The sequence below is a fragment of the Bacillus sp. NTK034 genome (assembly GCF_017303275.1).
Lineage (GTDB): Bacteria > Bacillota > Bacilli > Bacillales > Cytobacillaceae > Cytobacillus.
The window spans coordinates 1-57,671 of sequence record NZ_JAFKOJ010000017.1 but is presented as its reverse complement, the minus strand read 5'-3'; the positions used below and the strand labels follow the sequence as shown (position 1 = coordinate 57,671).

At 43.5% G+C, this 57,671-nt stretch carries 56 protein-coding genes and 2 tRNA genes; 55 read left to right on the top strand and 3 right to left on the bottom strand.

The annotated features are described in order from the left end of the window. The first annotated feature begins 7 nt into the window (after positions 1-7). From JI665_RS27160 to rsmI, 10 genes are all read left to right on the top strand, one after another. Positions 8-1,444, top strand: coding sequence for an aminotransferase class I/II-fold pyridoxal phosphate-dependent enzyme (locus JI665_RS27160; protein ID WP_206845888.1), 1,437 nt, complete (start codon positions 8-10; stop codon positions 1,442-1,444). Between the two features lie 20 nt (positions 1,445-1,464). Continuing rightward, positions 1,465-2,091: a dTMP kinase gene (gene tmk, locus JI665_RS27155; protein WP_206845887.1), complete on the top strand. Its 627-nt coding sequence runs from the start codon at positions 1,465-1,467 to the stop codon at positions 2,089-2,091. Between the two features lie 167 nt (positions 2,092-2,258). After that, complete coding sequence (locus JI665_RS27150; RefSeq protein WP_009336682.1) at positions 2,259-2,588, top strand: cyclic-di-AMP receptor; 330 nt, start codon at positions 2,259-2,261, stop codon at positions 2,586-2,588. A gap of 42 nt (positions 2,589-2,630) precedes the next feature. After that, entirely contained in the window at positions 2,631-3,071 is a 441-nt protein-coding gene (locus JI665_RS27145; protein ID WP_206845886.1) for a YaaR family protein, read from the top strand. 13 nt (positions 3,072-3,084) lie between these two features. Beyond that, complete coding sequence (holB, locus tag JI665_RS27140) at positions 3,085-4,092, top strand: DNA polymerase III subunit delta' (RefSeq protein WP_009336680.1); 1,008 nt, start codon at positions 3,085-3,087, stop codon at positions 4,090-4,092. Then, on the top strand, positions 4,085-4,912 hold the full coding sequence (locus JI665_RS27135; RefSeq protein ID WP_009336679.1) for a PSP1 domain-containing protein: 828 nt from the start codon (positions 4,085-4,087) through the stop codon (positions 4,910-4,912). Before holB ends, JI665_RS27135 begins: the two co-directional genes overlap by 8 nt. Positions 4,913-4,924: 12 nt before the next feature. Then, positions 4,925-5,299: a DNA replication initiation control protein YabA gene (yabA, locus tag JI665_RS27130; protein ID WP_206845885.1), complete on the top strand. Its 375-nt coding sequence runs from the start codon at positions 4,925-4,927 to the stop codon at positions 5,297-5,299. A 75-nt stretch (positions 5,300-5,374) separates the two neighbouring features. Continuing rightward, the gene (locus JI665_RS27125; RefSeq protein WP_206845884.1) at positions 5,375-6,115 is read left to right on the top strand and encodes a tRNA1(Val) (adenine(37)-N6)-methyltransferase; all 741 of its coding nucleotides are present in this window, start codon (positions 5,375-5,377) and stop codon (positions 6,113-6,115) included. Further along, entirely contained in the window at positions 6,105-6,389 is a 285-nt protein-coding gene (locus tag JI665_RS27120) for a GIY-YIG nuclease family protein (protein ID WP_206845883.1), read from the top strand. The genes JI665_RS27125 and JI665_RS27120 overlap by 11 nt, the downstream gene beginning before the upstream one ends. After that, the gene (gene rsmI, locus JI665_RS27115; RefSeq protein ID WP_206845882.1) at positions 6,367-7,245 is read left to right on the top strand and encodes a 16S rRNA (cytidine(1402)-2'-O)-methyltransferase; all 879 of its coding nucleotides are present in this window, start codon (positions 6,367-6,369) and stop codon (positions 7,243-7,245) included. Before JI665_RS27120 ends, rsmI begins: the two co-directional genes overlap by 23 nt. Positions 7,246-7,295: 50 nt before the next feature. Here the strand turns inward: rsmI and JI665_RS27110 are convergent, their stop codons facing one another. Then, positions 7,296-7,580 (bottom strand): AbrB/MazE/SpoVT family DNA-binding domain-containing protein, encoded by a 285-nt coding sequence (locus tag JI665_RS27110; protein WP_009336674.1) that lies wholly within the window; start codon positions 7,578-7,580, stop codon positions 7,296-7,298. A gap of 841 nt (positions 7,581-8,421) precedes the next feature. Here JI665_RS27110 and metG point away from each other — a divergent pair. The 26 genes from metG to JI665_RS26980 all read left to right on the top strand — a co-directional run bounded on the left by metG (position 8,422) and on the right by JI665_RS26980 (position 35,643). Further along, entirely contained in the window at positions 8,422-10,374 is a 1,953-nt protein-coding gene (metG, locus tag JI665_RS27105; RefSeq protein WP_206845880.1) for a methionine--tRNA ligase, read from the top strand. Positions 10,375-10,588: 214 nt separating this feature from the next. Further along, a complete protein-coding gene (locus tag JI665_RS27100; RefSeq protein ID WP_206845878.1) occupies positions 10,589-11,356 on the top strand; it encodes a TatD family hydrolase in 768 nt (255 codons plus the stop codon). Positions 11,357-12,011: 655 nt separating this feature from the next. Beyond that, a complete protein-coding gene (locus JI665_RS27095) occupies positions 12,012-13,205 on the top strand; it encodes a G5 and 3D domain-containing protein (protein ID WP_206845906.1) in 1,194 nt (397 codons plus the stop codon). Positions 13,206-13,415: 210 nt separating this feature from the next. Then, positions 13,416-13,976 (top strand): ribonuclease M5, encoded by a 561-nt coding sequence (gene rnmV / locus JI665_RS27090; RefSeq protein WP_206845877.1) that lies wholly within the window; start codon positions 13,416-13,418, stop codon positions 13,974-13,976. Continuing rightward, the gene (rsmA, locus tag JI665_RS27085; protein WP_206845876.1) at positions 13,969-14,847 is read left to right on the top strand and encodes a 16S rRNA (adenine(1518)-N(6)/adenine(1519)-N(6))-dimethyltransferase RsmA; all 879 of its coding nucleotides are present in this window, start codon (positions 13,969-13,971) and stop codon (positions 14,845-14,847) included. Before rnmV ends, rsmA begins: the two co-directional genes overlap by 8 nt. A gap of 295 nt (positions 14,848-15,142) precedes the next feature. Continuing rightward, positions 15,143-16,027 carry a sporulation peptidase YabG gene (yabG, locus tag JI665_RS27080; protein WP_280516137.1) on the top strand — a complete coding sequence of 295 codons (885 nt, stop codon included), beginning with the start codon at positions 15,143-15,145 and terminating at the stop codon, positions 16,025-16,027. A gap of 316 nt (positions 16,028-16,343) precedes the next feature. Next, a complete protein-coding gene (gene veg / locus JI665_RS27075; protein ID WP_009336667.1) occupies positions 16,344-16,607 on the top strand; it encodes a biofilm formation stimulator Veg in 264 nt (87 codons plus the stop codon). A gap of 117 nt (positions 16,608-16,724) precedes the next feature. Further along, positions 16,725-16,898 (top strand): small, acid-soluble spore protein, alpha/beta type, encoded by a 174-nt coding sequence (locus JI665_RS27070; RefSeq protein WP_026041722.1) that lies wholly within the window; start codon positions 16,725-16,727, stop codon positions 16,896-16,898. 319 nt (positions 16,899-17,217) lie between these two features. After that, positions 17,218-18,087, top strand: coding sequence for a 4-(cytidine 5'-diphospho)-2-C-methyl-D-erythritol kinase (gene ispE, locus JI665_RS27065; RefSeq protein ID WP_206845903.1), 870 nt, complete (start codon positions 17,218-17,220; stop codon positions 18,085-18,087). 59 nt (positions 18,088-18,146) lie between these two features. After that, a complete protein-coding gene (purR, locus tag JI665_RS27060; RefSeq protein ID WP_009336664.1) occupies positions 18,147-18,965 on the top strand; it encodes a pur operon repressor in 819 nt (272 codons plus the stop codon). A gap of 24 nt (positions 18,966-18,989) precedes the next feature. After that, positions 18,990-19,364 carry a 2-iminobutanoate/2-iminopropanoate deaminase gene (ridA, locus tag JI665_RS27055; RefSeq protein ID WP_206845875.1) on the top strand — a complete coding sequence of 125 codons (375 nt, stop codon included), beginning with the start codon at positions 18,990-18,992 and terminating at the stop codon, positions 19,362-19,364. 187 nt (positions 19,365-19,551) lie between these two features. Then, positions 19,552-19,842 (top strand): septation regulator SpoVG, encoded by a 291-nt coding sequence (gene spoVG, locus JI665_RS27050; protein ID WP_009336662.1) that lies wholly within the window; start codon positions 19,552-19,554, stop codon positions 19,840-19,842. A 272-nt stretch (positions 19,843-20,114) separates the two neighbouring features. Next, positions 20,115-21,488, top strand: coding sequence for a bifunctional UDP-N-acetylglucosamine diphosphorylase/glucosamine-1-phosphate N-acetyltransferase GlmU (gene glmU, locus JI665_RS27045; RefSeq protein ID WP_206845874.1), 1,374 nt, complete (start codon positions 20,115-20,117; stop codon positions 21,486-21,488). A gap of 27 nt (positions 21,489-21,515) precedes the next feature. Next, entirely contained in the window at positions 21,516-22,472 is a 957-nt protein-coding gene (locus tag JI665_RS27040) for a ribose-phosphate diphosphokinase (RefSeq protein ID WP_206845873.1), read from the top strand. Positions 22,473-22,635: 163 nt separating this feature from the next. Continuing rightward, the gene (locus tag JI665_RS27035) at positions 22,636-23,286 is read left to right on the top strand and encodes a 50S ribosomal protein L25/general stress protein Ctc (protein WP_206845872.1); all 651 of its coding nucleotides are present in this window, start codon (positions 22,636-22,638) and stop codon (positions 23,284-23,286) included. 448 nt (positions 23,287-23,734) lie between these two features. After that, the gene (pth, locus tag JI665_RS27030) at positions 23,735-24,295 is read left to right on the top strand and encodes an aminoacyl-tRNA hydrolase (protein ID WP_206845870.1); all 561 of its coding nucleotides are present in this window, start codon (positions 23,735-23,737) and stop codon (positions 24,293-24,295) included. Positions 24,296-24,425: 130 nt separating this feature from the next. Next, positions 24,426-24,656, top strand: coding sequence for an anti-sigma-F factor Fin family protein (locus JI665_RS27025; RefSeq protein WP_206845867.1), 231 nt, complete (start codon positions 24,426-24,428; stop codon positions 24,654-24,656). Positions 24,657-25,130: 474 nt separating this feature from the next. Further along, complete coding sequence (mfd, locus tag JI665_RS27020; protein WP_206845864.1) at positions 25,131-28,670, top strand: transcription-repair coupling factor; 3,540 nt, start codon at positions 25,131-25,133, stop codon at positions 28,668-28,670. Between the two features lie 415 nt (positions 28,671-29,085). Then, positions 29,086-29,622 carry a stage V sporulation protein T gene (gene spoVT / locus JI665_RS27015; RefSeq protein ID WP_009336655.1) on the top strand — a complete coding sequence of 179 codons (537 nt, stop codon included), beginning with the start codon at positions 29,086-29,088 and terminating at the stop codon, positions 29,620-29,622. A 530-nt stretch (positions 29,623-30,152) separates the two neighbouring features. After that, complete coding sequence (locus JI665_RS27010) at positions 30,153-31,760, top strand: putative polysaccharide biosynthesis protein (protein ID WP_206845861.1); 1,608 nt, start codon at positions 30,153-30,155, stop codon at positions 31,758-31,760. Positions 31,761-31,768: 8 nt separating this feature from the next. Continuing rightward, positions 31,769-33,223, top strand: coding sequence for a nucleoside triphosphate pyrophosphohydrolase (gene mazG, locus JI665_RS27005; RefSeq protein ID WP_206845859.1), 1,455 nt, complete (start codon positions 31,769-31,771; stop codon positions 33,221-33,223). 19 nt (positions 33,224-33,242) lie between these two features. Further along, a complete protein-coding gene (locus tag JI665_RS27000) occupies positions 33,243-33,509 on the top strand; it encodes an RNA-binding S4 domain-containing protein (protein ID WP_009336652.1) in 267 nt (88 codons plus the stop codon). 238 nt (positions 33,510-33,747) lie between these two features. Further along, positions 33,748-34,050: a sporulation protein YabP gene (gene yabP / locus JI665_RS26995; RefSeq protein WP_206845858.1), complete on the top strand. Its 303-nt coding sequence runs from the start codon at positions 33,748-33,750 to the stop codon at positions 34,048-34,050. Next, positions 34,047-34,679: a spore cortex biosynthesis protein YabQ gene (gene yabQ / locus JI665_RS26990; protein ID WP_206845857.1), complete on the top strand. Its 633-nt coding sequence runs from the start codon at positions 34,047-34,049 to the stop codon at positions 34,677-34,679. The genes yabP and yabQ overlap by 4 nt, the downstream gene beginning before the upstream one ends. Positions 34,680-34,694: 15 nt before the next feature. After that, on the top strand, positions 34,695-35,105 hold the full coding sequence (locus tag JI665_RS26985) for an FtsB family cell division protein (RefSeq protein ID WP_206845856.1): 411 nt from the start codon (positions 34,695-34,697) through the stop codon (positions 35,103-35,105). Between the two features lie 82 nt (positions 35,106-35,187). Next, complete coding sequence (locus JI665_RS26980) at positions 35,188-35,643, top strand: S1 domain-containing RNA-binding protein (protein WP_206845855.1); 456 nt, start codon at positions 35,188-35,190, stop codon at positions 35,641-35,643. 328 nt (positions 35,644-35,971) lie between these two features. Here JI665_RS26980 and JI665_RS26975 read toward each other — a convergent pair. Together JI665_RS26975 and JI665_RS26970 are read right to left on the bottom strand one after the other, a co-directional pair. After that, a tRNA-Glu gene (locus JI665_RS26975) sits at positions 35,972-36,043 on the bottom strand. Between the two features lie 270 nt (positions 36,044-36,313). Then, positions 36,314-36,387 (bottom strand) — tRNA-Met (locus JI665_RS26970). A 356-nt stretch (positions 36,388-36,743) separates the two neighbouring features. Here JI665_RS26970 and spoIIE point away from each other — a divergent pair. The 19 genes from spoIIE to lysS all read left to right on the top strand — a co-directional run bounded on the left by spoIIE (position 36,744) and on the right by lysS (position 57,263). Beyond that, positions 36,744-39,224, top strand: coding sequence for a stage II sporulation protein E (gene spoIIE, locus JI665_RS26965; protein ID WP_206845854.1), 2,481 nt, complete (start codon positions 36,744-36,746; stop codon positions 39,222-39,224). Positions 39,225-39,463: 239 nt separating this feature from the next. After that, positions 39,464-40,201, top strand: coding sequence for a VWA domain-containing protein (locus JI665_RS26960; RefSeq protein WP_206845852.1), 738 nt, complete (start codon positions 39,464-39,466; stop codon positions 40,199-40,201). Continuing rightward, on the top strand, positions 40,170-41,147 hold the full coding sequence (locus tag JI665_RS26955) for a serine/threonine protein kinase (protein ID WP_206845901.1): 978 nt from the start codon (positions 40,170-40,172) through the stop codon (positions 41,145-41,147). Before JI665_RS26960 ends, JI665_RS26955 begins: the two co-directional genes overlap by 32 nt. 209 nt (positions 41,148-41,356) lie before the next feature. Beyond that, on the top strand, positions 41,357-42,745 hold the full coding sequence (gene tilS / locus JI665_RS26950) for a tRNA lysidine(34) synthetase TilS (RefSeq protein WP_206845849.1): 1,389 nt from the start codon (positions 41,357-41,359) through the stop codon (positions 42,743-42,745). 20 nt (positions 42,746-42,765) lie between these two features. Then, entirely contained in the window at positions 42,766-43,314 is a 549-nt protein-coding gene (gene hpt / locus JI665_RS26945; RefSeq protein WP_206845847.1) for a hypoxanthine phosphoribosyltransferase, read from the top strand. Between the two features lie 143 nt (positions 43,315-43,457). Continuing rightward, on the top strand, positions 43,458-45,449 hold the full coding sequence (gene ftsH / locus JI665_RS26940) for an ATP-dependent zinc metalloprotease FtsH (protein WP_206845845.1): 1,992 nt from the start codon (positions 43,458-43,460) through the stop codon (positions 45,447-45,449). A 163-nt stretch (positions 45,450-45,612) separates the two neighbouring features. Continuing rightward, entirely contained in the window at positions 45,613-46,392 is a 780-nt protein-coding gene (locus JI665_RS26935; protein WP_206845898.1) for a type III pantothenate kinase, read from the top strand. Positions 46,393-46,541: 149 nt separating this feature from the next. Continuing rightward, positions 46,542-47,420 carry an Hsp33 family molecular chaperone HslO gene (hslO, locus tag JI665_RS26930; RefSeq protein WP_206845843.1) on the top strand — a complete coding sequence of 293 codons (879 nt, stop codon included), beginning with the start codon at positions 46,542-46,544 and terminating at the stop codon, positions 47,418-47,420. Positions 47,421-47,526: 106 nt separating this feature from the next. Continuing rightward, positions 47,527-48,393, top strand: coding sequence for a peptidyl-prolyl cis-trans isomerase (locus tag JI665_RS26925; RefSeq protein WP_206845842.1), 867 nt, complete (start codon positions 47,527-47,529; stop codon positions 48,391-48,393). A gap of 198 nt (positions 48,394-48,591) precedes the next feature. Further along, the gene (gene cysK, locus JI665_RS26920) at positions 48,592-49,521 is read left to right on the top strand and encodes a cysteine synthase A (protein ID WP_206845841.1); all 930 of its coding nucleotides are present in this window, start codon (positions 48,592-48,594) and stop codon (positions 49,519-49,521) included. A gap of 241 nt (positions 49,522-49,762) precedes the next feature. After that, a complete protein-coding gene (pabB, locus tag JI665_RS26915) occupies positions 49,763-51,178 on the top strand; it encodes an aminodeoxychorismate synthase, component I (protein WP_206845840.1) in 1,416 nt (471 codons plus the stop codon). Next, positions 51,175-51,768: an aminodeoxychorismate/anthranilate synthase component II gene (pabA, locus tag JI665_RS26910; protein WP_206845839.1), complete on the top strand. Its 594-nt coding sequence runs from the start codon at positions 51,175-51,177 to the stop codon at positions 51,766-51,768. Before pabB ends, pabA begins: the two co-directional genes overlap by 4 nt. A 3-nt stretch (positions 51,769-51,771) precedes the next feature. Then, positions 51,772-52,629 carry an aminodeoxychorismate lyase gene (gene pabC / locus JI665_RS26905; RefSeq protein WP_206845838.1) on the top strand — a complete coding sequence of 286 codons (858 nt, stop codon included), beginning with the start codon at positions 51,772-51,774 and terminating at the stop codon, positions 52,627-52,629. 11 nt (positions 52,630-52,640) lie between these two features. Beyond that, entirely contained in the window at positions 52,641-53,477 is an 837-nt protein-coding gene (gene folP, locus JI665_RS26900; RefSeq protein WP_206845836.1) for a dihydropteroate synthase, read from the top strand. Beyond that, positions 53,470-53,832 carry a dihydroneopterin aldolase gene (gene folB, locus JI665_RS26895; protein ID WP_206845833.1) on the top strand — a complete coding sequence of 121 codons (363 nt, stop codon included), beginning with the start codon at positions 53,470-53,472 and terminating at the stop codon, positions 53,830-53,832. The genes folP and folB overlap by 8 nt, the downstream gene beginning before the upstream one ends. Further along, positions 53,829-54,356 (top strand): 2-amino-4-hydroxy-6-hydroxymethyldihydropteridine diphosphokinase, encoded by a 528-nt coding sequence (gene folK / locus JI665_RS26890; protein WP_206845830.1) that lies wholly within the window; start codon positions 53,829-53,831, stop codon positions 54,354-54,356. Before folB ends, folK begins: the two co-directional genes overlap by 4 nt. Continuing rightward, the gene (locus tag JI665_RS26885; protein ID WP_053433216.1) at positions 54,308-54,523 is read left to right on the top strand and encodes a helix-turn-helix domain-containing protein; all 216 of its coding nucleotides are present in this window, start codon (positions 54,308-54,310) and stop codon (positions 54,521-54,523) included. The genes folK and JI665_RS26885 overlap by 49 nt, the downstream gene beginning before the upstream one ends. A gap of 37 nt (positions 54,524-54,560) precedes the next feature. Continuing rightward, entirely contained in the window at positions 54,561-55,562 is a 1,002-nt protein-coding gene (gene dusB / locus JI665_RS26880) for a tRNA dihydrouridine synthase DusB (RefSeq protein WP_206845896.1), read from the top strand. Between the two features lie 210 nt (positions 55,563-55,772). After that, the gene (lysS, locus tag JI665_RS26875) at positions 55,773-57,263 is read left to right on the top strand and encodes a lysine--tRNA ligase (RefSeq protein ID WP_312886313.1); all 1,491 of its coding nucleotides are present in this window, start codon (positions 55,773-55,775) and stop codon (positions 57,261-57,263) included. Positions 57,264-57,671 lie beyond the last annotated feature (408 nt).

Below are 57,671 nucleotides of genomic sequence, written 5' to 3'. Positions count from 1 at the left end.
TGAAGATATGAATCACGAACAGACTCCATTATGGGATCAATTAAAAAAACATGCTTCACATCAGCCGGTATCTTTTCATGTGCCGGGACATAAGAACGGTCAACTTTCAGGCGGTGAGGGAGCAGAATATTTTAAAGATATTTTAAAGCTCGATGCTACTGAGCTCAGCGGACTGGATGATTTGCATTCTCCTGAAGGAGTCATTTTGGAGGCGCAAAAGCTGCTTGCCGATTTGTATGGTGTTCCAAAAAGCTTTTTCCTTGTTAACGGATCGACCTCAGGAAATCTCGCCATGGTCATGTCAGCCGCAAAGGAAAATGAGACTGTACTTGTCCAGCGGAATTGTCATAAGTCCATTCTTAATGGCATTACATTGGCTAAGGCTAAGCCTGTCTTTTTAGCGCCTGAATTTAATGAAGAGTGGGGCGTTGCCGGGGGAGTAGCTTTAGAGACCGTTAAAGAGGCAATCAGACAAAATCCGGAAGCAAAAGCCCTTGTCTTAACCTATCCTAATTATTACGGAATGGTGTTTGACCTTGAAAGCATTATTGAGTACGCTCATAATCATGGAATCCCCATACTGGTGGATGAAGCACATGGAGCACATTTGATCGGGGGAAAAGATTTTCCTGCTTCGGCCGTTCAGCTTCAGGCAGATCTGGTTGTACAATCCGCACATAAGACTCTGCCTGCTATGACGATGGGGGCTTATCTGCATTTTAATAGCCATTTAATAAAGGAAGAAAGAGTGTCCAAATTTCTGGGGGTTCTCCAATCAAGCAGCCCTTCCTATCTCATTATGGCATCTCTTGATTTGGCAAGAGCCTATTTAGGTTCCTTTTCGGCAAAGGATGAGGAAGTACTGCTTGAAAAAATCAGGCAGTTCAGGAAGAAACTAAGTAAGGTAACAGGAATTAAAGTTTTGAATTTTGAACATCAAAACGGTGACCCTTTAAAAGTGACCATCCAGTCGGAAACCGTTCTTAGCGGGTTTGAACTGCAGATTCTTCTGGAGAAGCACGGGATTTTTACAGAAATGGCAGATCCAGATAATGTCCTATTTGTTTTGCCTCTTTTAAAAAAAGATATGGATTATCCATTAGAACGGGTTATTCACTGCTTGGAAGAAGAGTTGAAATCATATGGACCTGCAGACCGCCATGATAAAATCCCTTTCAGTAAAAGGCCTGTCTCTGGCCTTGCCCTGGAGCAAAAGGAACAAGAACGTCGCGCCATTAAAACGGTGGCTCTGGAAGAGGCCGCCGGCAAAATATGTGCACAGCAGGTAACTCCTTATCCGCCAGGCATTCCGCTATTATTCCCTGGTGAAATCATAGAAGGGGAAGACATAGCAAACATAAGATTTCAAATTATGGCCGGAGCACGGTTCCAAAGTGGGGAAAATATAAAAAGAGGCAGCATTCACGTTTATCAGGATGTATAACAGCAGCTGGAGGAAGTAAAATGAAAAAAGGTAAGTTTATTACGGTCGAAGGACCTGAGGGTGCCGGAAAAACAACGATTATTGATATGCTGGCAAGCAATCTGACAAAGGAAGGCTATCAGGTTCTTCAGACAAGAGAGCCTGGCGGAATTGAGATTGCAGAGCAGATCAGAAGTGTCATACTTGATAAAAATAATACAAAGATGGATCCAAGAACAGAGGCACTGCTATATGCTGCAGCCAGAAGGCAGCACCTGGCTGAAAAAGTAAAGCCAGCGATGGATAAGGGATTCATCATATTATGTGATCGGTTTATTGATAGTTCACTTGCTTATCAGGGCTATGCAAGGGGCCTCGGCGTTGATGAAGTATACTCTATAAACAGCTTTGCCATTGAAGGCATGATGCCTGAACTGACGCTGTATTTTGATATTGAACCGGAGGATGGGCTGGACCGAATCAATCAGCATAAAGGCCGGGAAGTGAACCGCCTGGACCTGGAAAAGCTCGACTTTCACCACAAAGTGCGGGAAGGCTATTTGAAGCTAATGGAGCTTTACCCGGAGCGCATCACTAAAATCGATGCATCGAGGCCAGTGGAGGAAGTGTATCAGCAGGCGGAGCGCAAGCTGAAAGAACTAATATAAAAATTCGCCTTAAAGATTATATCTCTTTAAGGCTTTTTTAATAAACTTGCTAGCCAGTTTTCAAAATAATTTTTCCGGTATTCCCTTAATTTCTGCTTGAAGATAAAATAATTGATATAATAAAAGTAAGATAAAACGGATCAAAAACTTGTAAAGGGGATGGGCTTATGAAATTAATTCTGGCAGTCATTCAGGATCAGGACAGCAATAAGCTAATGAATGCGTTGGTTGACAATAATTTTCGTGCGACAAAATTGGCCAGCACGGGCGGATTCTTGAAATCAGGCAATACAACGTTCATGATTGGGACAGAGGATATCCGTGTGGAGAGAGCCCTGCAGATAATTAAAGAAAATTGCAGAGCTAGAGATCAGCTGGTAGCACCTGTATCGCCAATGGGCGGAAATGCGGATTCTTATGTGCCTTACCCTGTAGAAGTCGAAGTTGGCGGTGCGACGGTATTTGTCCTGCCGGTTGAACAATTCCACCATTTTTAATAAATACAAAGGGAGCTTAATACCCTTTGCGGAGGATTAGGTATGAAAATTAATCAGGAACTTCGGCTCAAGATGGAAAATGTCCGCAATGAGCAGAAGCAGGCGGCCGGAAGCGGCGTTAAATTTTCTGAAATGGTACAGAAGCAGGACCAGAAAATGCAGGCTTCTCAGCTTCAGGGTCTGTTGAAGGATATAGATGCCGCTGGAGAACGGCTGGCGCGCTCCAGAACCTTTAAGGATTTAGCCAAATTTAAAACGCTTGTGAAGCGGTTTGTGAAGGAAGCCGTTGACTTTGGGATGGAGCTGAAGCAATCGCACAGCTGGAACCAGCATGGACAGGGCCGGTCTCTGAAAGTAGTAGAAACGGTTGATGAAAAGCTGTCAGAGCTGACGGATGAACTAATGAAAAAAGAAGAATCATCTATCGATATACTGGGGAAAGTCGGCGAGATTAAGGGACTTTTAATAAATATATATATGTAAGTGAGTGATCATTGTGGGAAAAACGTGGGAACAGCTGGAGGTCATACAGCCAGTTGTATTGAAAATGTTTAAAAATAGCATAGAGAAGGATCGGCTGGCCCACGCCTACTTATTTGAAGGGATGAAAGGAACGGGAAAGCGGGAAGCAAGCATGCTTTTGGCGAAAAGCCGATTCTGTCTTGAGCCGCTTGATGGGTATGTTCCATGTGAAACATGTTCAAACTGTAAGAGGATCAACAGCGGCAATCACCCTGATGTTCATATCCTTGAGCCGGACGGGCTTTCTATCAAAAAAAGTCAGATTCAAAGCCTGCAGGAAGAGTTTTCAAAGACCGGGGTGGAATCTAAACGCAAGCTTTATGTGATTGTACATGCTGATAGAATGACAGTTAACGCTGCCAACAGTTTGCTTAAATTCCTGGAGGAACCCCATGCAGAGACGACCGCTGTGCTTATTACCGAGCAGTCGCAGCAGATGCTTCCTACTATTCTATCCCGCTGCCAGACCATTTCTTTTAAACCATTATCTCCTGCAGAAATGATTCAGCAATTAAAAAATAATGGAGTGGATCCTGCCCAGGCACCATTACTTGCACAAATTACCAATAATTTGGATGAGGCTTTGCAATATAGTTCTGATGATTGGTTTGTACAAGCACAAAAAATAGTGTTAAAATTATATGAAGTGGTGAAGAAGAATCCGCTTGAGGCGATGGTTGCCCTGCAGGAGGATTGGTTCTTGCACTTTAAAGAAAAAGAGCAGATTGATCGCGGCTTGGATCTATTACTTCTTATTTTTAAAGATTTACTATATATTCAGCTTGGGAAACAAGACCAGGTTGTCCATCTGAACGAACGAAATCGTTTAGAGCAGTTTGCACTGCAATCTTCTACAAAGCGTCTGACGGAACAGATGACGGCTGTTTTGGAAGCCAAAAGAAAATTACAGGCAAATATGAATCCGCAGCTGTTGATGGAACAGCTTGTGTTAAAATTGCAGGAGGGATCTTCCTTTGTATGATGTAGTAGGAGTGCGCTTTAAAAAAGCGGGCAAGATTTATTATTTTGATCCCGGAGATCTCTCAATACAAAAGGATGACTTTGTCATTGTCGAAACTGTCCGAGGCGTAGAATACGGAAAAGTGGTAATTGCCCCGAAGCAGGTCGATGAACATGATGTTGTCCTCCCATTAAAAAAGGTTCTTCGTATTGCAGATCAAAAGGATCGCATGATTGTCGAGGAGAACAAGCAGGCGGCCAAGGAAGCATATGAGGTCTGCTGTGAAAAGGTCCATACACATCAGCTTGATATGAAGCTGGTCGATGTTGAATATACATTTGACCGAAATAAGGTCATTTTCTACTTTACGGCTGATGGCCGGGTTGATTTCCGCGAGCTTGTCAAAGACCTCGCAGCCATCTTCCGGACAAGGATAGAACTTCGCCAGATTGGTGTGAGGGATGAAGCAAAAATGCTGGGCGGAATTGGCCCATGCGGAAGAATGCTCTGCTGCTCCACTTTCCTTGGTGATTTTGATCCTGTATCCATCAAAATGGCAAAGGACCAGAATCTATCGTTGAACCCAACGAAAATATCAGGATTGTGCGGACGCTTAATGTGCTGCCTGAAGTATGAAAATGATGAGTACGAAGCAGCAAAGGAACAGCTTCCGGACCTTGGGGAATGGATTCAGACCCCTGATGGAGCTGGAAAAGTGGTAGGCTTGAATATATTGGAGCGTGTTCTGCAGGTTGATGTGAAAGAAGCGGAGCGCGTCCTCGAATATACACTGGATGAAATTTTAAAACAAGGTGCTGTATCAGTTCAGTCCACAGATTAAGAGGTGGAAGTCGTGGATAAAAAAGAAATCTTTGACTCAGTGAGTAATATGGAAACCCAAATTGGAGAGTTATATCAGCAGCTTGGTGAGTTAAAGCAGCATTTGGCAGAAATACTTAAAGAGAATAACTCTTTGAAGCTGGAAAATGAACATTTAAGACGCCATTTAGACATATCTGCGGAAAAGGAAAGCACATCGGCGAAAAAAGGCAAATCAGAGCAGTCTGCCGATGCTGCCGATGATGATAAGGTAATTGATATTGGAGAGGGCTATGATAACCTTGCCCGCCTTTATCAGGAAGGGTTTCATATTTGCAATCTCCATTTCGGCAGCCCTCGAAAAGAGGGAGACTGTCTGTTTTGCTTGTCTTTCCTGAATAAGAAGTAAATTTTAGCCTTCCTGATGATGGGAAGGCTATTTTTCCATAGAAGCAAAGAATCAGAGAAGCATGGAGGATCAAGAATGGATTTTTTAAAAGAAGGGGAACGTCTGGACTATTTGCTGGCTGAAGATATGAGAATTATTCAAAGCCCGGCCGTTTTTTCTTTTTCACTGGATGCTGTCCTGCTGGCCCGGTTTGTATATGTGCCGATTCAAAAAGGCAATCTCATTGATTTGTGCAGCGGAAATGGCGTGATACCGCTTTTTTTAAGCACAAGAACAAAGGGGGCCATTACAGGCGTAGAAATTCAGGAACGTTTGCATGATATGGCGGTCAGAAGCATTGAATACAATAAGCTTCAAGAGCGGATTAAGATGATTCACGGAGATATTAAAGAAATACATCAGGTTTTAGGTTATGGAAAATTTGATGTTGTGACCTGCAACCCGCCCTATTTTCCTACACCTTCCCGGGAGGAAATCAATGAGAATGAACATTTGGCGATTGCCCGCCATGAAATTCTCTGTACACTGGAGGACGCGATTAAAGCGTCAAGCGGGCTGGCGAGACAGGGAGGCAAGGTGGCATTTGTGCACAGGCCGGGCAGGTTCCTGGATATTGTCACGCTGATGCGCAAGTATAAGCTTGAGCCGAAAAGGGTGCAATTCGTCTATCCGAAGGCCGGAAAAGAAGCGAATACCCTGCTGATTGAGGCGGTCAAAAACGGAAATCCGGACCTGAAAATCCTGCCTCCTTTATTTGTATATAATGAAGAAAATGAATACACATCTGGAATGAGAGAGATTTTATATGGAGAATAGCCATTATTTTTACGTTCTCCATTGCCGTGATGGCAGCTTGTACGCGGGCTATACCAATGATCTTGAAAAACGGGTGAAGGCCCATAATGAAGGAAAAGGGGCGAAGTATACAAGAGGCAGAGGGCCGGTGGACCTGGTCTTCTTTCGATCCTTTTCTGAAAAGGGCGAAGCGATGAGAGCCGAATATGAATTTAAGCAATGGCCCCGGAAAAAGAAAGAAGAGTTTTTAATGAAAGAGGCTGGTGGTACATATGTGGCAGCAAAAAAGCTTTGAACACGAAGAAACAAAAGGAATCCTTTATTTAGTCCCGACTCCGATCGGCAATCTGGAAGACATGAGTTTCAGAGCAGTTAGGATTCTGAAGGAAGCTGACTTTATTGCGGCGGAGGATACGCGCAATACGAAGAAGCTCTGTAATCATTTTGATATTGCAACACCCATTATCAGCTATCACGAACATAATAAGGAGGCAAGCGGGCAGAAGCTGCTTGACAAAGTGGCCAATGGCGCAAAGATTGCCCTTGTCAGTGATGCAGGAATGCCTGCGATTTCAGACCCGGGCTTTGATCTTGTAGTGGCGGCTGCTGAAGAAAAGCTGACAGTGGTGCCCCTTCCTGGTGCGAATGCTGCCCTGACCGGCCTGATTGCTTCCGGCATTGATACACAGCCCTTTTATTTCTACGGTTTCCTGAACAGGCAGAAGAAACTGAAGAAACAGGAGCTGGAAAATCTCTCGAAGCTGAACGCAACCATCATCTTATATGAAGCTCCCCACCGCCTGAAGGAAACCCTCTCGCTGATGTCGGATATTATGGGGAACAGGAATATCGTGTTATGCCGCGAACTGACGAAGAAATATGAAGAATTTATCCGGGGAACTGTAGCAGAAGCAATGGAATGGGCCTCAAATGGAGAGGTAAGAGGAGAATTTGTGATTATTATTGAAGGAACTTCCGAGGCTGTGCAGGATGAAGAAACAGCTTGGTGGGAGAATCTTTCGGTTGAAGATCATGTTAGACATTATATAGAAGAAACTGGACTATCGAGCAAAGAAGCCATTAAGCAAACGGCAAAAGACCGGGGAATAAATAAGCGGGATGTTTATCATGCTTATCATATTGAGGAATAAGGCAGCTAGTAAAAAAGCTTCTCACACGCGTGAGAAGCTTTTCTTCATTATTATTTTGCTAATTCAAAAGTGTTTTGAATTTCTTTTAACAGCTGTTCTGCACCGTCACGGCTTAGAATTAATTTGCCGTTTGCTAATGAGATATTTTCATCAGATACTTCCCCAGTAACTTGGCAAGTCATGTTTGGCTTGTACTTTTTAAGGATGATTCTTTCGTCATCAACGTAGATTTCCAAAGCGTCCTTTTCAGCAATTCCAAGTGTACGTCTTAATTCAATAGGGATAACTACGCGGCCAAGCTCATCAACTTTACGAACAATACCTGTGGATTTCATAATAAAAGTCTCCTCTCACATCTCCAATAATATTTTTCTCTATCTATGTTGTTTCGTCATTATTCGACAAAATCTTTATTACATTTATAATACCAGCCATTCCCATATACGTCAATTACTTTATTTTGAATTAAAATAGAAAATTTTAGGATATAAGTTGAAGGGTTGATATAACAACGTTTTTTAAGAAATTAAGAAGGTTTAATATAGAAAGGAGGAAGAACCAAACAAAAATTAGTAATATGACTCTTTTCGACATTTCGACAAAATTCTACAATATTTATACTTTTACTATAATAATATTCGAAAGTTAATTTCCTTTTTTAGGGTTAGTAAATAAAAAAATTTAATTTAAGAAAAATCCTGCCATCCCTTTCTGCCTATTGGTTGCACAATTTCAAGTTTTTAGGTATATTTTGATGGTATAAGAGGTTATGCTGACGAATATAACTTCTTGTAAAATATTGATTTAGCAGGCCCAAAACGGCACGATTTTCTGATTAATACTCTCGTCCAAATTGGGCGGGATTTTTTTACAGAGATAAGAAAGTATAACTTTGAACTTCGATAACTGTCTAGCTCCAGCGCCTACCCCCTCGAGGTCACAAGCCAAGCCTCCCAAAAAGGTAAAGAACACCTTTCCGTGAGGCTCGTCTTGTGCTTGAGGCCCCCAGGATGGGGGTCATGCAGACGTTGCCACAGGACGTGGAGTTTTTAGTCTGCGTTCCATCGTGACCAAGGCGCTTGCGCTTTTCTTAGTATCCATTATGAGTCAGACAAAAGCATAGCTGCATATATATATGCACCCCATGCTTTCTTAAAAAATGAGGGAGGGAATCTTGTGGAGGACAAATTAAAGACGTTTTATTTAACCACTCCAATTTATTATCCTAGCGGAAATTTACATATAGGGCATGCCTATACAACTGTTGCCGGAGATGCAATGGCACGCTACAAGCGCATGCGCGGCTTTGACGTTATGTACCTGACAGGTACGGATGAACATGGACAGAAGATTCAGGAGAAGGCAGAAGAAAAAGGGGTAACACCGCAGCAGTACGTAGATGAAATTGTCGCCGGCATCCAGGATCTCTGGAAGAAGCTCGATATTTCCTATGATGACTTTATCCGTACTACTCAGGACAGACATAAGCAGATCGTAGAAAAAATCTTCGCTCAGCTTGTAGAACAGGGTGACATTTATCTTGGCGAATATGAAGGCTGGTATTGTACACCATGTGAGTCTTATTACACAGAACGGCAGCTTGTAGATGGAAACTGCCCTGACTGCGGACGTCCCGTTCATAAAGTAAAAGAAGAATCCTATTTCTTTAAGGTAAGCAAGTACGCTGACAGGCTTCTGCAGTATTATGAAGAAAACCCATCTTTCATACAGCCTGAATCCCGTAAGAATGAGATGATCAATAACTTCATTAAACCGGGTCTCGAGGATTTGGCGGTATCCAGGACCACTTTTGACTGGGGAGTGAAAGTGCCGAATAATCCAAAGCATGTTGTTTATGTATGGATCGACGCACTATCAAATTACATCACAGCGCTTGGCTATGGAACAGATGATGATTCCAAGTATCTGAACTATTGGCCTGCCGATGTACACCTGGTAGGGAAGGAAATTGTGCGCTTCCATACAATTTACTGGCCAATCATGCTGATGGCATTGGATCTGCCTCTTCCTAAAAAAGTGTTTGCTCATGGCTGGCTTTTGATGAAGGACGGCAAAATGTCCAAATCAAAAGGAAATGTAGTGGATCCTGTTACCCTTATTGACCGATATGGTCTTGATGCTCTTCGCTATTACCTGCTTCGCGAAGTGCCATTCGGCGCAGACGGAGTGTTTACGCCAGAAGGTTTTGTGGAAAGAATCAACTTTGATCTTGCCAATGATTTAGGAAACCTTTTAAACCGGACGATTGCGATGGTTAATAAATATTTTGACGGTGTCATTCCGGCATATAAAGATTCAGACGGAGAGTTTGACCAGCAGCTGCTGCAAATGAACCGTGAGACGGTTTCCAAATATGAGGAAGCTATGGAAAAAATGGAGTTCTCTGTTGCCCTATCTGCAGTTTGGCAGCTTGTCAGCAGAACGAATAAATATATAGATGAAACGCAGCCTTGGGCTCTTGCCAAAGAGGAAGAGAAAAGAGAAGAACTTGCGAGTGTAATGGCTCATCTGGCGGAATCCCTGCGCAGAATCGCAGTGCTTCTGCAGCCATTCCTGACACGTACGCCAAAAGAAGTATTCTCACAGCTGAATATAAACGAAGAAGCATTAACATCCTGGGAAAGCCTTGAAACATTCGGCCTGATTCCTGAAGGCACAAAGGTATTAAAGGGAGAACCGATTTTCCCTCGCCTGGATATTAATGAAGAAGTCGAGTTCATTAAAACCAAAATGCAGGGATCTGCTCCTAAAGTGGAAGCAAAAGCAGAGGAAAAGCCGGATAGTGAGGAAATCACAATCGATGACTTTATGAAGGTCGATTTAAGAGTGGCTCAGGTCATTCAGGCTGAACCGGTGAAAAAAGCTGATAAGCTCTTAAAGTTACAGCTTGATCTTGGCTATGAAAAGCGCCAGGTCGTTTCCGGGATTGCCAAATACTATAAACCGGAAGACCTGGTCGGCAGAAAAGTCATCTGCGTCACAAATTTAAAGCCTGTTAAACTTCGCGGTGAGCTTTCAGAAGGAATGATTTTAGCAGGAGGAAAAGACGGAGAACTTTCACTTGCCACAATCGCTGAATCCCTTCCATTGGGTGCAAGGGTAAAATAATATTATTTATTTCTCCTGTTTAAAATAAAAACATAGAAGTGTTAAGCGTATACCGTGGGCATTTCTATGTTTTTTATTTTTGGAAAAAAATATTCTTAAAAAGTAATTTTAGGTGATTTTATTTAATTCGAACCATTTTGTTATCACATTATTTTTGTTACATGACTGACATAATAGTAATAGAAAAATAATATGGAGAAAAAGGAGTTTTTTGATGTTTTTCGACACACACGCACACCTTAATGCCGAACAATATAACGAGGATTTACAAGAGGTGATTGACAGGGCCCTTGATGAAGGAATTTCCAACATTGTGGTCGTTGGGTTTGACCGTCCAACTATTGAGAAAGCGATGGAGCTGACTGAGAAATACGATTTCATCTACGCAAGTGTAGGATGGCATCCGGTTGATGCCATCGATATGACAGAGGATGATCTTCAGTGGATTGAAGAGCTTTCCAGCCATCCAAAAGTGGTTGCACTGGGAGAAATGGGCCTGGATTATTATTGGGACAAGTCTCCAAAGGATATTCAGCAAGAAGTCTTCCGAAAGCAGATTCGTCTTGCGAAAAAAGTTAAGCTTCCCATCGTTATCCATAACCGTGATGCGACAGCCGATATAGTCGAAATCCTTAAGGAAGAAGGAGCGGGAGAAGTAGGAGGCATCATGCATTGCTTTAGCGGCAGCCCTGAAATTGCCAAAGAGTGTGTGGATATGAACTTTTTTATTTCACTTGGAGGTCCGGTGACATTCAAAAATGCAAAAAAGCCAAAAGAAGTAGCCGATGTTATTCCACTTGAAAAGCTATTGATTGAAACAGACTGTCCCTATCTTACTCCTCATCCATTCAGAGGAAAACGGAATGAACCTAGTTATGTCAAACTAGTTGCAGAACAGATTGCAGAAATAAAAGGACTTTCGGTAGAAGAAGTTGCACAAGCAACCACAGAAAATGCAAAAAAATTATTCGGCATAAACTGATATCTCTTTTTGTCGAAACCTGTGGGAGCTTGTCCAAATTTTTTCTGATTCTAAAAAGTTCTACATGTCTCTTTCTTCTCATAGGATAACCATGTCGATAAGTCTCTCTTTCCTTTATCCTGTTTTTTTTGCATAATAGGAAATACGTTTACGAGAGGGCTTGCCATTTACTAGAAAAGCGGAAGCTAGAAAGTTCGAAAAAGTGCTGTTCCAGCACCCCTGCCGATCGAGCGGAAGGCGTTTGCTGCAAGTTGAGGAGCGTGACAGATAGAGAACCGGCAGTCTGAAAACTTGAGGTACTTCCGGAAGTGCTCCCGCTTGCTGAACGCCTGATCGGCAGAAAATAAGGGATTACCAAAAGGACGTAAAATCCCTAAATCAAAAAAAGAAGGATTTTTCAGATGAGTGTGGAAAAGTATAAATCCAAGGCAAGCATCATCGAAAACGGGGCATTTGCAAGAAGGCATGCATAGAGAGGAGCTGTCTTTCATACATAGAGATAGAGTGCAGTTCTATGGATTCAGGCAATCATAGCCCAATGCCTGCATTCACCAGCCTTTCGGAAGCTGGAAAATTGAAAGAGTTGACAGTCGGCAAGATACTCTATATAATCACTCCGAGAGAAAAGGAGGCGTTTTTCATCGTGATTCAAAACATGAAAAACCTGTTATCCAAGTCTTTGAGTAAAAAGAAATTGGCCATTTTTTCTGCTAGTTTAGTAGTCTTTGCTGCTGCCTGCGGTTTCATTGCATATGAAACGACAAAGAAAACAGTAGCACTGACGATAGATGGCCAAGAGAAAGTCATCAAAACGCATGCATCAACGATTCAAGATATATTCGATGATCTAGATATTTCACTTCGCTCAGAAGATTATGTGTTTCCCTCGGTAAACACAGAGGTTAAGGACAATACAGAAATTGTCTATGAACCGGCTAAACAGGTGAACGTTGTAACAGATAACGAGAAGAAAACGATTTGGACGGCTGCAAAGACGGTCGGAGACGTTTTAAAAGAACAGAATATTACTCTGACTGAACATGATAAGGTTCAGCCAAAGCCAGAGGATAAAATTAAAAGCAACCTTGAAATTCAAGTAGAGAAAGCATTCGCTTTAACGCTTAATCATGGCGGCAAAGAGAAGCAGGTTTGGTCAACTTCGACTACGGTCGCTGACTTTTTATCACAGCAGGGAATCAAGATTAATGATTTAGACCGTGTTGAACCAAAGTTGGAAGAGACAGTCAAAGCCGATGACATCATAAAAGTCATTCGAGTTGAAAAAGTCACCGATGTAGTGGAAGAACCAATTAATTTCGCAGTTGTGACAAAGAAGGATAATAGCTTGGCTAAAGGCACTGAAAAGGTGATGAATGCTGGAAAAGAAGGCCTAAAGACGAAAGAATTTGAAGTCGTCCTGGAGAATGGCAAAGAAGTTTCCAGAAAGCTGATCAGTGAAAAGCAAGTGAAAGAAAAGCAGGATAAGGTAGTAGCTGTCGGAACAAAGGTGGCTGCAGCAACACAGGTGGTTTCCCGCGGAACAAGCAGCAAGGCGAGCGGAAAAGAAATATATGTATCATCAACAGCCTATACGGCCAATTGCAGCGGATGCTCAGGCAGAACTGCTACTGGCTTGGATCTGCGTGCCAATCCGGGTGCTAAGGTAATAGCTGTTGATCCAAGTGTCATTCCACTTGGAACGAAGGTCTATGTTGAAGGTTATGGCTATGCCGTTGCAGCAGATACAGGCGGTGCTATTAAAGGCAACAAAATCGATGTATTCTTCTCCTCCAAATCAGAAGCTTACAAATGGGGAAGAAAGACCGTAAAGATTAAAATATTGAATTAATTTTTATTGATGCAGGGGCTTTCCCTGCATTTTTTATTTCCTTGCAGAGAAGGTTAATAATTAACATTTTTCATTTCTCAGCTGCATCATATATAATAAGAACTATTCTTTATTACTATATTCTTCTTACATCTATTTAGACGAATTACATTACAGAAATGTTTCAATTTTTTTTCATTTTTTTTATATTTTATTTTTCATGGAGGAAGTATGAAAATCAAAGAAATTATCGTTGTTGAAGGCAAGGATGATACAGCGGCGATCAAAAGAGCCCTGGATGCCGATACAATTGAAACCAATGGATCTGCCATAAATCAGGAAACCATTGAAAAAATAAAGCTTGCCCAGAAAACTAGAGGGGTAATCGTATTCACAGACCCGGATTTTCCTGGCCAAAAAATCCGGAATACGATCACCAATGATGTACCCGGATGCAAGCATGCCTTTATAGAAAAAGCGGATGCCCTCCAAAAGCATGGCAGAGGAGTGGGCGTTGAGCACGCATCGCCTGAAATGATCCGCCAGGCATTAAAGGATGCCCAGGTTATGCAGGAAACATATGAAGAAACCATTACCCAGGAAGACCTGGTAACCGCAGGCCTGATTGGCGGAGAAGGCGCCAAGGAAAGAAGAGAAAAGCTTGGCAGACTTCTCAAAATCGGCTACACAAACGGCAAGCAGCTTCATAAGCGCTTAATGATGTTTCAGATCAGCCAGAAAGATTTTGCTGAGGCAATCGAAGCTATTCGCAAGGAGGAACAAAATGCATAAAGATATTGCAACGCCAGCCAGAACACGGGCGATTTTGGATAAATACGGATTTTCTTTTAAGAAAAGCCTGGGACAGAACTTCTTGATCGATACGAATATTCTCCGAAGAATTGTCGATCATGCAGATTTAAAGGAAGAGTCGGGCGCCATTGAAATAGGACCTGGAATTGGGGCATTGACTGAACAGCTGGCCCGGAGAAGCAAAAAGGTGCTTGCTTTTGAAATTGACCAGCGGCTGCTCCCTATTTTAGAGGAAACGTTATCGCCATATTCCCATGTATCCATCATCAATGAAGATGTATTGAAGGCAGATGTTAAGACAGCGATTGAACGGGAGTTTGAGGGCTTTGATGATATTATGGTTGTCGCCAACCTTCCGTATTATGTTACAACACCGATTATCATGAAACTGCTCGAGGACAAGCTTCCGATCAGGGGAATCGTCTGTATGCTCCAGAAAGAGGTAGCAGACAGAATTTCAGCCCGTCCTGGGACGAAAGAGTACGGCTCACTCTCCATTGCTGTCCAGTACTATACAGAGGCTGAAACGGCCATGATCGTGCCGAAGACGGTCTTTGTTCCGCAGCCGAATGTGGATTCAGCCGTCATTAAACTGACGAAGCGCAAAGAGCCTGCAGTGACGGTGAAAAGCGAATCCTTCTTTTTCCAGGTGACAAAAGCAAGCTTTGCACAAAGACGCAAGACTCTGCTGAATAATTTAACAAGCCAGCTTCCTGGAGGAAAACAAAAGAAGGAAAAGATTCTCTCCGCTCTTGAACAAGCCAATGTCGAGCCTGGCAGAAGAGGGGAAACTCTATCCATCGAAGAATTTGCCCGATTGAGCGATGCCCTGCTGCCGCATTTTTCGTAAAAAATGAAGCCCTGCTGAAAACAGCGGGCTTTTTTTTTGCCTCAAATTATGAACGGCAATAACTGGCCAGCACCACAAGGAACTCCTCGTCAGCCTTATCATTGCACGGCTATAGCATAGCTTTTAAGATGAATGCTGCCCCCTCGTGAAGTCGGGAGCCGGCAAGGCGCTTCCGCTTTTCTAATTCTACGCACATGTTTATAGACGAATGCATAATTTATGACATAAATAATAAATCACAAACAATAGATCAGAAGCAGCCCGTGTTTACCCTCGGGCAATTGGAGTGACGACATTGACTGTAAATACGATGGATATCGTCGGAAGAATTTCTTATCACTGTGATATTTTATTCCGCGTAATTGATATTAAAGAACAGGGCGGCAAAAAAATGGCCGTATTATTCGGAGAGGATATTCGTCTAGTTGCGGATGCTCCCTGTGAGGATTTAATCGTCATTAACCAGGCGCAGAGGATGAAGCTTGAGCAGGAGTATAGGTCGCTTGAGGAACAGTCCTTCCAGCTTTTCAGGCAGGACCTCGCTCTATTGAGGGAGAAGCAGGAGTATGAGGTGACTGACGGCTACAGCAAGACGCTTAACTATTTTCAGATACCAGGCAGGGTGCTTCACCTGGATGGTGATCCTTCTTATTTAAAGAAATGTTTAAGTGTCTATGAAAAAATAGGCATACCCGTAACAGGAATCCATTGCAATGAAAAGGAAATGCCGATGAAAATCGGACAGCTCATCGATCATTACAGGCCTGATATTCTGGTTGTAACAGGTCATGATGCATATTCGAAGGCAAAGGGGAAAAAATCGGATATCAATGCTTACAGGCACTCCAGGGAGTTTGTACAGACAGTGAGGGAAGCACGCAAAAAAATACCGCACCTTGATCAGCTTGTCATTTTTGCCGGAGCATGCCAGTCCCATTTCGAGTCGCTGATCCATGCGGGTGCCAACTTTGCCAGTTCTCCTTCCAGGGTGAATATCCATGCCCTTGACCCTGTATACATTGTTGCGAAAGTCAGCCTTACTCCATTTATGGAAAGAATCAATTTATGGGATATTTTAAGAAATACATTAACAGGTGAAAAGGGGCTCGGAGGAATAGAAACCCGGGGAGTACTGAGAACAGGAATGCCTTACAATGACGATGATTTAAACGAATCCTAATCAGCAGGCCGTTTGCGTTATATAGCGGCTTGTTTTTTTATGCTTTTCCCCTGGAAACAAGAATTTATTAAGTTTTTTCGAGGAATTTCGCGCAATGTTATTCGACTATTTCCCAGGTAATGAAGTGCAGTCTTATAAGGCTTTCAAAAACCATACATAATCTTTGCCATTTAAGGTAATCCTAAAATTGTTGAAAATTAGAAGAAAAAGTAGAACAAAACATATTGACATTTATTTTTAAACACTGTTATAATTTATATTTTTGTTTGACAGTATTGTGTCAGTGTGATATACTTAACATAGTGAGGTGGACCGAATGGCAAAAACATTATCAGATATTAAAAAAGCTCTTGATTCAAATCTTGGGAAAAGGCTCCTGCTAAAAGCAAATGGCGGGCGCAGAAAGACCATTGAACGCTCAGGGGTTCTGGCAGAAACGTATCCTTCAGTATTTGTGATTGAGTTAGATCAGGATGAAAATGCATTTGAACGGGTATCTTACAGCTATGCAGATGTTTTAACAGAAACGGTTCAAATTACATTCTATGAAGACACATCAGGACAGGTTGCTTTAAGCTAATATATATGACAGCGGGCGGTGAACAAATTGTTTACTGCTTTTTGTTTGCCTTTTTTCATGAATGAAAGGCCCCTTTCACATACTATACATACCGCAGTGCGAAAGGGGATGTTAATGTTGGGCAGAAGACGGGGCGTTATGTCAGACGGTTTAAAAGAAGAAATTGCGAAAGAGCTTGGCTTTTATGATGTGGTCCAAAAGGAAGGATGGGGCGGCATCCGTGCCAAAGATGCCGGCAATATGGTTAAGCGGGCTATTGAAATCGCACAGCAGAACCTTCTTAACAAATAGCATTCGCACAGATTATGTTTAAGCATTAATATGCACTGCGTCAGCCGAAGCTTATGCTTCGGCTTTTCCTTTTATTAAATAGTGTTAACCCTTATATTCCAAGCCATTGCGCTTTTCTGTTTAATTTGTGGTAAAATAGGACAAAAAATGGAGACGCTCTAGAAGAAAAGCACAATACTGCCGCTTATTGCCGGTTAAAATAAAGTCAATACTGAATGAATGTATGGCATTCCCTTTAGAATGGGCCGGCAGGCCAAAGAGCTTCGCTTAATGGAGCTGGACAGGAGTCCGATTTAGAGGAAAGAAGTAGGTGGAAATGTTGAAGGTCATGGTGAAGGCGCCTGCTAAGATCAACTTGTCATTAGATGTTTTACATAAACGGGAAGATGGCTATCATGAAGTGGAAATGATAATGACAACGATTGATTTGGCAGACCGCCTGGAATTAACACTTTTAGATAAGGACGAGATAAGGATAATCTCTCATAACCGATTTGTTCCGGATGATCAGCGAAATTTGGCATATCAGGCTGCACACCTTCTTAAGGAACGGTTTCAAGTGAAAAAAGGTGTATCCATTACAATAGAAAAAGCAATCCCGGTTGCTGCGGGACTTGCTGGAGGCAGCAGTGATGCAGCCGCAGCTCTAAGAGGCCTTAACAAGCTGTGGGATTTGGGGCTTTCATTGGATGAGCTTGCCGAAATCGGGACGGAAATCGGTTCTGATGTGTCCTTTTGTGTATACGGAGGAACTGCTTTAGCTACAGGAAGAGGAGAAAAGATTCAGGAGCTTCCTGCTCCTCCAACCTGCTGGGTCATACTGGCTAAGCCGTTCATTGGCGTATCGACTGCTGACGTTTATAGAAGACTGGATGTAGAGCAGGTACAGCATCCGAATACTGCAGGAATGATCGAAGCGATTAATGCCGGCAGCTACAATGATGTCTGCCGGAACATGGGGAATGTTCTGGAGGATGTAACACTAAATATGCATCCCGAGGTGCTGCAGATAAAAGAACAGATGAAACGATTTGGTGCGGATGCTGTTCTGATGAGCGGCAGCGGACCGACCGTCTTTGGGCTTGTGCATCATGATTCAAGAATGCATCGGATTTATAATGGCCTTAGAGGTTTTTGCGACCAGGTTTTTGCGGTCAGAATGCTCGGAGAAAGACATAAGCTTGATTAAATCCGTATATTAATGGTATATTATCGTTAAAATATTCGGATTTAAATGGGGGTTCCACAATGAAATTTCGCAGAAGCGAACGGTTAATAGATATGACCAATTATTTATTGAACCATCCGCGTCAGCTGGTATCCTTAACTTTCTTTTCAGAAAGGTATGGTTCTGCCAAGTCTTCGATCAGTGAAGATCTCACAATCATCAAAGAAACATTTGAGCAAAGAGGAATCGGCACGCTGCAAACCGTTTCCGGAGCAGCAGGCGGCGTAAAGTTTCATGTTAAAGTAACCGATGATGAAGCCCGGCCATTTGTAGATGAGCTCTGCAGCTTAATTGCCAGTCCGGAAAGGCTTCTTCCCGGCGGCTATCTTTATATGACAGACATTCTTGGAGACCCTTTAATTGTACAGCGTGCAGGAAGGCTCTTTGCCTCAGCCTTTGCAGATAAACCTGTTGATGTGGTCATGACGGTAGCTACAAAAGGGATTCCCCTTGCTTATGCTGCCGCTAATTATCTCAATGTGCCCGTTGTTATCGTCAGACGGGACAGCAAGGTGACAGAAGGATCCACGGTAAGCATTAACTATGTGTCAGGTTCCGCCAAAAGGATTCAGACCATGGTTCTTTCAAAAAGAAGCCTGGCAGAGGGATCCAATGTCTTAATCATTGACGATTTTATGAAAGCAGGCGGAACGGTTAATGGCATGGTCAGCATGCTGGAAGAATTCAAAGCAAACCTCGCTGGCATTGCTGTCCTGGTCGAGGCAGAAAAAGCAGAAGAACGGCTGGTTGACGAGTACCTTTCTCTTGTGCGTCTATCCGATGTTGACGTGAGGGAAAAGAAAATCAATGTAAGTGAAGGCAACTATTTTAAAAAATAATCATATTTTTTAGGGGGAGAATTCATGAAAGTCATTCAAACGAATCACGCGCCGGCAGCAATTGGGCCATATTCTCAGGGAATTACAGTAAATAACCTATTCTATAGCTCAGGGCAAATTCCGCTTACGGCAGAAGGTGTTATGGTTGATGGTGATGTAAAAGAACAGACGCATCAGGTATTTAAAAACCTGCAGGCAGTGCTTGAAGAAGCGGGCGCGTCATTAGATACCGTTGTAAAGGCAACGGTATTTATCAAGGACATGAACGAGTTTGCAGCCATCAATGAAGTGTATGGGGAATATTTCAGCACACACAAGCCTGCGCGCTCCTGTGTGGAAGTGGCACGCCTGCCAAAGGATGCATTGGTTGAAATTGAAGTGGTAGCCCTCGTAAAATAAATAACCGCGTTTATTTTCGCTCGTTCATGTGAACGGGCGTTTTTTAATACAGAAAAGTGCTTTAGCAGTGAATATTTTATTTTGAACAAAATATTCAAAAAATATTTTTTATCTAAGAAGGAGATTCAGGAAATATGTTGAATTTATACAATTAGGATTATATCTTCTCGAAAAGGTGGTGAACAGAATGGAAGTGACAGACGTAAGATTACGCCGCGTTAACACGGATGGACGAATGAGGGCAATCGCATCTATTACGCTGGATCATGAATTTGTTGTTCATGATATTCGTGTGATCGATGGGAATAATGGCTTATTTGTAGCTATGCCGAGCAAACGTACTCCGGATGGGGAGTTTAGAGATATCGCGCACCCGATCAATTCAGGAACGCGCGGTAAAATCCAGGAGGCTGTATTAGCCGAGTACCACCGTTTAGGTGAATTAGAAGTGGAATTTGAAGAAGCCGGTGCTTCCTAAGAAAATATATCAACAAGGGCCTGCTACATAAGTAAGGCTCTTTTTTATTTTAGCTGTGAAAATTCAAGCTCTGAGACCCCCTGTTATTGGCGGTGCTTAGGGCTTTTTTCTATCTTGTTTATTACCCCTCCTGTAAAAATATTAAACCATTTCTTCAGAAAATACCGTTAATGGTAATGACAAATATATGTACTTTGTCATCATTTCTTGAAATAAGAGCCCATTTAAGATATATTCGTTATGGATAAAAAGGTTAAATTGGAGGCCTGTAAATGTCTAATCGATACGCGGTCATTTTAGCCGCAGGCCAGGGGACAAGAATGAAGTCAAAGCTTTACAAAGTCCTTCACCCTGTTTGCGGCAAACCGATGGTTCAACATGTTGTTGATCAAGTTACAAAGCTTAACATAAAAGAAATTGTCACCATTACTGGACATGGAGCGGAAATGGTAGAGCAGCAGCTTGGCTCAAGCAGCAAATATGCTCTTCAGGAGGAGCAGCTGGGCACCGCTCATGCCGTTATGCAGGCCCGCGATATGCTTGAAGGCAAAGAGGGCGTGACGCTCGTAGTATGCGGAGATACACCGCTCATCAAACATGAAACAATGGAAGCGCTTTTCAAGCATCATGAAGAGCTTTCTGCCAAAGCGACTATTTTAACAGCCCATGCGGAAAATCCATTTGGATATGGACGCGTGATCCGAAATGACATGGGAATGGTTGAAAAAATCGTTGAACAGAAAGATGCTTCCGAGGAAGAACGAAAGATAAAAGAAATCAATACTGGAACCTATTGTTTTGATAATAAGGCTCTGTTTGAAGCCTTAAACAAAGTTACAAATGATAATGTGCAGGGTGAATACTACCTGCCGGATGTGATTGAGATCTTGAAAAATGAAGGGGAAGTCGTTACAGCTTACCAGACGGCTGATTTTGGCGAAACCCTGGGTGTCAATGACCGGGTAGCCTTATCGCAGGCAGAATCCTTCATGAAACAGCGGATTAATGAAGAACATATGCGTAATGGCGTGACCATTATCGATCCGTCAAACACATATATTGGAGCGGATGTGAAAATTGGCTCTGATACAGTTCTTTATCCTGGAACCATCATTTCCGGCAATACCATCATTGGTTCTGAGTGTGTGATCGGACCAAATACGGAAATTTCTGATTGCCATATTGGAGAAGGCACAGTGATCCGCCAGTCTGCAGCGCATGACAGCCATATCGGTTCACAAGTGAATATTGGGCCGTTTGCTCACATTCGTCCGCAATCAGATATTCATGATGAAGTGAAAATCGGCAACTTTGTTGAAGTGAAGAAGTCTGTTTTCGGAAAAGGAAGCAAAGCCTCTCACCTGAGCTATATTGGCGACGCAGAAGTAGGCAAGGATGTTAACCTGGGCTGCGGCTCAATCACTGTCAATTATGACGGCAAAAATAAGTACCTGACCAAAATCGAAGACGGTGTATTCATTGGATGCAACTCCAATCTCGTGGCACCGGTAACGATCGGGGAAGGTGCATATGTGGCAGCAGGCTCGACAATTACTGAAGATGTGCCGGGAGAAGCCCTTTCCATTGCCCGTGCACGCCAGGTGAACAAAGAAAACTACACGCAAAAATTAAACATTAAGAAATAAACCGAAATAATTCGATGGAGGCCCAAAATGTCAAACCAGTATTTAGATCCAAACTTAAAGGTGTTCAGTTTAAATTCAAATCGCAAGCTAGCTGCAGAAATCGCCAATGTGATTGGTGTGGAGCTTGGTAAATGTTCCGTAACCCGCTTCAGCGACGGCGAAATCCAAATTAACATTGAAGAAAGCATCCGCGGATGCGATGTATATGTGATCCAGTCAACTAGCTCTCCTGTCAATGAGCATTTAATGGAGCTTTTGATCATGATCGATGCTCTTAAGCGTGCATCTGCCAAGACCATTAACATCGTAATGCCTTATTATGGCTATGCCCGCCAGGACCGCAAAGCAAGAGCACGTGAGCCGATTACAGCTAAGCTTGCAGCAAACCTTTTGGAAACTGCTGGTGCAACCCGTGTGATTACACTTGACCTGCATGCGCCGCAAATTCAAGGATTCTTCGATATTCCTATCGATCATTTAATGGGTGTGCCAATCCTTTCTGATTACTTTAAGAACAAAATGATGGATAGCGACATCGTAATTGTATCTCCAGACCACGGCGGTGTAACACGTGCGCGTAAAATGGCTGATCGCTTAAAAGCGCCGATTGCCATCATTGACAAGCGCCGTCCAAGGCCAAATGTGGCTGAAGTCATGAACATTGTAGGTAACATTGATGGAAAAACTGCCATCTTAATCGACGATATCATTGATACTGCCGGAACGATTACATTAGCAGCAAATGCCCTGATCGAGAACGGTGCATCAGAAGTCTATGCATGCTGTACACACCCGGTTCTATCTGGACCTGCCATCGAAAGAATTGAAAACTCAACAATTAAAGAATTGGTTGTAACAAACTCAATCACACTTTCAGAAGAGAAGAAAACAGACAAGATTGTCGAACTTTCCGTAGCACCGCTAATCGGTGAAGCAATCATCCGAGTTCATGAAGAGCAATCTGTCAGCACTCTTTTTGATTGATCGGCAATTTAATAATCCATCCAGGCTTGCTGTAAAGCAAGCCTGGTCTGCGTTCTTTCTAAAAACAATAAACCTGAAAAAACAAAAACGTTTAGACTTCCTCATTTTAGGGCATTTTTTTATATAGACATGAATTTTTCTAAATGAGGAAGGGGACGTATTTATGACAGCTGTATTGCAAGCAAAAGAAAGAAAAGGTTCACGCAACTCCAACTTAACTTCACTGCGAAAAGAAGGTAATATTCCGGCAGTTGTGTATGGTTCAAAGCTGCAAAGCCAATCCATCTACTTAAGCGAAGCCGATTTTCTAAAGACGATCAAGGAAGTAGGCAGAAACGGCGTATTTTCATTAGATGTAGATGGCAGCAAACATGAAGTGGTGCTTGGTGACTACCAGTCCAATCCGATTAAAAATGCAATTGTACATGCAGATTTTCTTGCGGTGGATATGAATAAGGAAATGACTGCAGATGTACGCGTCGTCTTGACTGGAGATGCAGCAGGAGTAAAAGATGGAGGCGTTATGCAGCAATCCATGCATGAAGTCTCTGTGACAGCGACACCAAATAATATTCCATCTTCCGTTGAAGTGGATGTAACGAATCTGCAGGTGAATGAGACCTTAACAGTTGCTGATATCAAGGCCAATCGAGGCTATGAAATCAATAATGAAGAAGACGAGGTTATCGCATCCATACTTCCTCCAAGACAGGAAGAAGAAATTAACAGCGGTGAAGAACAGGAAGCAGGCACTCCTGAAAATGAAGAAGGCAGAGAAACAACAGCAGATGAAGATAAGACAGGTGAAGAATAAGCTCGAGGGAAGCTATTCTTGCAGGGGCTTGGCAATTATGTCCAGCCCCTGTTTGCTTGGTATTAGAAAAAAAAGCAGTGTAAAAGGGATTCGATGAGTCCGAATAAGGGGCACATTCGGACAGAAAGAGAAGAAAAAGGAGCAACCGAGTCCGAATAAAGGGCATATTCGGACAGAAAGAGAAGAAAAAGGAGCAACCGAGTCCGAATAGGGGACACATTCGGACAGAAAGAGAAGAAAAAAGAGCAACCGAGTCCGAATAAGGCTCACATTCGGACAGGATCAGATGCCGCAGAGGCAGCCGAGTCTGAACCCGGCACACCTTCCGGCAGATTCTTCTTACCGAATAACACACTTTCTACTATAATGAAAAAGAGAATGGAATAAGTTCAGCGCAAGCGCCAGGTTATTACTGGACGTCTGCGCTTTTCGAATATGGGGTGAGAAAATGAAATTAATTGTAGGGCTGGGGAATCCCGGCAAGCAATATGATAAGACGAGGCACAATATTGGCTTTGATGTGATTGATGTTTTATCGGACCGGCTGAATATTCCTTTGAATCAGGCAAAGCTGAAAGGCGTATTTGGCACAGGTTATGTGAACGGAGAGAAAGTATTTCTGCTTAAACCTCTTACATATATGAATTTATCCGGAGAGTCCATTCGGGCCGTTATGGATTATTTCGAAATAAATGATGACGAACTTGTGGTCATTTATGATGATCTGGATCTTCCTGTAGGCAAGATACGGCTCCGTCAGAAAGGGAGCGCAGGTGGCCATAATGGGATCAAATCTACAATCGCTCATCTGGGATCACAGGAATTTAACAGAATACGAGTTGGCATCGACCGTCCGCCAAGCGGCATGAAGGTGCCTGACTATGTGCTGGGCCGCTTTTCTAAAGAAGAACAGGACATTATGGACGAAACGGCTAAAAAGTGCGCAGATGCCTGTGAGGAATGGTTCAGAAGACCATTTTTACAGGTAATGAACGATTTTAATCAATAATCTTCATATTTTATCAATCTTATCATAGAATAATGTATCTCTACTTTGCCGGCAGCTGCCGGATGCATGAATAATTTCCCTGCCCGAAGTCCATACTAGAATTATGGACAGTTTAACGGGAGGGACAGGCATGGCTATCCACTATCATTGCCGTCATTGCGGAACAAAGATTGGTTCTTTAGAGAACAGCTCTGTTCATTCAGAGCAGCTTGGCTTCCATAAGCTCAACGATCAGGAACGCCAGGAAATGATCTCCTATGATCAAACAGGAGATATGCATGTGAAAGCAATCTGTGAGGATTGCCAGGAATCACTGGAGCGCAATCCGGATTATCATCAGCAGGACTTCATTATTCATTAACAAGCTTTGGAGACGATCCAAAGCATTTTTCTATTTCTCCTTTGAGGCAATCATTGTTTTTGATAGAAACCGTTCTATAGATTCTTGTTGCATCCATAATTTATTTAGTAAGATTAATAATAGTTAAAATGATTTTGCAGACTGTCAGTTATCTGGCTCGATGGGCCTGGAATGGCATCTGCTTTTTGGCGGTTGAACTGCCAGAGCGCCCTGTGCGCTTTTTAAGATAAAAATCCTTGTAACTTTGAACCTATTTAGCTCCAGCGCCAGTACCATTGAGGAGTCGAGGCGCTTGCGCTATTAAAAGATAAAGGGAAACTTTGAACGTTGAGAACTGTCTAGCTCCAGCGCCTACCCCCTCGAGGTCATAAGCCAATCCTCCAAAAAGGCAAAGAACGCCTTTCTGAGAGGCTCGTCTTATGCTCGTCGGGGGTGATCGAGGCGCTTGCGCTTTTCGTTATAGGAGGGGCTTTCATGTTAGGTCTTAAAGAGATTATTAGCCGGCAGGATGATGTAAGTTCCATCTTGTCTGGAATAGAGGAAGGACTAAGGGAGCAGATGCTTGCCGGATTATCAGGATCGGCACGCACCCTGTTTTTGTCTTCGATATATGAGCATTCGGGAAGGCCGATGCTGGTTGTAACACACAACCTTCTGCAGGCACAGAAGCTATATGATGATATCGTCAATCTTGCAGGAGAATCGGAAGTTTTTTTGTATCCTGCAAATGAGTTAATTGCAGCGGAAATGGGGATTGCCAGCCCGGAGTTAAAAGCCCAGCGGATTGAGGCTTTAAATTATTGGAGCAAACATAAGACAGGAATCATGATCGTCCCGATGGCCGGGTTAAGAAAGATTCTCCCGCCTCCAGGCCACTGGCAGAAATACCAGCTTTCTTTAAAAATTGGCGATGAACTGACAGAGGAACAATTAAAGAACTTTGTCCGGATGGGCTATGTCCGTTCGGAAATGGTTTCTTCCCCGGGAGAATTCAGTGTCAGGGGCGGAATTATTGATATCTATCCACTGACTGAGGCTGATCCAGTCAGGATTGAGTTATTTGATACAGAAGTTGATTCAATCCGGACTTTTTCTTTGGAGGACCAAAGGTCAAAAGAAAAATTAAACGAGTTTTCGATTGGGCCTGCAACCGAAATCCCTCTTGATTCAGAGCACTACCAGACAATAATTGAAAAACTGGAAAAGGGTTTGGGATCAAGCCTGAAAAAACTGAAAGACGATAAAGCGAAAACACAGCTGGCCCAAAATGTTGGCTATGAATTAGAACAGCTGCGAATGGGGAACAAGCCTGAACAGCTTTTCAAATACCTATCGTTTGCCTTTGAGGAAGGAAGTAGTTTAGTAGACTATCTCCCCGTCAATGGCTTAATTTTCATTGACGAAATCAGCCGTGTGCAGGAAATGAACGACTCCCTTGATAAGGAAGAGGCCGAATGGTATACAAGTCTTTTAGGTGAAGGCCAGATTATTCATGATGTGAAGGTTTCCCACACCCTAAAAGAGTTTCTGCACCGTTCAAAGCATCCGATTACGTATATGTCACTGTTCCTGAGACATGTACCGAATACAAATCCGCAAAACATCATTAACGTCACCTGCAAACAGATGCAGAATTTCCATGGACAGATGCATGTGCTGAAAAGCGAGCTGGACAGATGGAAAAAGGGCAGATATTCGGTCGTATTCCTGGGTCCAGACCAAGAGAGGATCAAAAAGCTGCAAAGAGTGCTTGAGGATTATGAGATAGAAGCGGCATTTGTGAGTGAGGATGACCCGATTTTAACAGGGAAAATCCAAATTACAGAGGGCAGTCTGCAGACCGGCTTTGAGCTTCCAAGCCAAAAGCTGGCTGTTATTACCGAAGAAGAGCTTTTTAACAAACGCACAAAAAAGAAAGCACGCAGGCAAAAGCTTTCGAATGCAGAAAGAATTAAAAGCTATTCCGAACTGAAGGTTGGAGATTATGTCGTTCATGTTAATCACGGGATCGGAAAATATTTGGGGATTGAAACTCTGGAGATTAACGGGGTCCACAAAGATTATCTGCATATCCGCTACCAGGGCAGCGACAAACTGTATGTGCCAGTGGAACAGATTGATCTTGTCCAGAAGTATGTCGGCTCTGAAGCAAAAGAGCCAAAAATATATAAGCTGGGCGGAAACGATTGGAAGCGGGTTAAGAAGAAGGTTCAATCCTCTGTTCAGGATATTGCGGATGATCTGATCAAGCTATATGCAGAGCGTGAGGCATCAAAAGGCTATGCCTTCAGTCCGGATGGGGATATGCAAAGGGAGTTTGAAGCGGCCTTCCCTTACCAGGAAACAGAGGACCAGATCCGCTCCATCCATGAAATTAAAATAGATATGGAGAGGGAGCGCCCGATGGACCGCTTATTATGCGGAGATGTGGGCTATGGGAAAACAGAAGTGGCTATCCGTGCTGCCTTTAAGGCGATTGCGGATGGAAAGCAGGTTGCCATCCTCGTTCCGACGACCATTTTGGCTCAGCAGCACTATGAAACAATGAGAGAACGATTCCAGGATTACCCGATTGAAATTGGGCTTTTAAGCCGATTTAGAACAAAAAAGCAGCAGACCGAAACCCTTAAAGGCTTAAAGGCAGGGACTATTGACGTAGTTGTCGGCACACACCGGATTTTATCAAAGGATATTCAGTATAGAGATTTAGGCCTGCTCATTATTGATGAGGAGCAGCGCTTTGGTGTGACACATAAAGAAAAGATCAAGCAGCTTAAGACCAATGTGGATGTCCTTACACTGACAGCAACGCCAATCCCTAGAACCCTTCATATGTCAATGCTTGGCGTCAGGGACCTATCGGTCATAGAAACACCGCCTGAGAACCGATTCCCGGTCCAGACGTATGTGATGGAGTATAATGGTGCATTGGTTCGTGAAGCAATTGAAAGGGAACTGGCGAGGGATGGACAGGTCTATTTTCTATATAACAGGGTGGAGGATATAGAACGAAAAGCCGAGGAAATATCCATGCTGGTTCCAGATGCAAGGGTAACATATGCCCATGGGAAAATGACGGAAAATGAGTTAGAATCTGTTATGTTAAGCTTCCTGGAAGGCGAGTCCGATGTTCTCGTCAGCACAACGATCATTGAAACAGGCGTAGATATTCCAAATGTCAACACGCTGATTGTCCATGATGCAGACAAAATGGGTCTGTCCCAGCTTTATCAGCTTAGGGGCCGGGTTGGCCGTTCCAACCGGGTTGCCTACGCGTATTTCACATATCGAAAAGATAAAGTATTAACAGAAGTAGCTGAAAAGCGGCTTCAGGCCATAAAGGAATTTACAGAGCTCGGTTCAGGTTTCAAAATTGCCATGCGGGATTTATCAATCAGAGGCGCCGGCAATCTGCTTGGAGCCGAACAGCATGGATTCATCGACTCTGTCGGTTTTGATCTGTATTCGCAAATGCTTAAAGAAGCGATTGAAGAACGGAAAGATAAGCTCGATGGCGTCGAGGCAAAACAGGCTAAAATTGAGATTGACCTGGATGTTGATGCTTATATTCCTGATTTCTACCTGTCTGATGGCCATCAGAAAATAGAAATGTATAAGCGCTTCCGCGGCATTTCTTCGCTTGAAGATGTGGAAGAGCTCCAGGATGAGATGATCGACCGTTTTGGCGAGTATCCGGATGAGGTGGGTTATTTATTCCAGATTGCCGAAATGAAGGCCTACGGTGAATTTGCCGGAGTCGAGACAGTTAAACAATCCAAACAGGAAGTACTGATTCTTTTATCAGAAAAGGCCAGCGAGCATATAGATGGCCAGAAGATTTTCCAGATCACAAGCAAATACGGCAGAATGATCGGCCTGGGCATGGAAGGAAAGAAACTGAAAGCTGTCCTCCATATTAAAGGCGTCAAAACAAATGAATGGCTCAACATTGCATACGAAGTGATCAAAGGAATGCAGGAAGCGAAAAAGGAGCAGGAACATCCAACTGCGTAAATTTATGGAAACACCACTGTCAATAAAATGAAACAATAGAAATGTTTATCTCTTTCTGACGAGGGTAATTTTAAGTTGAAGGATCATTTGGAATGTTTATCCGTTTTTGGAATGAATAACATCTATGAGAAAAAGTTTTTGTGCACGTATATAACTTTCCATATGAAAGATACTAAGTTCAAACATGGCGATGCATTCATTTTCTCCCAATTATGGATCATAGCCAAAAGAGGAAAGAGTAAGTGCTGTGCTGGAGAAAGAGTTGTCTAGCTCCAGCGCTTAGCCCTTCGAGCCATAAGACAAATCACTCCAGAAATCGGGATCTTCCTGTGTGATTGGTCTTATGCTTGCCAGGACTGAGCAAGGCGCTTCCGCTTTTCTATTAAATCATCAGATGAAAGTGAGGCAACGTTGGATGAAAGCAACAGGTATAGTTCGTCGAATCGATGATTTGGGTCGTGTAGTCATTCCTAAAGAAATCCGCAGAACACTGCGTATTCGTGAGGGGGACCCGCTGGAGATTTTCGTAGATCGTGATGGAGAAGTCATCTTAAAGAAATATTCACCAATCAGTGAACTGAGCGATTTTGCAAAAGAATATGCAGAAGCATTATATGACAGCCTGGGAAATCCAGTGTTAATCTGTGACAGAGATACTTACATTGCTGTTGCAGGAGGTTCTAAAAAGGATTACTTAAACAAAAACATAAGCGATCTTGTTGAAAAAACAATGGAAGAGCGCAGTTCAGTCCTGGTTAACCAGTCAGGCGACATCTCGCTTGTTGACGGGAACACAGAATCTTCCTCCGCTTATACAATTGGCCCAATCATTGCAAACGGCGACCCAATTGGAGCAGTTATCATTTTTGCAAAAGAAGATTCACTTGGCGACGTAGAACAAAAGGCAGTTGAAACTGCAGCAGGCTTCTTGGCCAGACAAATGGAATCATAAAAATGGATACTTAATGAAAGGGGTAGCGGAATGCTGCCTTTTTTCTTTGGGGTAGGAGGTACCGCGCGTAAACTGGGTTGAAGTGCGCGTCAAAGTCTCGAATCAGCGCGTAATCGTAAAAGGAGCGCGCGTAAACCAAGGAATTCCGCGCACAAAGTAAGAGAGCGCCCGCAATTGAAGGAAATTCGCGCACAAAAGTCCCGGACTGGCGAGTAAACAAAAATTTAACGCGCGCAAGGTTAGTGAGCACTCAACCCAAGGATATCCGCGCGCAAAACCCCGACCCGCTCGTAAAAGAAAATATAACGTGCGAAAACAAAGATTTCCAGCGCAAATGGTTAATGAGCGCACACAATCGAAGGATATTCCCGCGTAAAAACACGAAAGCAGCGTGTACCCAAAAAACAACGTGCGCAATCCCGTTAAATCCGTGCACAATCAAAATTATCCGCATCCAACCCAAGCGTTCCCGCGCATAAAGCTTCAATATGCTATAATACTTTCGAATTCAATTGGAAGGAGATGGGCAATTGAAGCCCGTTCAGACATCTGGCGATTTGTTTAGAGGTGCGTTTATTCTGACGATCGCTGCCCTGATTACCAAAATTTTAAGTGCTGTTTACCGGGTCCCCTTTCAAAATATTGTCGGGGATGTAGGTTTTTATATATATCAGCAGGTCTATCCGTTCTATGGAATTATTATCGTGTTATCTACATATGGATTTCCTGTCATTATTTCAAAGCTTTATGCCGAGCATGCCGCTCTAAAGAAAGAGAAGGATGTTCAGAACTTATTTGCCGTTTCTGCTTTTGTACTGTCCATAATAGGTTTTATCGGGTTCTCCATTCTGTATTGGGGTTCGGACTGGCTTGCTGTCAGGATGGGCGATCCGCAGCTGGCGATTTTACTCAGAGTGGTGGCGGCCATGTTTCTTCTTTTTCCTATTCTGTCCCTTTTCCGGGGCTATTTTCAAGGCAAAGGAGACATGGTTCCGACCGCAGTTTCCCAGGTGGGTGAACAGCTTGTCAGAGTCATTACCATCCTGATGGCCGCATATTTGCTTGTTAAGGGTGGAAATTCTTTATACATGGTGGGGGGCGGGGCCCTTTTTGGGGCCATAACCGGCGGACTTATTGCCATCCTGATTTTAATCACCTTCTTTTATATAAAAGAAAGAAAAAACCTGCCGTCCGCCATTGCCATCGATTTTAAAAAAAGCGGCAAGCTGGCCAAAACAATTATCATACAGGGATTTGCCATCTGCATCAGCAGCCTCGTGCTTATTTTTATTCAGCTGGCAGATTCGTTCAATTTATACTCGCTTTTATTAACATCCGGAATTGAAGGGGAGGAAGCGAAAGCGCTGAAAGGTGTGTATGACCGCGGTCAGCCGATTGTTCAGCTGGGCATTGTTGTGGCAACATCCATGTCCCTGTCGCTGGTGCCGCTCATTTCCAAAGAAAAAATGAGAAATCAGCCTGCATTCCTTCATAATAAAATCAGACTTGCCCTTCAAATCGGCATTCTCGTTGGGGCTGCAGCAACGGTGGGCCTCTGGAATATCATAAGGCCTGCAAATATTATGCTGTTCGAAAACCCATCAGGATCAGATGTCCTGGCGATTCTTAGTCTGCTGATATTGCTGAGCAGCCTGATCATCACAATCACAGGAATCCTGCAAGGACTGGGATTTATCTTTTTTCCGGCAGCGGCCATTCTGATGGGATTTGCGGCAAAACTTAGCCTGAACATCCTATTGGTGCCTAATTACGGCACAGCTGGCGCAGCGGCCGCATCATGCCTGGCACTTGCTGCCGTCTTAATTCTTCTTATCGTAAAGCTGCGGGTATATTTGAAAATATCATTGCTTTCTCTTCGCTTTTTAGTGGTGGCCGGTTTTGCTGTTTTAATGATGTCGATTGTTTTGCAGCTGTACCTTCAGGCCACAGCCATGCTGCCAATATCTGAACCGGGCAGAATGTTTGCCGGATTCCAGGCATTAAGCGGCGTAGCGCTGGGAGGCTTTACGTATTTGTATATCGTGTTTAAAGGCAATACTTTTAAAGAGGAAGAGCTTGCTCTGCTTCCGCTTGGAAGCAAACTCATGTTCTTGCTTCCCAAAAAGACTAGGAGATGAATCACTTTATGAAAAAAATAACCATTCTCGGGCTTGGAGCAGGAGACTTGGATCAGCTTCCTTTTGGTGTATATCGAAAAATTAAACAGGCAAAGGTCTTATACCTGCGGACAAAGGAGCATCCGGTTCTGCGCGATCTCGAACAAGAAGGGCTGACTTATCAGTCTTTTGATCATATCTACGAAAAGCATGAGCAATTTGAAGAAGTGTATGAGGAAATTTGTGAGTTTCTCCTGGAAGAAGCCATTGCCAAAGAGGTTACTTATGGAGTTCCAGGCCATCCGCTTGTTGCGGAACGTACGGTGCAGCTTCTCATAGAGCGTGCCCCGCAAAAAGGCATTGAGATTATGATTGAAGGAGGACAAAGCTTCCTTGATCCTTTATTTCAGGCTTTGAAAATTGATCCGATCGAAGGATTTCAGCTTCTGGATGGAACCGATTTAAACAGAGATGAGATCCAGGTGACCCACCACGTCATCATTGGACAGGTTTATGATCAGTTTGCTGCGAGCGACGTCAAGCTGACACTGATGGAAAAACTGCCTTACGATTACGAGGTTTATATTGTAACAGCAGCCGGCAGCAAGGATGAGGTTATTAAACAAGTGCAGCTGCATGAACTGGATCATAATATGGAGCTGAATAACTTAACTTCTGTATATGTGCCTCCTGTGAAAGATGATGCAGTTCTCTATAAAGATTTTTCAAAACTGCGGAGCATTATTGCAGAACTGCGGGGGCCAAATGGCTGCCCATGGGATAAGAAGCAAACCCATGAATCATTGAAGAAATATTTAATTGAAGAAGCCTATGAGCTGATTGAAGCAATTGAAAATGAAGATAGCGGGCATATGACAGAAGAATTGGGAGATGTCCTTCTCCAGGTGATGCTTCATGCACAGATTGGCGAGGATGATGGCTATTTTACCATCGATGATGTAATTGAGGGCCTTTCTGAAAAAATGGTCCGCCGCCACCCTCATGTCTTTGGTGATGTCGAGGCTGAAGATGAAGAGGATGTGCTGAAGAATTGGCAGAGCATTAAGCAGGAAGAAAAGGGTGAAAAGCAGGAATCCATGATGGATTCTATCCCGAAATCATTCCCGAACTTAATGAGAGCTGCTGAAATTCAGAAAAAAGCAGCAAAAGTCGGCTTTGACTGGAAGGAAGTCGAGCCTGCCTGGGAGAAGGTAAAAGAAGAGATTGCCGAATTCGAGAAGGAAGCGGTAAAATTCAGCTCTGAAATGGAGTCGGAATTTGGCGATATCCTGTTTGCGCTTGTGAATATTTCACGTTTCTATAAAATTGATGCCGAAGAAGCTGCGAGAAAAACCAATGAAAAATTCATCCGACGTTTTACATATGTGGAAGGACGGGTAATAATGAGCGGCAGAAAATTTGAAGACTTTACGCTTGAACAGCTCGATGAATTCTGGAATGAGGCAAAAGCCAAAGGTTATTAATAGAGGGAGTGGGAAAAAGATGAGATTAGATAAATTTTTAAAAGTATCCAGGCTTATAAAGAGAAGAACACTGGCAAAAGAAGTCTCTGATCAGGGAAGGATCTCAATAAATGGACAGCAGGCCAAAGCAAGCTCAACCGTTAAAGTGGGAGATGAACTTCAAATCCGCTTCGGGCAGAAGCTGGTAACGGTCAAAGTAGAGCGCCTGCAGGAAACGACCCGCAAGGAGGAAGCAGCGGAAATGTACTCGATTGTTAAGGAAGAGAAAGTAGAATCGGAGGCATAAGGCCTGTGCTTATGGAGATTGGCCGATAAAAGAGCAAAGTTGGCCGTTAAATTACCGTTTTAGGCCGATAGAATCTTCATATTGGCCGTTAAATCTTAATTTAACGGAATTTCGTCCGGTTTCATAGTTCCAAATTCAGCAGCACCTCCGCTTTTCCTATTGGCTTGTTCTATTTTAATCCCGCTTTTCATAAACATGTACAAAAAGGTTGTACTATGCAGATTGCGGGGGATAAATAATGAGTCAATATTATGAGTCAAATTCAAACAAAACCAATACTCAGGAACATGATGTCATTATGAGAGGCAGAAGACTGCTCGATATTACAGGCGTTAAACAGGTCGAAAGCTTTGATAATGAAGAGTTTTTGCTGGAGACAGTGATGGGATTTCTTGCGATTAGAGGGCAGAACCTGCAGATGAAGAATCTGGATGTGGACAAGGGAATTGTTTCCATCAAGGGGAAGGTATTTGACCTCGTTTATATTGACGATCAGAATGGAGATAAAGCTAAAGGATTCTTTAGCAAGTTGTTCCGATGACGCTGACCACTCAATTTGTGACCATGCTGGCGATGGTCGGCATGGGAAGTGTATTTGGGGCTGCCCTTGATACGTATAATCGTTTCCTGCAAAGAACCAAGCGGAAAAGCTGGCTTGTATTTATTAATGACATTCTTTTTTGGCTTGTCCAGGGACTGGCAATCTTCTATATTTTATTTCTGGTGAATAAAGGCGAGTTAAGGTTTTATATTTTCATTGCTTTGCTGTGCGGTTTTGCCGCTTATCAAAGCCTATTTAAAAAAATGTATCTGCGGGTATTGGAGATATCCATCCGGATGGCGATCTCCATATACCGCTTTTTCGTGAAGACCATTACTTTGCTCATCTATAAGCCCATCCAGGGTCTTATTATGGCGTTAATTGCGATAGCCGTTATGCTTGGAAAAGGACTTTATTCCCTTTTAAAAGTCATACTTCGAGTCTTTTGGTTCATCTTAAAAATGATTTTTCTGCCTGTCAAATGGATTTTGTCACTTTTGTGGAAATTATTGCCGAAAAAGATTAAAAAAACAGTCGAGAAGTTATATAATAAATTGGCAGGATATTTACAGCTGATAAAGAATTATGTTTTAAAATGGATTGCAAAGTGGAAGAAACCTAAAGAGTAAGGAGGGAGTGCGGAAATGAGTGTCACCAAGAAGAAAAATGTAGCCAAAATGGAAACCAGCTATGTCAAACAGCAGGAAGCAGCAGAGATCAGTGCGGGCCGTAAGAAAAAGCTATTATTTCGCAGATTAGCGGCATTTTTCACACTGGCAGCCGTCGTTTCATTTTTTATGATCTCTACACTCGTTTCGCAGTCTGCTGCTCTGGAAGAAAAAGTAGAAGTGAAAACCAGGCTGGACCAGGAGCTTTCTGACCTGGAGAAGAAGGAAGTTATGCTCGAAGAAGAAATTGTTAAGCTGAATGATGATGAGTATATCGCGAAGCTTGCCCGCAAGGATTACTTCCTATCTGACAATAACGAAATCATTTTTAACCTCCCTGAAGAAGAGACGGAAAAAGAAAAGAAAAAGGAAAAAAAGGCTGACTGACGCTTTATTGACACTCTTTTTTTGGTTTCTGTATAATATATAATAAGTTTGATTTAAATATTTCAAGGAGGCAATTTTTTTAATGTCAATCGAAGTAGGCAGCAAGTTAAAAGGAAAGGTCACAGGCATTACAAAATTCGGAGCATTTGTGGAGCTGCCGGAAGGCTCAACGGGTCTGGTACACATAAGTGAAGTCGCTGACAAGTATGTAAAAGATATTAATGAGCACCTCAAAGTGGGTGACATGGTTGAAGTGAAAGTCATTAATGTCGAAAAGGACGGCAAGATTGGATTATCCATCAAAAAGGCAAAAGACCGGCCTGAGCGTTCTGAAAGACCTGAAAGAGGCGACAGAAAAGAATTCAGACCTAATACAAACTCTGGCCGACCTCGCCATAACAGATCAAACGACCATCGCCCTAAAGAAAACTTTGAAGCCAAAATGGCTCGTTTCCTAAAGGACAGCGAAGATCGTCTGTCGTCGCTAAAGCGCCATACTGAATCCAAACGTGGAGGAAGAGGCGCTAAACGGGGATAACTTGCTGCTGATCGATCTATCTATATAGCAGGATGGAAAACAAGTCCGATGGGGCTTGTTTTTTTGTGTTGTTTAACGCTGTAAATTCTGCAGGCAGCTTATTAATAGTGAAACCTTGATACAGTGAGAAGTGACCGATATATGGTAAAAAAGTAGCTGATATATTGAAAATCTGGCCGATAAACCTGAAAAAGCTACCGATAAACTGGAAGGGAATTAAACAGTTTAATCAATTGCTTGGTAAAATCTAATATTATGTTCTGAAAGAAGAAAAAATCCTCAATATCCATCAAAAAAACGCCAGCCTAAGGCTGACGCTCTTTTGAAATGACCCGTACGGGATTCGAACCCGTGTTACCGCCGTGAAAGGGCGGTGTCTTAACCGCTTGACCAACGGGCCGTGGAAGATAACATTCTAAGTTGTCCAGCTGCAGCGCCTACCCCCTCGAGGTCACAAGCCGCTCCTCCCAAAAAGGTAAAGAACACCTTTCTGTGCGGATCGTCTTGTGCTTGTCGGGGTGACCGAGGCGCTTCCGCATTTCAATAGTCCAGCTTCAGCGCGTAGGGGCTCGAGGTCATAAGCCAATCTGTCAAAAGGGTAAAATGCAACCTTTCTGCCATTTTGTTTTATGCTTGTCGCCCCTGGGCAACGCGCTTCCGCATTTCATGATAGCGGCGGAGGGGATCGAACCCCCGACCTCACGGGTATGAACCGTACGCTCTAGCCAGCTGAGCTACACCGCCATGTTCTAATAGATTTATAGATGCGCTCTGAAGCACAAGATTTATAATACAAATTTTTAAAAAGGAAGTCAATAAGATATTTAAAGAAATATGTCGTAAATCTCCCTTGCCTCTTCGTCAATTTCTTCCATGCTTCTCTTTCCGATGAAAGCTGTTATTCCAAGGGTTTGTTTACTTTTTTTGTAAGAATCCAGTCCAACTTCAGCAGGTCCAATTTTAAATCTTGTTACCTATCCCCATATATAGTGGAAAACCGTCGAACGAAATGCCTGGGCTTGTCTGCTATTTTGACAAACTTCTGGAGCGCTGGATTTTATAATTGTCAGCAACGATAAAAATATGGGGAGTGTAGTTTAATGGAAAAGGTAGAAAGGAATGTAATGGAGCCGATCGGGGAAGTGCCCTTCAACAAACCGAAACTGGATTTTGCCAAAGGCTTAAAAAAACTCCACTCAGGGTTGGAGAATTTCTTTCTGAAAAAAGGCTATGTTCTGCTGATCATTGGCTTTTTGCTTGGAAGAGCCTTGATATTGGCGAAGCTTACCCCATTTAGCCTACCGTTTTTTGCAGCGGTTTATTTCATACGAAGGGATAAGGCGCCCCTGGCACTAGTGGGATTAATGGCCGGTGCTGCCACATTGTCCATCTCCAATGCTGTATCCGCTTTTGGAATAACCTTCATCTTTTTATTTGCCTTCCGGGTCTCGAAAAAATGGCTGCACAATGAAATCAGGGCCCTGCCTTTTTTTGTATTCTTCACTCTTTTAGGAGGCAAGCTCCTGGAGGCATTCATTATGAAGGGCCAGCTGACTTTATATGATGGAATGATGGCCGGTGTTGAGTCAGGTCTTGGCTTCATTCTAACGCTAATTTTTCTGCAGGGGCTGCCGCTGCTTTCGATTAATAAACGCAGACAATCACTGAAAACCGAAGAAATCGTCTGCCTGATCATTATGCTTGCTTCTGTCATGACGGGAACAATAGGCTGGACTGTCTATGATCTTTCTGTCGAGCATATTATGTCACGCTATCTTGTACTTCTCTTTGCCTTTGTGGCAGGAGCAACAGTCGGTTCTACAGTAGGGGTGGTAACCGGCCTGATCTTCTCCCTTGCGAATATATCGAGCTTTTATCATATGAGTCTGCTAGCCTTCGCGGGTCTATTAGGCGGTCTTTTAAAAGAAGGCAGGAAGTTCGGTGTGGCATTCGGCCTTCTGATTGCGACACTCCTGATGGGCATGTATGGAGAAGGAAGCGGAAACCTCATGAAAACTCTGTCCGAAACAGGCGCAGCGATTCTCTTATTTTTATTAACTCCGCAGGCTTTAACGATGAAATTGGCCAAGCAAGTCCCGGGAACACCTGAATATGCCGCTGAGCAGCAGCAATATATGAGAAAAATGCGCGATGTGACAGCACAGCGTGTTGCCCAGTTCTCAAGCGTCTTCCAGGCCCTTTCCAAAAGCTTCTCCTCTCATGATGAGCCTTCTGAATGGGAAGAAGACGGTGACAGGGAAGTGGATTATTTCTTAAGCAATGTAACTGAAAAAACATGCCAGACCTGCTTTAAGAAAGATCATTGCTGGTCAAAGAACTTTAATACAACCTATGACTATATGATGGATATTATGCATGATGTGGATAACAATGAAGGTTCCCTTTCTCCAAAGCTTGCGAGAGATTGGGAAAAGTACTGCACAAGATCGAAAAAAGTGACTGAAGCTGTACAGCAGGAGCTTACCTATTTTAAGGCGAACCAAAAGCTCAAGAAGCAGGTTCAGGAAAGCAGAAGGCTGGTAGCTGATCAGCTGATGGGTGTTTCGGAGGTGATGGGTGATTTCGCCAAAGAAATCCAGCGGGAGCGGGAAAATCATCATAAACAGGAAGAACAGATACTTGAAGCGCTTCAGGAGTTTGGCATTCATATCGAGCAGGTGGAAATCTACAGCTTGGAGCAGGGAAATGTCGACATTGATATGACTATCCCATATTGCCAGGGGCATGGAGAATGCGAAAAGCTAATTGCACCGATGCTATCTGATATTTTGGGAGAAACAATATTAGTAAATTCAGAGGAATGCGCCGCGTTCCCGAATGGATACTGCCATGTCACATTCAGGTCAGCCAAGGCATTCGTGGTGGAAACAGGCGTTGCACATGCTGCGAAGGACGGCGGTTTAGTATCAGGCGACAGCTATTCAACTATCGAGCTGGGCTGCGGAAAGTATGCGATTGCCATCAGTGATGGAATGGGCAATGGGGAAAGGGCTCACGCGGAAAGCCAGGAAACACTTCAGCTACTGCAAAAAATTCTTCAATCGGGCATTGAAGAGCAGGTTGCCATTAAATCAGTCAATTCCGTTCTTTCATTAAGGACCACAGACGAAATATTCTCCACCTTGGATTTAGCCATGATTGATCTGCAGAATGCTGACGCGAAATTTTTGAAAATTGGTTCAACTCCAAGCTTTGTAAAGAGAGGCCATAAAGTGATGAAAATTCAGGCCAGCAATCTCCCTATGGGCATTATCCAGGAATTTGATGTAGATGTTGTCAGTGAGCAGCTTAAAGCGGGAGATTTGCTGATTATGATGAGTGATGGCGTTTTTGAAGGGCCAAAACATGTTGAGAACTTTGATTTGTGGATGAAGCGCAAGGTATCCGAGTTAAAGACGGACGATCCTCAAGAAGTGGCCGATTTAATTATGGAAGAGGTGATCAGGTCACGATCCGGAAATATTGAAGATGATATGACGGTGGTGGTGTCAAAGGTCAAACACAATACTCCTAAATGGACCAGCATCCCCGTACATGCCATCCGCCAAAAGGCCAACTGATTAATTTGCTCATAGTTAAATAACTCAATAAGGTCTCTGAAGTTAGGTAATTGTCCAGCTCCAGCACCTACCCCCTCGAGGTCACAAGCCAGGCTTCCCAGAAAGGCAAAGTACGCCTTCCCGTGAGGCTAGTCTTGTGCTTGTCGGGGGTGAACAAGGTGCTTCCGCATTTCTTAGGTATATTTCCCCTCCTTTCAGTCGAAAATGCTAACAACTCAGAATGTGGAGGGGAGTTTCAAATGAAAACAGGAACACTGAAGCAAATTTTACTGATAACGGATGGCTGTTCAAATCAGGGTGAAGATCCTGTTGCGATGGCGGCACTGGCCAAGGAGCAGGGTATAACTGTGAATGTAATCGGAGTCATGGAGCAGGATGTCATTGATGAACAGGGAATGAATGAAATTGAAGGAATCGCAATGTCAGGAGGCGGAGTCAGTCAGGTTGTCTACTCTCAGCAGCTGTCCCAGACGGTACAGATGGTGACGAGAAAAGCCATGACCCAGACACTTCAGGGAGTTGTGAATAAAGAGCTCCAGCAGATCCTGGGCGGCTCAAAAACAATGGAAGACCTTCCGCCTGATCAGCGGGGGGAAGTGATGGAGGTCGTGGATGAACTCGGTGAAACGGTTGAACTTGAAGTGCTGGTTCTCGTGGATACCAGTGCAAGCATGAAGCATAAGCTTCCTACCGTAAAAGAAGCCTTGCTGGATCTCTCCCTAAGTCTTAATGCCCGATCTGGTGATAACCGTTTTTCCGTATTCGTATTTCCCGGGAAAAAGAAAGATGTCGAAAAACTGCTGGATTGGACACCGAATCTTGAATCTCTGACCAGTATTTTCTCGAAATTGACAACAGGCGGGATTACGCCTACAGGTCCGGCCATTCATGAGGCACTAAACCATTTTAAGAAAAAACGTTCATTAAGGAGTCTGCTTTCCCGTGATGATGAATCATTCTTTGAAGAGTCAGTGTAAAGTAAACCCTGGTACTGTGATTGAAGGAAAGTGGCACCGAAACCGATATACCATTATAAAGGAATTGGGGTATGGTGCTAATGGGATTGTGTATCTCGCCAAAAACCAAAATCAGCAGGTTGCTTTGAAAATGAGTGATAACGGGATGTCCATCACGTCTGAGGTGAACGTCCTTAAATCCTTTGCAAAGGTCCAAGGCTCTGCCCTCGGGCCTTCTTTGCTTGATGTGGATGATTGGGAAAGAAGGAGTGGAAAGGTTTCGTTCTATGCAATGGAATATATACAGGGCCCTGATTTGCTAACCTTTATCCAGCAAAAAGGATCCTCCTGGACCGGTGTCTTAATCGTACAGATGCTGAATGATCTTGATTCCTTGCATAAAGCGGGCTGGGTTTTCGGTGATTTAAAGCCGGATAATTTGATCGTAACAGGCCCACCCTCAAAAATCCGTACGATTGATGTGGGTGGAACCACTATTCAAGGCAGGGCGATAAAAGAATTTACCGAGTTTTATGATCGCGGCTATTGGGGATTGGGGACCAGAAAGGCTGACCCTGCCTACGATCTTTTTGCTGCAGCCATGACTTTAATCAATACAGCATACCCGAAAAGATTTGCTAAGACAACAGGTGACCTCAAACAGCTCAAAATGATGGTCCGCCAAAAGAAAGAACTGCTGAAATACGAAGATGTTATTCTAAATGCCCTGCAAGGAAACTATAGCTCGGCAGGTGAAATGAGAAATGATATGCTTCAGCTCACCCGTTCCAACCCGCCGCAAAGGAGCACGGGAAACAGGAATGCCGGACAATCAGCTGGTCCTCAGCCTGCCAGCAGGCAAATGTACCGGCAAAAAAAGCAGAAAGGGAGTATCTTTGAAACCCTGCTGATTACCCTTATCGTGACGCTTCTTTATTTCTTATATATTTATGGACAGCTGCTTTAAATTTGTGAAAAATGAAACTTTCTTCTCCCTGATCCGTATAGTAAGCTTAATCCCTTTTGATATTTACCCTTTAAAAATGATATGCTTTTCTATATGAAGGATTATGCTGCCCTTTGCAGGGGTAATGATAAAGTGAAACTTCAATTAGAGGATAATCTTTTTCTGATTGTCAGTAATAAATATATTTCTAACGGATAAGGAAGAAGCCTATGCTCCAAGAGAAAGTGAGTGCTTTCCTTAAGAAAAAGGGACTGGATTTAAACAATAAGAAAATAGTAGTCGGTGTATCAGGAGGTCCGGATTCAATCGCCCTGCTCCATTATTTTTGGAGCCGGAAACAGCAGCTTCAAATCGAACTAATCGCCGCACATGTTGATCATATGTTCAGAGGCGAAGAATCCTTTCAGGACGCCTTGTTTGTGAAGGGTTACTGCAAAGAGAAAGCCATTCCATTTGAAATGGAAAGAGTGAATGTACCTGAATATATGGAAAAATCCGGGAAGAGTTCCCAGACAGCTGCAAGGGATTGCCGCTACAGCTTCTATCAAAGAACCGCCACGAAGTATGAGGCAGACTTTATAGCGCTTGGACATCATGGCGATGATCAGGTTGAAACCATATTAATGCGGCTTACAAGGGGAAGCGCCGGCAGCGCACGGGCAGGAATTCCCTTCATGCGCCCATTTTGCGATTATTTTATCATCCGCCCTTTCCTATGCTTGAATAGAGCAGAAATCGAAGGCTACTGCCTGAAAGAACGCCTGAACCCCCGGCGGGATCCAAGCAATGAAAAAGGCGTATACAGCCGTAACCGATTCAGGCAGGAAGTGCTCCCATTCCTGAGAAAAGAAAATCCTCAGGTGCATGAGCATTTTCAAAGATTCAGTGAAGATTTGCAAAGTGATGAAGCATATCTGCAGGAATTAACTGTCCATAAAATGAATACAGTAATGAAAAAGAATGCCAATGAGGAAATTAGTGTGGATATCGATGCTTTCGAGGCAATGCCAATGCCTTTACAAAGGAGAGGGATTCAACTAATATTAAACTATCTTTATAAGGAAAGGCCGGCATCGTTATCGGCATCTCATATAGAGAGCATTTTTTCCTTAATGAAAAGTCCTCATCCATCGGGAAATTTAGATTTTCCAGGCGGTTTACACATTGTACGCTCCTACCGGCAATGCCACTTCTTATTCCCGAAGGAACCTGTACAATCCTATCGTTATGAAGTCTTCGAACCTGCAAGCATTATACTCCCAAACGGCGGATCGATTATCCTTGAATATGCTGACTGTCCTGAAGGAATTCTAAACAATGATACCCTTGTATTAGGCAGGGAGGATGCTTCTCTTCCAATCATTATCAGGACAAGAGAAAAGGGAGACCGCATGACGCTAAAAGGAATGCAGGGGTCCCGAAAGATTAAGGACATTTTCATCGATCATAAAGTACCGCTGCATGATCGGAAAACCTGGCCGATTGTGACAGATGCACAAGGCAGGATCCTGTGGGTGCCTGGTTTGAAGAAATCACATGATGATAGGCAGCAGCAATCTTGTACCAGTTATATTATTTTAAAATACATAAAGCAATGATCTTCTAGGGGGCACAATAAATGATGAAAAATGATATTGAAAAAGTACTGATTTCGGAAGAGGAGCTGCAGGATAAGATTAAATCCCTTGCTGCTGAACTTACTGAAGAATACCAGGACCGATTCCCGCTTGCCATTGGGGTTTTAAAAGGAGCCATGCCTTTCATGAGCGACCTTCTAAAGCGCGTGGATACATATCTTGAGATGGACTTCATGGATGTATCAAGCTATGGAAATGCAATGGTTTCTTCAGGAGAAGTGAAAATTCTGAAAGACCTTGATACTTCTGTGGAAGGCAGAGATATTCTAATCATCGAGGATATCATAGACAGCGGCTTGACACTCAGCTACCTTGTTGAGCTGTTCCGTTACAGAAAAGCGAAAAGCATTAAGATTGTAACACTGCTTGACAAGCCAACAGGAAGAAAGGCTGATATCAAAGCTGATTATGTAGGATTTATTGTTCCTGATGAATTCGTAGTCGGCTACGGCCTGGATTACGCGGAAAAGTACCGTAATCTTCCATATATTGGGGTCCTGAAGCCGGAAGTATACAGCAATAACGATTAAGGAAATCCTAAGCATTGATCTTGTATTAAAGCCCTTTACTGCAACATGAATCACCCGGTTTTAAGAAGTCTAATTCCTTGTATTGGCACGATTTTCTATGATACTATACACTATAGTTTGTTTACCGTGGGAGGAGGTAAGGGATGAATCGGATCTTCCGGAATACCATCTTTTATTTATTAATATTTTTAGTCATTATTGGAGTTGTCAGCTTCTTTAACGGCAACAATGAACCAACGGAGCACATCTCTTATAATAAATTTGTTGATCACTTGGAAAGCGGCGATATTACGTCCATTTCCCTTCAGCCTGAGAGAGGTGTATTTGAAGTAAGGGGTCAGCTGGAAGGATATGAAGAAGGAAAATACTTCCTGACTTATATCATGAACAATGATAATATCCTTGACCGTGTGGATCAATTAGCCCAGTCTTCAGATGTTGAAGTCATGCCGGCTAAGGAAACAAGCGGATGGGTGACATTCTTTACGTCAATCATTCCTTTCATCATCATCTTCATACTATTCTTCTTCCTGCTGAATCAGGCGCAGGGCGGAGGAAGCCGTGTGATGAACTTCGGCAAAAGCAAAGCCAAGCTATATGATGAAAGCAAAAAGAAAGTGCGCTTTAAAGATGTTGCAGGCGCCGATGAAGAAAAGCAGGAGCTTGTAGAGGTCGTTGAGTTCCTTAAAGACCCGCGCAAGTTTGCTGAATTGGGAGCAAGAATTCCTAAAGGGGTTCTTCTTGTAGGACCTCCGGGAACAGGTAAAACCTTGCTTGCACGGGCAGCAGCCGGTGAAGCAGGCGTTCCGTTCTTCTCTATAAGCGGTTCTGATTTCGTCGAAATGTTCGTAGGTGTGGGTGCTTCCCGTGTCCGTGACTTATTCGAAAATGCGAAAAAGAACGCGCCATGTATTATTTTTATCGATGAAATTGATGCTGTAGGACGCCAGCGTGGTGCCGGCCTTGGCGGCGGACACGATGAACGCGAGCAGACCCTTAACCAGCTATTAGTTGAAATGGATGGATTTGGAGCAAATGAAGGAATTATCATCATTGCTGCCACAAACCGTCCGGATATTCTTGACCCGGCATTATTGCGTCCAGGACGTTTTGACAGACAGATTACGGTTGACCGCCCAGATGTCAAAGGCCGTGAAGCAGTGCTTAAAGTACATGCCCGCAATAAGCCTTTAGATGAGTCGGTTAACTTAAAGAGCATTGCGATGCGTACACCTGGATTTTCAGGTGCAGACCTTGAAAATCTATTGAATGAAGCAGCGCTTGTAGCAGCACGCCGAAATAAGAAAAAAGTCGATATGGAAGATATCGATGAAGCAACAGACCGAGTTATTGCAGGACCAGCTAAGAAAAGCCGTGTTATTTCCCAAAAGGAAAGAAACATTGTTGCTTTCCACGAAGCGGGTCATACAGTCATCGGTTTAGTGCTCGATGAAGCTGAAATGGTTCATAAAGTGACAATTGTGCCGCGCGGCCAGGCTGGCGGATACGCAGTCATGCTTCCGAAAGAAGACCGCTACTTCCAGACGAAGCCTGAGCTTCTCGACAAAATTGTCGGCTTGCTTGGCGGCCGTGTTGCGGAGGAAATCGTGTTCGGCGAAGTGAGTACAGGTGCCCATAATGACTTCCAGCGTGCGACAGGTATTGCCCGCCGCATGGTAACCGAATTTGGAATGAGCGACAAGCTTGGACCATTGCAGTTCGGACAGTCTCAGGGCGGCCAGGTCTTCCTTGGACGTGACTTCCATAATGAACAGAACTATTCGGATGCAATCGCTTATGAAATCGATCTTGAAATCCAGCGCATTATCAAAGAATCTTATGAAAGAGCAAGAAAGCTCTTAACGGAAAACCGCGATAAGCTGAATCTGATCGCCAATACATTACTTGAAGTCGAAACGCTTGATGCGGAGCAAATCAAGCATCTATCAGAACATGGCAGACTGCCTGACCGTTCAGTGACTTCCATTTCAACTGATGAAGATGTGAAAGTGAACATCAGCATCAAGAAAGAGGATCCTGCTGAAACAGGCGAAATTCCTGAAACCAGGGAAGGCTCAAGCCCTGCAGAAGCGGATGTGCCTCCTGCCATCGATGAAGAACGCAAAGACAAATAACCAAAAAGCGCCTTTATGGGCGCTTTTTTTGCGGAAAAAATATCAATTGCCAAACCGGCTGGAATTTTCGATTACACGAAACAATAACAGTTGTGATATGATGTTTTCAGTGAAAAAATAAAGCTATTGAGCTTTTTTAAATAATCATAAAGTGGTGAGAATGTTGATCTTTGTTTTCGACGTGGGAAATACGAATATCGTTCTGGGTGTCTATGACCAAGATGAATTAAAGCATCATTGGCGAATTGAAACTAACCGGAATAAAACAGAAGATGAATACGGAATGATTGTGAAGTCTCTGTTTGAGCATGTTAATCTTTCCTTTTCAGATATAGATGGCATTATCATTTCCTCTGTAGTGCCGCCAATCATGTTTTCGCTTGAAAGAATGTGTCAGAAATACTTCCATGTTAAGCCCCTTGTCGTGGGTCCTGGAATCAAGACAGGCTTAAACATTAAGTACGAAAATCCGAGGGAAGTTGGTGCAGACCGCATCGTCAATGCAATAGCAGCTATTCATGAATATGGAAGCCCGTTAGTCATTGTCGATTTTGGAACAGCCACTACTTATTGCTATATCAATGAAAATAAGCAATATATGGGTGGTGCAATTGCTCCGGGAATCGGAATCTCAACCGAGGCTCTTTACTCCCGTGCAGCCAAGCTTCCAAGAATAGAAATTGCCCGTCCTGATCATATTGTCGGAAAGAATACCGTATCTGCCATGCAGGCTGGGATTTTATATGGTTATGTTGGCCAGGTTGAAGGTATAGTAAAAAGAATGAAAGATCAGGCATCGCAAAAGCCTACTGTCATTGCCACTGGGGGTCTTGCAGGCCTAATTGCGCAGGAATCGGATATCATTGATGTCGTGGATCCATTTTTAACTTTAAAGGGTCTGCAGCTTATTTATAAACGAAATATGGAAACCATAAAAAAATAGGACGAAAGCTTTTGAAAAAGCCGCTGACTTTATAAGAGGTGTTCTGGAAGTTAAGTATGTGTAAAAATTGTCTAGCGCAAGCAGCCCACCCCCTCTAAGGTGTCGGGGGTGGGCAAGTCGCTTCCGCTTTTCGTAGAAAGGAGCAAAAAATGAACGATTACCTAGTAAAAGCACTTGCATATGATGGACAAGTCCGTGCATATGCATCCCGCACTACCGAAACAGTTGGAGAGGGCCAGCGCAGGCATTATACATGGCCAACCGCTTCAGCCGCATTAGGGAGATCCATGACGGCGGGCGTTATGATGGGCGCCATGCTGAAAGGCGATAACAAACTGACTATCAAAATCGAAGGCGGCGGTCCAATTGGCGCCATCCTTGTAGACAGCAATGCTAAGGGAGAGGTGCGCGGCTATGTAACAAACCCTCAGACGCACTTCGATCTTAATGAGCAGGGCAAGCTTGATGTGCGCCGCGCGGTCGGCACTGAAGGGACGCTGACTGTCGTGAAGGACATTGGAATGAGAGAGCACTTCACAGGACAGGTTCCGCTGGTTTCCGGAGAACTTGGAGAGGATTTCACCTATTACTTTGTTACTTCTGAACAGGTGCCTTCTTCCGTTGGAGTTGGTGTTCTTGTTAACCCTGACAATTCAATTCTTGCTGCTGGGGGATTTATTCTCCAGCTTATGCCGGGAACCGATGAAGAGACGATTACTTTAATTGAGAACAGACTGAAAGAAATTCCGCCTGTATCCAAATTGATCCAGCAAGGATTAACGCCTGAAGAACTACTGGAAACAATACTTGGCAAAGACAATGTGAAGTTCCTTGAGAAGCTTCCTGTCTCTTTTACTTGTACATGTTCAAAAGAGCGTTTTGCCAATGCAATCATCAGCCTGGGTAAAGAAGAAATCCAGCAAATGATCGATGAAGACGGCCAGGCAGAAGCATCCTGCCATTTCTGCAACGAGAAATACCACTACACAAAAGAAGAACTCGAAGAATTAAAGAACGAAGTAAAGTAATAAACTTGATAAAGCGTCTGCCTAAAGCTTTTAGCTCCTGAGAGAAAAGGATGCTGAGGCTCGGGGCTCAGCGGGGCGCTTGCGCTTTTCTTAGGGGGAGGAGCACTTGGAAAAGAGACAGCTTTTTATGATCATTGCCGGTTTGGTGCTGCTGAACCTTATCACATTGTCCTTTTTGCTTTTTAAAGGCGATGGCAGCGGGGAAGCAGTTGCAAAAGTCGGCGGAGACAAAATCACTCGCCAGGAATGGATGAGTGAAATGGAAACAAAGTACGGGAAAAGTACATTAAGTGAATTAATTGATCAGAAGGTCATTGAAGAAGCAGGGAAAAAATACGGGGTGAAGATCTCTGATAAGGCTGTAGATCTTGAACTGAAAATGGTCAAGACCATGTATGGCGGCAATTTCACCGATGAGATGAGCGAAGACAAGTGGCGCAGGCAAATCAAAAATAATCTTATTCTTGAAGAACTGCTGACTGCTGATGTCTCCGTCTCAGAAGAAGAAATGAAAAGTTACTATGAGCAAAACAGCAGTCAGTTCCAAGTTCCGGATACTTATCACATCTCTCAGATTATCGTTAAAACAAAAGAAGAAGCGGAACAGACATTGAGGGAGCTGGATGAAGGCTCGAGCTTCTCTGTGCTGGCCATGGAACGGTCAATCGATGAATTTACCGCAAGCCTGGGGGGGAATGCAGGGTATGTCAGTGATGATGATGAACACTTACCGGCAGAAGTACTTGAACAGGTTAAAACTCTTAAGCCCGGCAAGTGGACCAAGCCGATCAAAACGGAAAATGGATATGCGGTTGTGATGCTTCACGAGCATTTAAAGGGAGAAAAGTATTCCTTTAAAGAAGTGAAGAGTATGATTCGCCGCCAGATCGCTCTTGAGCAGATGGATGTTCCTGTCTCTGCCAAGCCGTTTTGGAAAGAAGCAAAGGCTGAGTGGTTTTACGGTGAGCAGTAAAGAAAAAAGCACGGAGGGAGTTCCGTGTTTTTTTTTCTGTATTTATTGAGTATCATGTATAAAAGTGGGTAGTTTAAATATAATGACAAAAGTATGAATTTTCTTTTAAATAGCAATCAAATTCATTGACATTCCCAATGGAAATTGGTAAATTTGTATTAAACCAATAAAAATAGTCGGATATGAGGAGTGGGGAAAATGGTACGTGTAGCAAATTCAATCGCAGACCTTGTTGGCCAGACGCCAATTGTGAAACTAAACCGTTTAGCTGATGATAATAGTGCAGATGTTTATCTGAAATTGGAGTACATGAATCCTGGAAGCAGCGTGAAAGACCGTATTGCCCTGGCAATGATCACTGCCGCAGAGAAAGATGGAAGCCTTAAACCGGGTGATACCATTATTGAACCGACAAGTGGAAATACAGGTATCGGATTAGCGATGATTGCAGCAGCAAAAGGCTATAAAGCGGTTCTTGTCATGCCGGAGACGATGAGTATGGAGCGCCGGAATTTACTGCGTGCATACGGTGCGGACCTTGTACTCACACCTGGACCGGAAGGAATGGGCGGTGCGATCCGTAAGGCACAGGAATTGGCAAAGGAAAACGGCTATTTCGTTCCTCAGCAGTTTGAAAACCCTGCGAACCCTGAAATTCACCGTTTAACAACAGGACCTGAAATTACAGAGCAAATGGGCGACCAGCTGGATGCATTTATATCCGGAATCGGTACAGGCGGAACGATTACAGGTGCCGGCCAAGTGCTTAAAGAAAAATATAAAAACATCAAAATTTACGCAGTTGAACCAACCGATTCTCCTGTATTATCAGGCGGAAAGCCGGGTCCTCATAAAATCCAGGGCATTGGAGCAGGATTTGTACCGGATACCCTAGATACAAAGATTTATGATGAAGTGATTCAAATTACAAACGATGAGGCATTCGATTATGCCCGCCGCGCGGCCAAGGAAGAAGGAATCCTAGGAGGCATTTCCTCTGGTGCGGCGATCAGTGCGGCCCTAAAAGTTGCCAAAGAGCTTGGAAAAGGGAAAAAAGTTCTGGCCATTATCCCAAGTAACGGCGAGCGTTACTTAAGTACTCCTTTATACCAATTTGAAGCTGAATAATGATATGACAGCGGTCTCCAATGGGCCGCTGTTTTTTTGTTGTATAGGAAACTGCAAAATTGAACGATGTAAATAACTCTGTGTAAGAGTGTCTGCTCTAGCTACAGCTACAGCGCCTATCCCCTCGAGGTGTCGGGGGTGGGCAAGGCGCCTCTGCTTTTGTTTCCTGCAATAAAAATTATGAAAGCATGCCCTGCATCATGTATGATGAAAAAAGAGAAATATATAGGGGTGACATTCATTGAAGCAGCTTCACATCCATGCAAAAAAAATACCTTATACATATAATCGGTTTTTCCGCCAATACCGCTTGCTGTCGGAGGGATTGGCGCATCATGTTCTGCTTGAAAGCGGACGTGGCGGCAGGTACAGTATCGCAGCCTTTGAGCCGGAAGCTATTTTAACAGGCAAAAATTCAGAACTTGAAATTGTAAGAAACGGCGAAAAACAGGTGCTGGAAGGCAACCCCCTTCATTTGATGCAGGAATGGCTGAATGACTATAAAGCAGAAAAGCTCGATGAACTTCCTGACTTTCAGGGAGGAGCAATCGGGTTTATCAGCTATGATTACGCACGTTATATCGAAAAGCTTCCAAATGAGGCTCAAGATGACCTGCAGATACCTGATATTCATTTTTTCATTTATAAAGAATGCTTTGTCTTTGACCATGAAACCGAAGAGCTCTGGCTGATTTTCTTATACGAAAAAGGGGAGGAGCACTCGATTGAGGAACGGGCAGAGAATTGGGAGCAGAAATGGAAGAGTGAAAGTAAGGAGCCTTCTGTGAAAGCGGAATACAATCAGGCAGAAAATACACTTGGTGTGTCCATGAATGAAGAAGAATTCATGGCTGCCGTCAGGAGTATTCAGGAATATATTTCACAGGGAGATGTCTTTCAGGTAAATCTCTCGGTACGCCAAAGCCAGCCAATTCATAATCAGGCAATGGATGTATACGAGCAGCTTAGAGCGTTAAACCCGTCTCCATACATGGGGTATTTTCACACGCCGGGGTATCAGCTTGTCAGCGGATCCCCGGAACTGCTGATTAAGAAAAAAGGAAACACCGTCAGCACGCGGCCGATTGCCGGGACAAGATCCCGCGGGAAGGACCATGAGGAGGACCTCAAACTCGCCAGTGAACTGATTGAAAACGAGAAAGAGCGCGCAGAGCACGTGATGCTGGTCGATCTGGAGCGAAATGACCTGGGAAGAGTCTGCAAATTTGGTACCGTTACAGTGGATGAGTTCATGGTCATTGAAAAATACTCACATGTGATGCATATTGTCTCCAATGTAAAAGGAGAGCTGGCAGACGGGAAGAATGCCGTTGATATCATCGACGCTGTATTTCCGGGAGGGACCATTACAGGCGCGCCAAAAGTGCGGACCATGGAAATCATTGAAGAGCTTGAACCGGTCACAAGGGGCCCATACACCGGCTCTCTTGGCTGGATCAATTTCAGCGGCGACCTGGAACTGAATATTATCATCCGGACTATGCTTGTTAAAAAAGGACAGGCCCATGTGCAGGCGGGTGCCGGCATTGTTATTGACTCCAATCCTAAAAATGAATACAAAGAGTCGCTGAAAAAAGCAATTGCTCTTTGGAAAGCAAAAGAACTCGCAGAACAGGCAAAAGGGGATCAGCTATGATTTATATGATCGATAATTACGACTCTTTTACGTATAATCTCGTACAGTATCTCGGTGAATTAGGCGAAGAGCTGGTTGTAAAAAGAAACGATGAAACCTCTATTTCTGAAATTGGAAGTTTGCAGCCGAAGTTCCTAATGATCTCTCCGGGTCCGTGCAGCCCAAATGAAGCAGGCATCAGCCTGGAGGCCATTGAAGCTTTTGCAGGAAAAATACCTGTCTTCGGCGTTTGTCTGGGACATCAGTCGATTGCTCAAGTATTCGGTGGTGATGTTGTGCAGGCCGAGCGGCTCATGCATGGAAAAACCTCCGACATTTTTCATGATGGGAAAACCATTTTTAAGGGCTTGCCCAATCCGTTTCCTGCCACCCGCTACCATTCGCTGATTGTAAAAAAGGAGACTCTGCCAGATTGCCTTGAGGTCTCGGCCTGGACAGCTGAAGGGGAAATTATGGCCATACGCCATAAGGAGCTCCCTTTGGAAGGTGTCCAATTCCATCCGGAGTCAATTATGACAACGGCTGGAAAGGAACTTCTTCATAATTTTATTCAGCATTACAAAGCTTCACTGCAGACAGAGGGGATGTAAACCTTGTATATATACATGAATGGTGAAGTTATCAGGAAAGAGGAGGCCAGGATCTCTCCTCTTGATCATGGTTTTTTATATGGTTTGGGGCTGTTCGAAACCTTCCGTGTCTACAATGGTCATCCTTTTTTACTGGATGACCATCTGGAGCGGCTGAACTGGAGCCTGGAAGTTCTAAAAATCGATGCAAGCTATAATAGAGAACAAGTGCTTGGAGCGCTGGAAATGCTTCTTGAAAAAAACGGATACAACAATGCCTATATCCGGATGAATGTGTCAGCGGGAAACGGAGAAATTGGCCTGCAGACAGCTCCATACACAAGACCGAATACGATCCTTTTCTCCAAGCCGCTTCCCCAAAGGAATACGGGCGCAGAAAAGCAGGCAGTGCTGCTGAAGATTCCCCGCAATACACCTGAAGGGACAGAACGCCTGAAGTCCCATCATTATTTAAATAACATTCTGGCTAAAAAAGAAGCGGGAGACGACCCTGGCAAAGAAGGGATCTTTTTGACAAAGGAAGGTTTTTTGGCAGAAGGGGTCACTTCTAACCTATTCTGGATTAATGGAGGCCATTTATTTACTCCCTCGCTTGAATCTGGCATACTTAACGGCATTACCCGAAGATTTGTGATCAGGCTTGCAGAGAAACTGGAGATAAATGTGAAGGAAGACATGTATAGGCCGGAAGCTATATTGGGGGCAGATGAAGTTTTTGTAACGAACTCCATTCAGGAGATTGTACCGATTTGCTCATTTGATGGCCTTCCCATGCCGGGACTTTCCGGCAAAAAAACAAGAGAGCTCCAGCTTCACTACGAAAATCACTGTGAACACTTATGGAGCAGGTATGAACTGTAGGAGGATTCATAATGTCTAAAACAACAATTCAGTGTGGGCCATATAGGTTGGATTACGGAAAGAAAACCATTGTAATGGGAATTTTGAATGCAACGCCGGACTCCTTCTCGGATGGAGGCAAATACAGTCATCAGGATCTAGCAGTTAAGCATGCCCTGAAGATGGTTGAAAATGGAGCAGATATTATTGATGTCGGGGGAGAATCAACCCGCCCGGGATTTGATCCGGTGCCTGCAGCGGAAGAGCTGAAGCGTGTTCTTCCTGTCATTGAGGCGATTTCAAAGGAAGTAGATGTTCCGATATCAATTGATACCTATAAAGCTGAAGTCGCCAGGCAGGCCGTTGAAGCTGGGGCTCATATTATCAATGATGTCTGGGGTGCCAAAGCGGATCCTCAGATGGCATCAGTCGCAGCGGAAACGGGAGCGCCGATTATCTTAATGCATAACCGCAAAGATATGGAATACACTTCATTTTTCCGTGATGTTCTGAATGACCTGTACGAAAGCATCGCTCTTGTAAAGTCAGCCGGGGTTAAAGACGAGAACATTATCCTGGACCCTGGCATCGGTTTTGCCAAAGACTTAAATTATAACCTGCAAATGATGAGAGACTTGGACAAGCTAGTTGCCATTGGGTATCCTGTACTGCTTGGAACATCGAAAAAGCGGATGATCGGAACCATCCTGGACCTTCCGGTAGAGGAAAGAACAGAAGGAACAGGGGCAACAGTCTGCTACGGCATTCAAAAAGGCTGCCAGATGATCCGCATCCATGATGTAAAGGAAATGAGCCGAATGGCGAAAATGATGGACGCTTTAATGGGAAAAGGTGAATATATTGGATAAAATCTATGTAAACCGAATGGAGTTTTATGGCTACCACGGTGTTTTTCCTGAAGAAACACGGCTTGGCCAGCGCTTTGCGGTAGACCTTACCGTGGAAGCAGACCTGAAAAAAGCCGGGGAAACAGATAATCTTAATGACTCCATTAACTATGGCGAGCTGTATGCAGTATGCAAAGAGGTTGTGGAAGGAAAGCCCTTTAAGCTGGTTGAAGCTGTAGCAGAAAAGCTGGCAGCAGAACTTCTTTCGCGTTTTCCGCTGATTCTGCAGCTGACTGTCAAAGTAATCAAGCCGGATCCGCCTATTCCTGGCCATTATCAATCAGTTGCCATTGAAATTACGAGAGGCAGATCATGAAGAATTCCGCTTTTATTGCACTTGGCTCAAATATCGGCAGCCGGATTGAACACTTGAAGGAAGCCGTTGGGATGATTAATCAGCTTCCGGATACTGAAGTGGTAAATACTTCTTCTATTTACGAAACCGACCCGGTTGGGTATGAAGATCAAGAACAATTTTTAAATATGGCTATTCAAATTTCCACAGGATTAAAGCCTTTTGAATTGCTGGATGCATGCCTTGATATAGAATTAGAACTTGGAAGAAAAAGGGAAATCCATTGGGGCCCCCGGACAATAGACCTTGACATTTTGCTGTATAATCACGAAAATATTGAAACAGAGAAGCTTATTGTTCCTCATCCTCGGATGCATGAAAGAGCGTTTGTCCTTGTTCCTCTTTTAGAGGTTGATTCCAGCATCAGGCTTCCGAAGATGGAGAGGCCCTTAATTTCAATACTGGATGCTATACCTGACAGAGAGGGAGTACGGATATGGAAGCAGAAAAATGGGGAAGACGTATTCGCGCTTTTCGAAAATTAAAAGGATTTACGCAAGAAGGGTTTGCGAGAGAGCTGGGTGTATCGGTTTCAATATTGGGTGAAATTGAAAGAGGAAACCGCATGCCTGCACCGGCTTTAATTGAGCAGATCGCTCTGGCGCTTAAAGTAACACAGGAAGAATTAGCTCCAAGGCAGGAGCACGATTAATATATACGTTTGAATATTTTAAAAGGAGGTGGGTGCAATTTTCAAAATTGGCGATATCGAGTTGAAAAACCGTGTTGTACTGGCTCCGATGGCCGGAGTGTGCAACTCGGCTTTCCGGCTGACTGTAAAAGAATTCGGTGCCGGTCTCGTGTGTGCTGAGATGGTCAGCGACAAAGGCATTGTCTCTAAGAACGAAAGAACCATGAATATGCTTTATATTGATGAAAGAGAAAAGCCGCTAAGCCTGCAGATTTTCGGAGGCGAAAAAGAAACGCTGGTAGAAGCAGCGAAGTTTGTTGATAAAAATACAAATGCAGATATCATCGACATTAACATGGGATGCCCTGTCCCTAAAATCACTAAATGTGATGCAGGTGCCAAGTGGCTCCTTGACCCGGATAAAATTTATGAAATGGTTTCTGTTGTAACGGACGCTGTCGAAAAGCCTGTTACTGTGAAAATGCGCATGGGCTGGGATGAAGATCACATTTATGCTGTAAAAAACGCTCAGGCTGTTGAACGCGCCGGCGGTAAAGCTGTAACCCTTCACGGACGTACGCGTGTCCAAATGTATGAAGGGAAAGCAAACTGGGATATCATTCGCGAAGTGAAGCATAACATTAACATCCCGCTTATCGGAAATGGTGATGTGCAGACACCGCAGGATGCCAAGCGTATGCTGGATGAAACAGGCTGTGACGGTGTCATGATCGGACGTGCTGCTTTAGGAAACCCATGGATGATCTACCGCACAGTCAAATACCTTGAGACTGGTGAATTAATGGGCGAGCCTTCTGTGCGCGAAAAGATTGAAGTGTGCATTCTTCACCTGGACCGACTGATTTCACTAAAAGGCGAATTTATCGCTGTCCGTGAAATGAGAAAGCATGCAGCATGGTACCTTAAAGGAATCCGGGGCAATGCGAAAGTCCGCAATGCGGTTAACGAATGTGATACGAGAGAAGATCTTGTTACATTGCTGAACGCTTTGGTTATCGATGCAGAAGAAAAGGAAAGAAGCCAGACACAGGCTGGATAAGCGACGTAAAGTTTGACAGGCTGTCATTCTTTGCCTATAATACTTTTGATATAAGGAAACTGCCAGTGCATGAACTGGCAGTTTTTATTCTATTTAAATATTTAGGATGTCTGATTTACTCACTTTGTGTAAAATAATAGTGATATACATTTTTGAAGGATCGCAGAATTGTGCATACATAAAAAGATTTACAAAATGGAGATGATTTCAGTGAGCCAGAGTCATGAAGAATTAAATGACCAGTTAAAAGTAAGACGCGAGAAAATGAACAGCTTGCGCGAACAGGGAATGGATCCTTTCGGGAAACGTTTCGACCGTTCACACCAAAGCAAAGAATTAATTAAGCAGTACGGTGATCTTGAAAAAGAAGAAATAGAAGAAAAGAATGTTTCTGTCACGCTGGCAGGCCGTATTATGACAAAGCGCGGAAAAGGGAAAGCCGGATTCGCTCATATACAAGATCTATCTGGACAAATTCAAATCTACATCCGCAAAGATGCAGTTGGGGAAGAGAGCTATGCAATCTTCGAATCTGCCGACCTGGGGGATATCATTGGGGTCAGCGGTACACTCTTTAAAACAAAGGTAGGCGAACTTTCTGTTAAAGCACAGGAATTTGACCTTCTGACAAAATCCCTGCGTCCACTTCCGGATAAGTTCCACGGACTTAAAGACGTTGAGCAGCGTTACCGTCAGCGTTACCTGGATCTAATTATGAGCGAAGAAAGCAAACAGACTTTCATCACAAGAAGCCGTATTATCCAATCTATGCGCCGCTACCTAGACAGCCACGGCTACCTTGAAGTTGAAACACCTATGATGCATTCCATTGCAGGGGGAGCATCTGCACGCCCATTTATCACTCATCATAATGCGCTGGATATGGAACTTTATATGCGTATCGCGATTGAGCTTCATCTGAAGCGCCTAATTGTGGGCGGCCTTGAAAAGGTATATGAAATTGGCCGGGTATTCCGTAATGAAGGTGTATCAACACGTCACAATCCTGAATTCACTATGATTGAATTGTATGAAGCTTATGCTGACTATAGGGATATCATGAGCCTGACAGAAAATCTTATTGCCCACATTGCCCAGGAGGTTCTTGGAACAACTACTGTGCAGTACGGTGAGTACGAAGTGGATCTAAAGCCTGAATGGAAAAGGCTTCATATGGTAGATGCCATTAAGGAATACACAGGGGTAGACTTCTGGAAAGAAACAAGCAAGGAAGAAGCCCAGCAGTTTGCCAAAGAACACGGTGTTGAAATCAAAGACAATATGGAATATGGACATATTGTTAACGAATTCTTTGAGCAGAAGGTTGAAGAGAAGTTAATTCAGCCTACATTCATCTATGGGCATCCTGTCGAGATTTCACCGCTTGCTAAGAAAAATGAAGAAGATCCACGCTTTACTGATCGATTTGAATTATTCATTGTAGCCCGCGAGCATGCGAATGCCTTTACTGAGCTGAATGATCCGATTGACCAGCGCGAACGTTTTGAAGCTCAGCTGAAAGAACGTGAAGAGGGCAATGATGAAGCTCATATGATGGATGACGACTTTATTGAAGCTCTTGAATACGGCATGCCGCCAACTGGCGGACTTGGCATTGGGATCGACCGCCTGGTCATGCTGCTGACAAACTCTCCTTCTATTAGAGATGTCCTGTTATTCCCGTTAATGCGCCATCGTTAATATCTATAAATCAAGACAGAGTACAGCGCGTGCTCTGTCTTTTTTGTTTTATATTGAGGAATTAGGATGTAAGATCTGCATAAATGATGCTTTTTTTCGAGCAGAATAATGGGAATATTTTTTCTTTCATTTTTGCGGATAAAAAAGAAAAAAACATATTGCATGTTGTCCTGCAAGGTGATATATTTATATTCGTTGCTGCGAGACAGCGACTTACAAAAAAGATTTTCAAAAAAGTTATTGACTCAGATTACTGAATCTGATAAGATAATAAAGTCGCCTTTGAGCGGCGGATTGATCTTTGAAAATTGAACGAACAAAAACGTCAACGTTAATTCTTTAGTCTTTTTTGAAAAGACAACTTATGAGCTTAATCAACTCTTATATGGAGAGTTTGATCCTGGCTCA

What these genes read in the sequence shown, in the direction of transcription:
- JI665_RS27160 (WP_206845888.1), top strand. Translation starts at nt 8, where the DNA reads ATGAATCACGAACAGACTCCATTATGGGATCAATTAAAAAAACATGCT.
- tmk (WP_206845887.1), top strand. Translation starts at nt 1,465, where the DNA reads ATGAAAAAAGGTAAGTTTATTACGGTCGAAGGACCTGAGGGTGCCGGA.
- JI665_RS27150 (WP_009336682.1), top strand. Translation starts at nt 2,259, where the DNA reads ATGAAATTAATTCTGGCAGTCATTCAGGATCAGGACAGCAATAAGCTA.
- JI665_RS27145 (WP_206845886.1), top strand. Translation starts at nt 2,631, where the DNA reads ATGAAAATTAATCAGGAACTTCGGCTCAAGATGGAAAATGTCCGCAAT.
- JI665_RS27125 (WP_206845884.1), top strand. Translation starts at nt 5,375, where the DNA reads ATGGATTTTTTAAAAGAAGGGGAACGTCTGGACTATTTGCTGGCTGAA.
- JI665_RS27120 (WP_206845883.1), top strand. Translation starts at nt 6,105, where the DNA reads ATGGAGAATAGCCATTATTTTTACGTTCTCCATTGCCGTGATGGCAGC.
- rsmI (WP_206845882.1), top strand. Translation starts at nt 6,367, where the DNA reads ATGTGGCAGCAAAAAAGCTTTGAACACGAAGAAACAAAAGGAATCCTT.
- JI665_RS27110 (WP_009336674.1), bottom strand. Translation starts at nt 7,580, where the DNA reads ATGAAATCCACAGGTATTGTTCGTAAAGTTGATGAGCTTGGCCGCGTA.
- JI665_RS27100 (WP_206845878.1), top strand. Translation starts at nt 10,589, where the DNA reads ATGTTTTTCGACACACACGCACACCTTAATGCCGAACAATATAACGAG.
- JI665_RS27095 (WP_206845906.1), top strand. Translation starts at nt 12,012, where the DNA reads ATGAAAAACCTGTTATCCAAGTCTTTGAGTAAAAAGAAATTGGCCATT.
- rnmV (WP_206845877.1), top strand. Translation starts at nt 13,416, where the DNA reads ATGAAAATCAAAGAAATTATCGTTGTTGAAGGCAAGGATGATACAGCG.
- rsmA (WP_206845876.1), top strand. Translation starts at nt 13,969, where the DNA reads ATGCATAAAGATATTGCAACGCCAGCCAGAACACGGGCGATTTTGGAT.
- veg (WP_009336667.1), top strand. Translation starts at nt 16,344, where the DNA reads ATGGCAAAAACATTATCAGATATTAAAAAAGCTCTTGATTCAAATCTT.
- purR (WP_009336664.1), top strand. Translation starts at nt 18,147, where the DNA reads ATGAAATTTCGCAGAAGCGAACGGTTAATAGATATGACCAATTATTTA.
- ridA (WP_206845875.1), top strand. Translation starts at nt 18,990, where the DNA reads ATGAAAGTCATTCAAACGAATCACGCGCCGGCAGCAATTGGGCCATAT.
- spoVG (WP_009336662.1), top strand. Translation starts at nt 19,552, where the DNA reads ATGGAAGTGACAGACGTAAGATTACGCCGCGTTAACACGGATGGACGA.
- glmU (WP_206845874.1), top strand. Translation starts at nt 20,115, where the DNA reads ATGTCTAATCGATACGCGGTCATTTTAGCCGCAGGCCAGGGGACAAGA.
- JI665_RS27040 (WP_206845873.1), top strand. Translation starts at nt 21,516, where the DNA reads ATGTCAAACCAGTATTTAGATCCAAACTTAAAGGTGTTCAGTTTAAAT.
- JI665_RS27035 (WP_206845872.1), top strand. Translation starts at nt 22,636, where the DNA reads ATGACAGCTGTATTGCAAGCAAAAGAAAGAAAAGGTTCACGCAACTCC.
- pth (WP_206845870.1), top strand. Translation starts at nt 23,735, where the DNA reads ATGAAATTAATTGTAGGGCTGGGGAATCCCGGCAAGCAATATGATAAG.
- JI665_RS27025 (WP_206845867.1), top strand. Translation starts at nt 24,426, where the DNA reads ATGGCTATCCACTATCATTGCCGTCATTGCGGAACAAAGATTGGTTCT.
- mfd (WP_206845864.1), top strand. Translation starts at nt 25,131, where the DNA reads ATGTTAGGTCTTAAAGAGATTATTAGCCGGCAGGATGATGTAAGTTCC.
- spoVT (WP_009336655.1), top strand. Translation starts at nt 29,086, where the DNA reads ATGAAAGCAACAGGTATAGTTCGTCGAATCGATGATTTGGGTCGTGTA.
- mazG (WP_206845859.1), top strand. Translation starts at nt 31,769, where the DNA reads ATGAAAAAAATAACCATTCTCGGGCTTGGAGCAGGAGACTTGGATCAG.
- JI665_RS27000 (WP_009336652.1), top strand. Translation starts at nt 33,243, where the DNA reads ATGAGATTAGATAAATTTTTAAAAGTATCCAGGCTTATAAAGAGAAGA.
- yabP (WP_206845858.1), top strand. Translation starts at nt 33,748, where the DNA reads ATGAGTCAATATTATGAGTCAAATTCAAACAAAACCAATACTCAGGAA.
- yabQ (WP_206845857.1), top strand. Translation starts at nt 34,047, where the DNA reads ATGACGCTGACCACTCAATTTGTGACCATGCTGGCGATGGTCGGCATG.
- JI665_RS26985 (WP_206845856.1), top strand. Translation starts at nt 34,695, where the DNA reads ATGAGTGTCACCAAGAAGAAAAATGTAGCCAAAATGGAAACCAGCTAT.
- JI665_RS26980 (WP_206845855.1), top strand. Translation starts at nt 35,188, where the DNA reads ATGTCAATCGAAGTAGGCAGCAAGTTAAAAGGAAAGGTCACAGGCATT.
- spoIIE (WP_206845854.1), top strand. Translation starts at nt 36,744, where the DNA reads ATGGAAAAGGTAGAAAGGAATGTAATGGAGCCGATCGGGGAAGTGCCC.
- JI665_RS26960 (WP_206845852.1), top strand. Translation starts at nt 39,464, where the DNA reads ATGAAAACAGGAACACTGAAGCAAATTTTACTGATAACGGATGGCTGT.
- JI665_RS26955 (WP_206845901.1), top strand. Translation starts at nt 40,170, where the DNA reads ATGATGAATCATTCTTTGAAGAGTCAGTGTAAAGTAAACCCTGGTACT.
- tilS (WP_206845849.1), top strand. Translation starts at nt 41,357, where the DNA reads ATGCTCCAAGAGAAAGTGAGTGCTTTCCTTAAGAAAAAGGGACTGGAT.
- hpt (WP_206845847.1), top strand. Translation starts at nt 42,766, where the DNA reads ATGATGAAAAATGATATTGAAAAAGTACTGATTTCGGAAGAGGAGCTG.
- ftsH (WP_206845845.1), top strand. Translation starts at nt 43,458, where the DNA reads ATGAATCGGATCTTCCGGAATACCATCTTTTATTTATTAATATTTTTA.
- hslO (WP_206845843.1), top strand. Translation starts at nt 46,542, where the DNA reads ATGAACGATTACCTAGTAAAAGCACTTGCATATGATGGACAAGTCCGT.
- cysK (WP_206845841.1), top strand. Translation starts at nt 48,592, where the DNA reads ATGGTACGTGTAGCAAATTCAATCGCAGACCTTGTTGGCCAGACGCCA.
- pabA (WP_206845839.1), top strand. Translation starts at nt 51,175, where the DNA reads ATGATTTATATGATCGATAATTACGACTCTTTTACGTATAATCTCGTA.
- folP (WP_206845836.1), top strand. Translation starts at nt 52,641, where the DNA reads ATGTCTAAAACAACAATTCAGTGTGGGCCATATAGGTTGGATTACGGA.
- folK (WP_206845830.1), top strand. Translation starts at nt 53,829, where the DNA reads ATGAAGAATTCCGCTTTTATTGCACTTGGCTCAAATATCGGCAGCCGG.
- JI665_RS26885 (WP_053433216.1), top strand. Translation starts at nt 54,308, where the DNA reads ATGGAAGCAGAAAAATGGGGAAGACGTATTCGCGCTTTTCGAAAATTA.